The sequence below is a fragment of the Rhodopirellula maiorica SM1 genome, assembly GCF_000346295.1.
GTDB classification, from domain to species: Bacteria; Planctomycetota; Planctomycetia; order Pirellulales; family Pirellulaceae; genus Novipirellula; species Novipirellula maiorica.
The window spans coordinates 1-54,907 of record NZ_ANOG01000550.1 but is presented as its reverse complement, the minus strand read 5'-3'; the positions used below and the strand labels follow the sequence as shown (position 1 = coordinate 54,907).

36 protein-coding genes and 1 pseudogene are annotated in these 54,907 nt (G+C 55.1%); 22 read left to right on the top strand and 15 right to left on the bottom strand.

Going from position 1 to position 54,907, the window contains the following annotated elements; all coding sequences use genetic code 11:
• The 4 genes from RMSM_RS17820 to RMSM_RS17805 all read left to right on the top strand — a co-directional run.
• Window positions 1–962, top strand: a 962-nt coding sequence (locus RMSM_RS17820; RefSeq protein WP_144057746.1) for a DUF1553 domain-containing protein, incomplete at its 5' end; no start/stop codon positions are given.
• Window positions 963–1,037: 75 nt separating this feature from the next.
• Window positions 1,038–2,492, top strand: a complete 1,455-nt coding sequence (locus RMSM_RS17815; RefSeq protein WP_008699156.1) for a DUF1501 domain-containing protein — start codon at window positions 1,038–1,040, stop codon at window positions 2,490–2,492.
• Window positions 2,493–2,554: 62 nt separating this feature from the next.
• Window positions 2,555–4,051: a DUF1570 domain-containing protein gene (locus tag RMSM_RS17810; RefSeq protein WP_008699153.1), complete on the top strand. Its 1,497-nt coding sequence runs from the start codon at window positions 2,555–2,557 to the stop codon at window positions 4,049–4,051.
• A gap of 38 nt (window positions 4,052–4,089) precedes the next feature.
• Window positions 4,090–5,538, top strand: coding sequence for an SHD1 domain-containing protein (locus tag RMSM_RS17805; protein ID WP_160168313.1), 1,449 nt, complete (start codon window positions 4,090–4,092; stop codon window positions 5,536–5,538).
• A 497-nt stretch (window positions 5,539–6,035) separates the two neighbouring features.
• Here the strand turns inward: RMSM_RS17805 and clpX are convergent, their stop codons facing one another.
• On the bottom strand, window positions 6,036–7,316 hold the full coding sequence (gene clpX, locus RMSM_RS17800; protein ID WP_008699149.1) for an ATP-dependent Clp protease ATP-binding subunit ClpX: 1,281 nt from the start codon (window positions 7,314–7,316) through the stop codon (window positions 6,036–6,038).
• A gap of 542 nt (window positions 7,317–7,858) precedes the next feature.
• Complete coding sequence (locus tag RMSM_RS17795; RefSeq protein ID WP_008699148.1) at window positions 7,859–8,146, bottom strand: SHOCT domain-containing protein; 288 nt, start codon at window positions 8,144–8,146, stop codon at window positions 7,859–7,861.
• A 399-nt stretch (window positions 8,147–8,545) separates the two neighbouring features.
• On the opposite strand from RMSM_RS17795, the gene RMSM_RS17790 reads away from it, so the two are divergent.
• The 4 genes from RMSM_RS17790 to RMSM_RS17775 all read left to right on the top strand — a co-directional run bounded on the left by RMSM_RS17790 (window position 8,546) and on the right by RMSM_RS17775 (window position 13,614).
• Window positions 8,546–9,448, top strand: coding sequence for a thiamine-phosphate kinase (locus RMSM_RS17790; protein ID WP_008699146.1), 903 nt, complete (start codon window positions 8,546–8,548; stop codon window positions 9,446–9,448).
• A 137-nt stretch (window positions 9,449–9,585) separates the two neighbouring features.
• Window positions 9,586–10,995, top strand: a complete 1,410-nt coding sequence (locus tag RMSM_RS17785; RefSeq protein ID WP_052031686.1) for a sulfatase — start codon at window positions 9,586–9,588, stop codon at window positions 10,993–10,995.
• 112 nt (window positions 10,996–11,107) lie between these two features.
• Window positions 11,108–12,172: a formylglycine-generating enzyme family protein gene (locus RMSM_RS17780; RefSeq protein WP_008699142.1), complete on the top strand. Its 1,065-nt coding sequence runs from the start codon at window positions 11,108–11,110 to the stop codon at window positions 12,170–12,172.
• Between the two features lie 59 nt (window positions 12,173–12,231).
• Window positions 12,232–13,614 (top strand): Gfo/Idh/MocA family protein, encoded by a 1,383-nt coding sequence (locus tag RMSM_RS17775; protein ID WP_008699141.1) that lies wholly within the window; start codon window positions 12,232–12,234, stop codon window positions 13,612–13,614.
• Between the two features lie 210 nt (window positions 13,615–13,824).
• On the opposite strand, the gene dnaE is transcribed toward RMSM_RS17775, so the two are convergent.
• Window positions 13,825–17,403, bottom strand: a complete 3,579-nt coding sequence (gene dnaE / locus RMSM_RS17770) for a DNA polymerase III subunit alpha (RefSeq protein WP_008699140.1) — start codon at window positions 17,401–17,403, stop codon at window positions 13,825–13,827.
• Window positions 17,404–17,830: 427 nt separating this feature from the next.
• Here dnaE and RMSM_RS17765 point away from each other — a divergent pair, with 427 nt between their 5' ends.
• From RMSM_RS17765 to RMSM_RS17755, 4 genes are all read left to right on the top strand, one after another.
• Window positions 17,831–19,381 carry an FMN-binding glutamate synthase family protein gene (locus RMSM_RS17765; protein ID WP_008699139.1) on the top strand — a complete coding sequence of 517 codons (1,551 nt, stop codon included), beginning with the start codon at window positions 17,831–17,833 and terminating at the stop codon, window positions 19,379–19,381.
• 172 nt (window positions 19,382–19,553) lie between these two features.
• Window positions 19,554–19,985: a hypothetical protein gene (locus RMSM_RS42720; RefSeq protein WP_236622191.1), complete on the top strand. Its 432-nt coding sequence runs from the start codon at window positions 19,554–19,556 to the stop codon at window positions 19,983–19,985.
• Between the two features lie 67 nt (window positions 19,986–20,052).
• Window positions 20,053–20,559 (top strand): hypothetical protein, encoded by a 507-nt coding sequence (locus tag RMSM_RS42715; RefSeq protein ID WP_236622190.1) that lies wholly within the window; start codon window positions 20,053–20,055, stop codon window positions 20,557–20,559.
• A gap of 78 nt (window positions 20,560–20,637) precedes the next feature.
• Window positions 20,638–22,485, top strand: a complete 1,848-nt coding sequence (locus tag RMSM_RS17755) for a Gfo/Idh/MocA family protein (protein WP_008699135.1) — start codon at window positions 20,638–20,640, stop codon at window positions 22,483–22,485.
• A gap of 190 nt (window positions 22,486–22,675) precedes the next feature.
• Here RMSM_RS17755 and RMSM_RS17750 read toward each other — a convergent pair whose 3' ends face one another.
• A complete protein-coding gene (locus tag RMSM_RS17750) occupies window positions 22,676–23,182 on the bottom strand; it encodes a MaoC family dehydratase (RefSeq protein WP_052031685.1) in 507 nt (168 codons plus the stop codon).
• A 401-nt stretch (window positions 23,183–23,583) separates the two neighbouring features.
• On the opposite strand from RMSM_RS17750, the gene RMSM_RS17745 reads away from it, so the two are divergent.
• The 3 genes from RMSM_RS17745 (at window position 23,584) to RMSM_RS17735 (ending at window position 26,942) form a co-directional block, all read left to right on the top strand.
• Window positions 23,584–24,705, top strand: coding sequence for an FG-GAP-like repeat-containing protein (locus RMSM_RS17745; protein WP_008699133.1), 1,122 nt, complete (start codon window positions 23,584–23,586; stop codon window positions 24,703–24,705).
• Complete coding sequence (locus RMSM_RS17740; protein ID WP_008699132.1) at window positions 24,702–25,097, top strand: nucleotide pyrophosphohydrolase; 396 nt, start codon at window positions 24,702–24,704, stop codon at window positions 25,095–25,097. The genes RMSM_RS17745 and RMSM_RS17740 overlap by 4 nt, the downstream gene beginning before the upstream one ends.
• 150 nt (window positions 25,098–25,247) lie before the next feature.
• Window positions 25,248–26,942 carry a flagellar basal body P-ring protein FlgI gene (locus RMSM_RS17735; protein WP_040767806.1) on the top strand — a complete coding sequence of 565 codons (1,695 nt, stop codon included), beginning with the start codon at window positions 25,248–25,250 and terminating at the stop codon, window positions 26,940–26,942.
• A 158-nt stretch (window positions 26,943–27,100) separates the two neighbouring features.
• Here RMSM_RS17735 and RMSM_RS17730 read toward each other — a convergent pair whose 3' ends face one another.
• Both RMSM_RS17730 and RMSM_RS17725 read right to left on the bottom strand, forming a co-directional pair.
• The gene (locus tag RMSM_RS17730) at window positions 27,101–27,526 is read right to left on the bottom strand and encodes an Rrf2 family transcriptional regulator (protein WP_040767804.1); all 426 of its coding nucleotides are present in this window, start codon (window positions 27,524–27,526) and stop codon (window positions 27,101–27,103) included.
• A gap of 15 nt (window positions 27,527–27,541) precedes the next feature.
• Window positions 27,542–28,384: a phosphoadenylyl-sulfate reductase gene (locus tag RMSM_RS17725; RefSeq protein ID WP_236622189.1), complete on the bottom strand. Its 843-nt coding sequence runs from the start codon at window positions 28,382–28,384 to the stop codon at window positions 27,542–27,544.
• Between the two features lie 348 nt (window positions 28,385–28,732).
• Between RMSM_RS17725 and RMSM_RS17720 the strand changes: the two genes are divergently transcribed.
• Both RMSM_RS17720 and RMSM_RS17715 read left to right on the top strand, forming a co-directional pair.
• Window positions 28,733–29,983 (top strand): HEAT repeat domain-containing protein, encoded by a 1,251-nt coding sequence (locus tag RMSM_RS17720; protein ID WP_008699128.1) that lies wholly within the window; start codon window positions 28,733–28,735, stop codon window positions 29,981–29,983.
• Window positions 29,984–30,201: 218 nt separating this feature from the next.
• On the top strand, window positions 30,202–31,263 hold the full coding sequence (locus RMSM_RS17715) for a DUF1559 family PulG-like putative transporter (RefSeq protein ID WP_008699126.1): 1,062 nt from the start codon (window positions 30,202–30,204) through the stop codon (window positions 31,261–31,263).
• Here the strand turns inward: RMSM_RS17715 and RMSM_RS17710 are convergent, their stop codons facing one another.
• The 6 genes from RMSM_RS17710 to RMSM_RS17685 form a co-directional block, all read right to left on the bottom strand.
• Window positions 31,264–31,941 (bottom strand): 3-keto-disaccharide hydrolase, encoded by a 678-nt coding sequence (locus RMSM_RS17710; RefSeq protein WP_144057744.1) that lies wholly within the window; start codon window positions 31,939–31,941, stop codon window positions 31,264–31,266.
• 386 nt (window positions 31,942–32,327) lie between these two features.
• The gene (locus RMSM_RS17705; RefSeq protein ID WP_008699123.1) at window positions 32,328–32,666 is read right to left on the bottom strand and encodes a hypothetical protein; all 339 of its coding nucleotides are present in this window, start codon (window positions 32,664–32,666) and stop codon (window positions 32,328–32,330) included.
• 180 nt (window positions 32,667–32,846) lie between these two features.
• Window positions 32,847–35,789, bottom strand: coding sequence for a serine/threonine protein kinase (locus RMSM_RS17700; RefSeq protein WP_063870239.1), 2,943 nt, complete (start codon window positions 35,787–35,789; stop codon window positions 32,847–32,849).
• Window positions 35,790–35,975: 186 nt separating this feature from the next.
• Window positions 35,976–37,124: a ribosome small subunit-dependent GTPase A gene (rsgA, locus tag RMSM_RS17695; protein ID WP_008699120.1), complete on the bottom strand. Its 1,149-nt coding sequence runs from the start codon at window positions 37,122–37,124 to the stop codon at window positions 35,976–35,978.
• A gap of 14 nt (window positions 37,125–37,138) precedes the next feature.
• Window positions 37,139–39,193: an ATP-dependent zinc metalloprotease FtsH gene (gene ftsH, locus RMSM_RS17690; protein WP_008699118.1), complete on the bottom strand. Its 2,055-nt coding sequence runs from the start codon at window positions 39,191–39,193 to the stop codon at window positions 37,139–37,141.
• 446 nt (window positions 39,194–39,639) lie between these two features.
• A complete protein-coding gene (locus tag RMSM_RS17685) occupies window positions 39,640–42,759 on the bottom strand; it encodes a RecQ family ATP-dependent DNA helicase (protein WP_081614211.1) in 3,120 nt (1,039 codons plus the stop codon).
• Window positions 42,760–42,905: 146 nt separating this feature from the next.
• Here RMSM_RS17685 and RMSM_RS17680 point away from each other — a divergent pair, with 146 nt between their 5' ends.
• The 4 genes and pseudogenes from RMSM_RS17680 to RMSM_RS17665 all read left to right on the top strand — a co-directional run bounded on the left by RMSM_RS17680 (window position 42,906) and on the right by RMSM_RS17665 (window position 47,270).
• Window positions 42,906–43,097: a CPXCG motif-containing cysteine-rich protein gene (locus RMSM_RS17680; protein WP_008699114.1), complete on the top strand. Its 192-nt coding sequence runs from the start codon at window positions 42,906–42,908 to the stop codon at window positions 43,095–43,097.
• Window positions 43,098–43,110: 13 nt separating this feature from the next.
• Window positions 43,111–43,916, top strand: a pseudogene (locus RMSM_RS37850) (2-phosphosulfolactate phosphatase).
• Window positions 43,917–44,102: 186 nt separating this feature from the next.
• Complete coding sequence (locus RMSM_RS17670; RefSeq protein WP_052031684.1) at window positions 44,103–46,706, top strand: tetratricopeptide repeat protein; 2,604 nt, start codon at window positions 44,103–44,105, stop codon at window positions 46,704–46,706.
• Between the two features lie 111 nt (window positions 46,707–46,817).
• A complete protein-coding gene (locus tag RMSM_RS17665) occupies window positions 46,818–47,270 on the top strand; it encodes a hypothetical protein (RefSeq protein ID WP_008699107.1) in 453 nt (150 codons plus the stop codon).
• 117 nt (window positions 47,271–47,387) lie between these two features.
• On the opposite strand, the gene RMSM_RS17660 is transcribed toward RMSM_RS17665, so the two are convergent.
• Complete coding sequence (locus RMSM_RS17660) at window positions 47,388–48,506, bottom strand: hypothetical protein (RefSeq protein WP_040767800.1); 1,119 nt, start codon at window positions 48,504–48,506, stop codon at window positions 47,388–47,390.
• A gap of 56 nt (window positions 48,507–48,562) precedes the next feature.
• On the opposite strand from RMSM_RS17660, the gene RMSM_RS17655 reads away from it, so the two are divergent.
• The gene (locus tag RMSM_RS17655; protein WP_040767799.1) at window positions 48,563–48,751 is read left to right on the top strand and encodes a hypothetical protein; all 189 of its coding nucleotides are present in this window, start codon (window positions 48,563–48,565) and stop codon (window positions 48,749–48,751) included.
• Window positions 48,752–49,014: 263 nt separating this feature from the next.
• Here RMSM_RS17655 and RMSM_RS17650 read toward each other — a convergent pair whose 3' ends face one another.
• Together RMSM_RS17650 and RMSM_RS17645 are read right to left on the bottom strand one after the other, a co-directional pair.
• Window positions 49,015–52,326, bottom strand: a complete 3,312-nt coding sequence (locus RMSM_RS17650; RefSeq protein WP_008699102.1) for an efflux RND transporter permease subunit — start codon at window positions 52,324–52,326, stop codon at window positions 49,015–49,017.
• A complete protein-coding gene (locus tag RMSM_RS17645) occupies window positions 52,323–53,771 on the bottom strand; it encodes an efflux RND transporter periplasmic adaptor subunit (RefSeq protein ID WP_052031687.1) in 1,449 nt (482 codons plus the stop codon). The genes RMSM_RS17650 and RMSM_RS17645 overlap by 4 nt, the downstream gene beginning before the upstream one ends.
• Between the last annotated feature and the right edge of the window lie 1,136 nt (window positions 53,772–54,907).

The following is a 54,907-nucleotide window of genomic DNA, read 5'->3' as shown; positions in this document are numbered from 1 at the left end:
ACGCCCCCGTCTCGCGTCATGTTATCTCGCCGAGTGCAGATGATTCCAACGCCGTCGATTCGGTGATATCCAATGCCAAATGGATTTGGGGGGGCCGCAACGGACACGCCGCTCCCGCGAATCAAGAAATGTGGATTCGCAAAAAATTTGATTTGCCGAGCGAAGTTTTACAAAGCGGATCCGTACTGACCTGTGACAACGAATTCGCCCTGTACGTCAACGGCACCAAAGCAGGCTCGTCGAACGATTGGACCAGCCTACAATCGATTGAGTTGGCGAACTTGCTACGCAAAGGAAGCAACGAACTGTTGTTTCAAGCCAAAAACGCGGGGAACACCCCCAACGCCGCGGGTCTGTTTTTTGCAGCAAAACTATTGCTCGAAGATCAAACTCAGCTATCGATCGTCAGCGATCCGTCATGGGAATTCCATCCCGACATCGCCAAGCCCCTTCCTCACCCCAAGAACGCTCGTCCGAAGGCCCCCACCGAGGGCTGGAACAAAGTTTCGGTGGTGCAACCGGTCAACGCGTGGAGCGATTTGATTCATCGCGAAGCCGCCGCGACGCTCGCAAACGTCACCGGTTCGTCGCGTCACATGCCGATGGTTCGCGCGTCACTGATGAAAAACAACGCCTTGATGCAATCGCTCGGTCGACCGATCCGCGACCAAATCGTTTCCATGCGGCCAAGTAGTCTGACCACGCTCGAAGCGATTGATCTTGCGAATGAACCCTCGCTTGCCGAGGCGTTTGCCACCGGAGCCGATCGCTGGAATGACGATACGTGGAACTCGACCGACGAACTCGTATACCACTTGTTTCAATCCGCGCTCACTCGTGCCCCAACGAAATCGGAAGCGGCATTATTTCGCGATGTTCTAGGAGATTCGCCAACCACCGCACAACTGCAAGACGCATTGTGGGCGATCTGTATGCTGCCCGAATTCATGCTGATTCGTTGACGCCGAACCGCCTAATGGGCGTTTCCGATTCACACAGAAACACGTTCGAAACGAACTTAACCTTGAGTCACTGTTATGCATTTCCAAGACGATCCTCAGCGTCCTGAATCCCTGGTGCGTCGCGAGTTTTTGCGGCAACTTTCCGCAGCATCCCTTGCCGCCATGGCGTCCGGCGTCCCCCAGCAATTCGTCTCGGCGATGGACCAAGTGGAACATCCCCAACCGACCGCCGACGCCTGCATATTGATCTGGTTAGCAGGCGGGATGGCGGCGCCGGACACTTTGGACCCGAAACGGTACCATCCATTTAAAAAGGGATTGAAGGTATCCGATATGCTGAGCACGTTCCCGGCGATTGATACCGCCGTGGACCATATCAAAATCTGCAAAGGGCTGGAAAATATCGCGGGTGTAATGGACCGCGCGACATTGATTCGTTCTCACGTGCAACCGGACCTTGGCAGCATCCTGCATTCACGACACCAATACCACTGGCACACCGGCTACGTTCCGCCGCAAACGGTTGCTGCGCCCCATATCGGTTCGTGGATGGCCCGCGTGCTGGGGCCGCGCAACGAAGTGATGCCCGCGTTTGTCAACATCGGCCAACGACTCGAAGGGGTGGGTGAAAGCGAAGAACTAAAAGCATTCACCACCGCCGGGTTTTTCGGCAGTGAATATGGGCCAATGAATTTGCCCTACCCGGATCGTGCTGCGGTATCGGTTCGTCCTCCCAAGGGCATGGATGCTCAGCGGTTTGCCAACCGCAACAAGCTGTTTCGACGATTGGTCGACCAAAGCCCGCAGCGAGAATTCATGAGCGACTATCATCAGGAATCGATGCTGCGATCCTTTGACAACGCCTATCGGCTGCTCAGTTCCAAAGAGCGTGAGGCATTTGACATCTCGCTTGAACCTCGCGAGGTTGCCCAAAAGTACAACTCCACGCGTTTTGGCCAAGGATGCTTGTTAGCCCGTCGATTGGTCGAAGCCGGAACACGATTCGTCGAAGTCACCACAGAATATGTCCCCTTTTTGCATTTTGACACTCATAACGACGGGCACACGACGATGGCCCGCATGCACAGTGAAGTGGATCAGCCGATTGCACAATTGATCCTCGATTTGGATCAGCGCAAACTGCTCGACCGAACCCTTGTCATCGTGGCCTCGGAATTCAGCCGCGATGCGTTGATGGAGGGACAACCCGGATCCAACGCCAACGACCAAGCTCGCGAAAAAGTGGACACAGTCGCTGAAATGAAACACTATGGACTACACCGACATTTCACGGCGGGATCAAGCGTGTTGTTGTTTGGCGGCGGCATGAAGTCAGGTTTTCTATACGGAGCCACTGCACCGGAACGTCCTCTTGTGGCCATCGAAGATCCCGTTTCGATCGAAGATTTGCATGCCACGATCATGACGGCGATGGGGATCAGTCCGCGAACCGGCTTTGATATCGAAGCACGCCCATTCTACGTGACCAAAGACGGAAAAGGGCAAGCAGTTGAAGCACTGTTTGCTTGACTTTGCCTTGCGTGCCCCCCATACTCGGATGCGACCAAATGCTCACTCCGAGGCCATCACGCATGAGACCCTGCGTCCATTTCTTTTCGAACATCGCGGTTCACACGGCATTCATTTGTTGTGCCGTTCTCTTCCTTCCGCAAACTCATTGCCGGGCGGATTATACACTCTACACACTTCCCGGCAGCGACTTGTCGATCATGCTCGAAGGCAGCGTGACGTACAACCCTGGCGGTACCGCCACGCATCGGCATCCACGCGGGTCACTCTATTTTAACGCCAAAGACATCCAGGTCCTGAAACTGCCCACCACCGAGGCGGTGTTTGCCAAAAAGCTGCGTGAAGCGACGCAAAGCAAAGACGTCGACACGATGCTCGAAACCGCCAAATGGGCACTGCACAACGGTTTGCTTGACGAGTGCAAATCGCTGCTCAGTGCGGCCTGGAAATTGGACTCCAGTCACGCGAAAATCCGTAAACTCGCCGGATTGATGTACTACCTAAACCGACCGGTTGCTCAAAACCAAACGATCGAATCGGACGCACGCGAATTGGTCGGTGGCAAATCGATGCAGCTTTCCCGCAGCAAGCATTTCTTTTTGCTGCATGATGGCGACAACGAAAAGGACCCTCGCACTCGCAAGACACGTCCGGAAATGCGTTTGGAACTGCTGGAAAAGGTTTACGAATCGTATTTCCTGACCTTTGCCTTCGAAGGATTGTTCCTGCGTCCGCCCACCGACCCGTTGGCCGTCGTGCTGTTCAGCCAACATGCCGATTTCATGCAGATGGAAAAACGGCTGGGGATGGGGTTGCGACAAGTCGCGGGATTCTATCTGCCCAAAGAAAACATTTCGATCTTTTACGATTCCGGCACCACCCCAATGTTTCAACAGCTGCAAAAGTTGAATGAAATGTTTGACGGGATGAAACAAGACGTCCGCCGCAACCGCGTGCAGGGTGGCGGCGAACTGATCCGATTTGCCAACACGGTCGAATTGCTGATCGACATCGAACGCGAAAGCGAAGACATCAGCGTCGTCTCGCACGAAGCGGTCCACCAATTAGCTGGCAATACCGATCTGTTCCCCAGTGATGGTGTGTTCGTGCGTTGGGTCCACGAAGGGCTGGCCTCGTTTTTCGAGTCTTCCAAGATGGCACGTTGGAGCGGTGTGGGTGTCGTCGATCGCGACCGTATTGGGTACTACCGCGTGCTCGAAGGTGATCCCGTACGCGGCGGAATTGATTTCATCGTTTCGGATCTTGGCTTTGCGATCGAAGGCATGCTGGGTAACCAATTGCCCGCCTATGGCCAAGCTTGGGCGCTGACCCATTTTTTGTTCCACGAACGGTTTGATCAACTGATCAAATTCTATCGTGAAATCCAAGAAATCGATATCGAAATCACCGACCCCGAATCGCTTAAAGCCAGAGCCGAGAAGTTGGTCGCCACCTTTGACGAATGCTTTGGGGATCGAACCACATTGGAACTGGAATGGCGGCGGTACATGCGGTCGTTGCGAACCGATATGGAACGATTGGCCGAGGAAATTCGATGATCGCGACACCATCTGCGACAACCAAATGCATTCGGTCCATGGCGATTGTGATATGCATGATGTCGTGGGCAACCGGGTTAGGGGACTCGGTCGCTCGCAGTGCGTTTGCTCAAGACGCAGTGTACCGACCGGTGGTAGGCGAAAGCTATCTGTACGGGATCGAAGTTCGTGTAATGGACGTGTCCGGCAACCGCGGTCCCAAATCGATCTTGAATCAACGTTGTCGCCTGCATTTCGATGTGACTCATTCGGACGCGGCCGGCTGGACGGCGACCTACTACAGCGTCCCGTTCTACGGGTCGAAACCCTGGAGCAGATCTTCGCTGCAACACTGGATCGAATCAAAACGCTCGCGACTAGCTCGACCGCCGGAGGAAGACATCGCCGTGCCACCCGGCTTGCCCCCGCACGCCGCAGAAATGCAAAAGCGGATGCGTTTGCGTAGTCGACTTGCCGATCAAGACTTCATCACCAAAGTCGATCACTATCCGGGACTGTTTCAGTTCTGCGAGGGCCAAATCTCGGTATCGGCCCAGGGCGAAATCACCCAGATCGCGGGGCCTGGAAACATGCCGCTGCTGTTGGGACAAATCGCCAAGGTGCCGCTGATGCGACTTCCTCCGGCCGGTAACGCCGAAACTTCGTTCAGTTACAAAGACACGTTTGAGTTCAAAGCGGACTTTGGCAACGACGATGTTCGCACGACCGAGGCGTCGGTGTTGTCGGTCATCACTCCGCGAAAAGCTAGCGGCGAGGGACTTGTCGCGTTTGACCGCGAGTTCGAGCAAGCCGGAGGCACCACGGCGGGAATCAAAATCCTGCTTTCGGGAAGCGGGTTTGGTGAATTTTCGACCGAGCTGTCAATGCCCTATCGCGGCAACAGCGATTTCCAGTTCGAAGGAGCGCCGTACTTTGATGCTGCCGGTCCATTTTCGGTCCGCGTTGGTTATCACTACCTAGGCGAATGGCGGCAAGCGTTTTTCGACAATGGATTCTTGCCCACCGACGAAGCTTTGTCTGCCGAAGTGTTACCTCGACTCGAATCACAACACCAATTAGCGATGCAGCGACAATTGGTCGGCCGAAAGCCGGAACTCGATGCCGAGCTGAAACAGCGAGCCGACGTGTCCGCTCCGCCGCCATACAATTCATTGCTTCAGCAGACGCTCCGCAAAACCCTCGCTCGCTTTGCCGAGAAAGAAAAATCAGATGATGCCGAATTGGCCAAGCAGGCTCGCGAGGTCACCTCGGCCCTGAAGAGCCTCTCGACTCGCTGGGACACGCTGCGTCATCTGGCAACCCTGATGCCAAGAACCTGGAGCGATGCGAGTGGAAGTTTCAAGGTCGATGCCGTGCTGGTCAGTCACGCCGATGACCGAGTCACACTGCGACGCACCGACAACGGGCAAACGATCACGATCCCGCTGAATCGACTTAGCGAAACCGACATCGACTTCGCCACCACCTTCGGCAAACCCGACAAATGACCCAAACCACAAAACGGTGTCCGCCCCCCTTTTTCCACCATTCCAAATTGAGGTGGTTATCCCATTATTAACTGGTGCCGTTTCTCGAATGGTGTTAACTATCCAAGTCAGTATACTTGCGTCCGTGGTTATTGCATGTCATCGCGTTGCGATTGGCACTCCGTCAGTCGCCACGCGCAACATGTTGGCATTGATTGCTTTCGCCGCTACCGCGGCTTCGGCGGGGTTAAGACAACCAAACCCCCATGTTTACACATGGGGCTAAGTGCTGACGCCACTACCGTGGCTAGGAGACTGGGACTGGGTACTCAAACAACGACAGTCTTGACGACTTCCGCTTCGACCTAATGCGTCACTTGGAAAGTCGACGTCCCGAGAGCCGAGCGACACTAACGACGAAACGCCACGGCAACCTTTGGATGGCTGCCATGGCGTTTTCGCTTCGCTGTGAATCGTGATGCAGTGCTTCTAAAATCCGCTACCGAGCGTTGGCTCGACTAGGCACTTTTGGTCGTCGGCATCTGGAACAACTTGCGTGATCCGCTGACCACGGTCTCGTCAATCGTGTAGACGCTGCCTGCCTCTTGGCCTGGCAGATCGTACATGATGTCCAACATCACCTCTTCGAGAATGCCTCGTAGCCCGCGAGCCCCGACGCCTTTCTCCAATGCTCGTTGAGCCACCATGCGAAGTGCTCCGTCAGTGAACTTCAAGTCGCAATTTTCCATTTGGAAAAGGGCTTGATACTGTTTCACCAACGCGTTCTTAGGCTCTTTCATCACACGCACAAGACCGTCTTCGTCGAGCGGCTGCAAGTAGCTGACCACTGGCAATCGTCCGATCAACTCGGGAATCAGACCGAACTGCAAAATGTCTTCGGTTTGCACGTTGGCGAGCAATTCCGAATCGGTTTGCTCGTTACGGTGCCCGGCACCTCCACCGAACCCAAGGGTACGATGTCCCATGCGTTTGCGAATGATGTCTTCGATCCCAACAAACGTTCCACCCACGATGAACAAGATGTTGCTTGTATCGAGCTGGATGTATTGCTGTTCGGGATGCTTGCGTCCGCCTTGCGGTGGAACGTTTGCCACGGTGCCTTCGAGCATCTTCAAGAGGCTCTGCTGAACCCCTTCGCCGGAAACGTCACGCGTGATCGAGACATTCGCACTGGTCTTACCGATCTTGTCGACTTCGTCGATGTACAGAATCCCACGCTGTGCGGCTTCGACATCAAAATCGGCGGCGTGCAACAGTTTCAGCAGTAGGTTCTCAACATCTTCACCCACGTAACCGGCTTCGGTCAGCGTGGTGGCATCGCCGATGGCGAAAGGAACATTCAACATGCGGGCGAGCGAACGAGCGAGCAATGTCTTTCCGCTACCGGTCGGTCCGGCCAACAGAATGTTGCTCTTTTCGATCTCGACGTCCGAATTGCCTTCCCATTCGCTATTGAGGCGTTTGTAGTGATTGTGCACCGCAACCGCGAGCACGCGTTTGGCAGCGCCTTGACCAATCACATAATTGTCGAGGTGTTCGACAATGTCTTTGGGCGCGGGAATGTCGCTGAACAGCGACTTGCTTGGCCCACGTCGACGCTGTTCTTGATCCAGAATCGACTGACACAGCTCGATGCACTCGCCACAGATGTACACGTCACCTGGGCCTTCGACGAGCGGTCCCACATCACGGTAGCTCTTGCGACAGAAAGAACAGAATGCATTCTTTTTGTTGGTCGAACTTCCACGACGCGAAGTTGGGGTTTCTTTCGAGGTCATACACGGCTCCTGGTTGTGTTGTTGGTCTGATGTGGGCTGTAGTAACGACTAACGCGCGTTTCATGAGCCGAGGCTCTGCGCTCGCCGTAGATCACACCCACGTGAGATCAACAACGCGTCAAACGGTTAGGGCCACGGGCTCGAATGCTTTTGGTGACGTCTTTGCCGACCAGAATATTGCAGCCCGCAACGTAGCATGACGTAGCGAACCGCAATGTGGCCGAAAAAAACAGACACCCTCAGGCCATCCGTTTCCTCGAAAGACTCGAGCCGATTGTGGTTTGATTCTAATTAAACGAAATATATAGTTTTCCGATTGAACGCCCACATGGATATGGAAGGGTCATTCGTTCGAAAAGATTGTCCCAATTCAAGACTAGACTACCGAGCTAATTCGACAAGCTTCACCCGCAATTGGTTGATGCTTCGCGAATGCCCCAGTGGAGAACAGTCCGCTGCGAGATTGTTACAAGATCGACAACCACAAAGGGCTGCTTGACATCGTAACGGGAAAGGAGTCTCGGACGGATTGTTCAGATCACTCAGGCTTTCGTCCCTTCGTCGCCCGAAGACGTTGAAGGGTCGTTTTGCATTCGGTCTGCTAGTTGACGTTGGGTTGTCGCTTCTATAGTTCGGTATTCTTCTTCGCTGATCTCACCCCGGAGATGCATTTCTTTCAAATTTGCTAGCGTCTCGTAGACTGGTTCCCCGTCCTTGGCGTTGTAGTCCCGATAGCTTGACACAAGATAAAATCCGGCGGCAATCAGGATGCATAAGACCAGAACGGAAAGCCCAGCTTGTACGGTCGTGTTGAGAAAAAAATCAGGCATAACCGGTAGCTCCCTAGCCCTGTAGTCTCGTTGGCAAATCGTGACTGAGTGTTTTTGACGAGTTCAGTCAGAGGGATGCGGCCAGTGGCTTGGCTTGGGGACAACCGAATAATAGGAGTGTCCACCAAGGATGGTCCAGCAATTTTCGCAAGATGTCCCCTGTTTTTCTAGTTTCACACAAAATCGGCCGATGTTCCACGGGCGAGGTGGGGGAAACGGGGGAAGTGGGGTGCTGGGATTGTGTGTTGGGGATCGGCGGGGGACACTTCTGGGCGTCATCCTCACTTTTGGACCGAAATGACGTCTATTTCACCGCTTTCTCGCTCGCAATCGGCGATTTGCGAGTCGCGGGGCGGTTCTCGAATGCCACTTTCCCCCTCGAAAACACGCAATTTCAACATGGAACACTCTTTTCTTGCCTATCTTCGCGGTCGCTGCCGCTCGCTGCCCCAAGTCGCTGTGGGAATCGGGGACGACGCCGCCGTCATCGAGCCTCCACAAGCCAACCTGATCGCCTGTACCGACCAAATCATTGACGGCGTCGATTTTGATTCGAGCGAACATGACTACGCCGACGCTGGCTACAAGGCGATGGCGATTAATCTGAGCGATATCGCCGCGATGGGCGCGGTGCCCAAGTCGGCATTGGTCACTTTGGCACTCCCCAAGCCAAACGCGACGCGAATTGCCGGTGACGTCTATGAGGGGATTTTGCAAGCGGCGGCGGAATTCCAGGTCGCGATCGCCGGAGGTGACATCTCGACCTATAACGGCCCTTTGAGCGTCAGCATCACGCTGCTTGGCGACGTGCCGGCCGGAAATCCGTGGCTGCGAAGCGGAGCCCAAGAGAACGACGCCGTGCTGGTGACCGGTTTTGTCGGCGGCAGCATCTTGGGTCGACACTTGCGTCCCACCCCCCGGGTGGATCTCGCCAATCGACTGCGCGAATGCGTCGACGTGCACGCCGCGATCGACATCAGCGACGGGTTGTCGCTGGACCTCGATCGTCTGTGTGCCGCCAGCGGGGTTGGGGTCGAGCTGAACATTCCCGCGATCCCAATTCACGACGACGCGATCATGTTGGCCGAAAAAAGTGGCCGCACGCCGTTTGAACACGCCTGGAGCGATGGCGAAGATTTTGAGCTGATCCTGACCATGAGCCAAGCGGATGCGGATAAGGTGCTGGCGATGGACCATGAGTGCGAGATCACTCAAATTGGCAAAATCCTGGGCCGCACCGGACTTTGGAAGCGAGTCGCCGCAAAACTGGTACGGCTCTCACCGCAAGGTTATATTCATTAGTCCCCCAAGGTCCTGCAAAACGCCACCTCCCACCTCCCACCTCCCACCTCCCACCTCCCACCTCCCACCTCCGGTGCTTTTTCATGAATGTTTCGCTCGGTCGCCTCGTTGGACTTTTCGTTGTAATTGCTTGTCTCGTGTTCGCATCACCGGCAAGTGATGCGAACGAAGCGACAGCAAAACCGCCGCGCAAATTCAACGTCCTGTTCATCATCTCGGACGACCTCACCTCCACCGCGTTGTCTTGCTACGGCAACACGGTTTGCCAGACGCCGAACATTGATGCGTTGGCCGCGCGAGGGACACGGTTCACCCGAGCCTATTGCCAAGGCACCTATTGTGGGCCTTCGCGGGCGTCGTTTATGTCGGGCTACTACCCGCACGCGACCGGTGTGCTGGGTTACAAGAATCCGCGGCCTCAGATCGGCGACCGTGCGATGTGGTCAGAGTATTTTAAGGACCGTGGTTATTACGCGGCGCGGGTAAGCAAGATCTTTCATATGGGCGTACCGGGAGGGATCGAGAAAGGGGGCAACGAAGCCGATGACGAACGCAGTTGGAACGAACGATTCAATAGCCCAGGCCCCGAATGGAAGGCGGCGGGCGACGGTGAAACATTGGAACGCAATCCTAATGGCAAAAAACCGGTGGTCGGTGGCAACACGTTTGTGGTCGTCGAAGCGGATGGAGACGACGATGTTCACAGCGATGGCAAAACCGCCGCCAAAGCGGTCGAATTGATTGGGCAACACAGCGACAATCCGTTTTGGCTGGGCGTGGGTTTTGTTCGCCCTCACGTTCCCTTCGTCGCGCCGCGTCCGTATTACGAACCGTTCAAACCGTTCGCGTCGATGTCGCTACCTGAAAAAGTGGATGGCGATTGGGACGACATTCCCAAAGCGGGCATCAATTACAAGACCAGCCTGAACATGCAAATGGATGTTCGCCGCCAGAAAAAAGCAGTGGGTGGCTATTATGCGTCGGTTGCGTTTATGGACGCCCAAGTCGGCAAGGTGCTCGCAGCGCTCGACGCCTCGGGACAACGAGACAACACGATCGTGATCTTCACCAGCGATCATGGCTACCATCTCGGCGAACACGACTTTTGGGCCAAGGTCAGCCTGCGGGACGAATCCGCGTCGGTCCCGCTGATCATCAGCGTCCCCGGCAAACAGCCAGCGGTGTGCGACAGCCTTGTTGAGCTGATTGATTTGTACCCCACCACCGCGGCGCTCTGTGGCATGCCGATCCCCGAGCGTCTGCAAGGCAAAGACATCTCGCCGATGCTGGATGATCCGAGCGTCACCGTTCGTGAAGCCGCCTTTAGCGTCGCCCCGATGCGAAAAGGTTTCCTGCTGCGTGAAAACGATTGGGCCTACATTCAGTACAACGAAGACGCGTCGGGGGGGATCGAATTATTTGACGTCCGCCGTGATCCCAAACAGTACACCAACTTGGCGTCGGACAAAGCCTACGCGTCCATGGTCAAAGACTTTCAACGCAAACTCGCCGCCCGGCTAGCCGAAGTCCGCAACAACGATCTGTAGTCGCACCGGCTGCCTCGGGAAGTCACCGACATTTAACACACACCTCACAGTGTTGTGGCTATAATGGCTTCACACTCTCGCCTCTCATTCCCACCTTAACCCACCTCGGACGATGCTTTCGACCCCTCAAACCGGTTCACGACTCGCGACAGTCGCCGCTTTTGTGCTCGTGTTCGCGTCACTTTCTAATGCGGCGGACGACGCAGTGCTGGATGTTCCCAACGCCGTTGCCGCAACCGAAGCGGAGATGAAACCGTATGCGGAACCGATCGAACATACCGAATTAGCGATCGAAATGGTTCCGATCCAAGGCGGCACGTTCACGATGGGCACCCCCGAGAGCGAAGCGGACCGCAACGAGGACGAAGGCCCACAGCATGAAGTCACGGTCGATCCCTTTTGGATGGGCAAGTACGAAATCACTTGGGACCAATACGATGTCTGGAGCGAGCAGATGGATCAACGGCGTCGGACGATGTTGTCGATCCCCGCCACGCCGCGAGACGAATTGGTCGATGGCATATCCAAGCCGACCGAACCTTACACGGACATGAGCTTTGGGATGGGCAAGGAACGCTATCCCGCGATCAGCATGACGCAACACGCCGCGCGTACGTTTTGTAAATGGTTGTCGGCAAAAACAGGCCGCTACTACCGTTTGCCCACCGAGGCTGAATGGGAATACGCCGCTCGCGCGGGAACCGAAACAGCCTATTCGTTCGGCGATGATCCCGAACAACTTGATGACTACGCCTGGTATTTTGATAACAGCGACGATGCTTATCACGAAGTGGGCCAAAAGAAGCCCAACCCATGGGGATTGTATGACATGCACGGCAACGTGGCCGAATGGGTGCTAGACCAATACGTTGATAACTTCTATTCGCAGCATCCCAAAATCAAAAACCCGTTGGCGATCCCCAGCACGCTGTATCCGCGGATCGTACGCGGCGGCGGTTGGGACGATGATCCTGATATGCTTCGCAGCGGCGTTCGCGAAGGATCCAGCGAAGAGTGGAAAGAGCAGGATCCGCAGCTACCGCAGAGCATCTGGTATCTGACCGATGCACAGGGCGTGGGCTTCCGTGTGGTCCGGCCGCTTATCGAGCCGACGGCAGACGAAAAAGCCAACAAATGGGACAAAACCGCTCCGGTGCAACTAGATCCTGTGGAATAATCCAACGTTCAATCTCGCTTTATCTCCCTCTCCTCCCCTCCTACCTGCGGAACGCTGATATGAAATTAGAAAACAAGTCCACCGGTTCATCACGCCGGGATTTCATCAAGAGTACTGGCCAAGTGGCTGCGGCGACGACCTTGGTTGCGGCATCGGCCCAGCATGTACATGCAGCCGAAGACAACACTATCCGGGTCGCGTTGGTCGGTTGCGGAGGCCGCGGTACGGGTGCAGCACTCAACGCATTGTCCGTCGAAAACGGACCGATTCAACTGGTTGCATTGGCTGATGTCTTTGAAAAGAACATCAGGAGCACACACACATCGCTATCAAAGCACAAACGCGTTGGCAGCAAGGTCGACGTTCCCGAAGAACGTCAATTCATTGGTTTTGACGGCTACAAAAAGGCGATCGATTGCCTGCGTCCCGGCGACGTTGTGATCTTCGCGACTCCTCCGGGATTCCGCTGGGTGCATTACACCTACGCGATCGAAAAGGGGATGAACGTGTTTATGGAGAAACCGGTCACGATCGACGCGCCCACATCGGCGCGGATGTTAGAGATCAACAAAAAAGCGTTGGACAAAAACTTGAAGGTTGGCGTGGGGTTGATGTGCCGTCACTGTAAAGTGCGACAAGAGCTGTTTGATCGAATTCAAAATGGTGAAATCGGCGACGTGTCGCTTTTGCGGGCCTACCGGATGGCCGGTCCAACCGCCTCGGCTGCGGTGCCGCCCAACAACACCGATCTGAGTGAACTGCAATATCAGATCAAGAATTTCCACGGATTCTTGTGGCTCAGTGGTGGTGCGGTCAGCGATTTCTTGATTCACAACATCGACGAAGCTTGCTGGATGAAAAACGATTGGCCGGTTCGCGTTCACGCCGTGGGTGGCCGTCATTACCGCGGCGACATGATCGACCAAAACTTTGATTCCTATGGGATGGAATACACGTTTGCCGATGGTGCGAAGTTGTTGGTGGACGGACGCACAATCGCGGGATGCAAACAGGAATTCGCTAGCTACGCGCACGGCAGCAAGGGATTGGCGGTGATCTCGTCGGCGTCTCATACGCCCGCGAAAAGCCGAATTTACGAAGGGCACAACATGGACAAGAGCAAGCTGTTATGGGATTGGCCCGAACGCGAAGAAAACCCGTACCAATTGGAATGGAACGATTTGATCGCCGCGATTCGTGACGACACCCCGTACAACGAAGTCCAGCGGGGTGTGATGGCCAGCGCGGTCACGTCAATGGGCCGCATGGCGGCTCATACGGGACAAGAGATCACGCTCGAGAAGTTCATGAGCCACGATCACGAATTCGCGCCCAACATTGCCGACTTGACGCTAGGGTCGGATTCGCCGCTGAAAGCGAACCCCGACGGCCGCTACAGCATTCCGATGCCTGGCTTGGTCAAGAAGCAAGAGTACCTGTAAGCCAAACCGAATCGGTTGAAGTTTGTGAGTCGTGGTTTTAGTGAGTCGCTCGCGCGTCAGCGGCCGGGGTCCACGCATTACCCGGCGCCTTACGGCCCTCGGCTCACCAATGCGATTTGCATTTCGATTGAATCAACAGCCCGCTAGCCTCGGTTTCGTTACCATCCAACCGGGGCTAGCGAGTTTCGCTACGTGAATGGCGACTTTTGTTTACCGCGACGGCTTGGTCATCATCAATTTGTAGTGCCCGGCACCCAGCAAATCGTCCACACGAGCGCGAAGTTCTTCGGTGATCTCGACGCGGTACTTTTCACTCTTCAGATGCACGACCTCGCCTTCGTTTAGCGCCAAGCTGAACATCATTTCTTGAGATCCTGGGTAGCCTCGCAAGATCTCGCGGAGCCGTGTCATCGTCTCGGGCGTATGAGTTGCTTCGTCAAGTCGCAATCGCATACCGTGGGTATACCGCTGACCGAGGCCTTCGAGCGGGATCAATTCGTCGACGATCAAGTTGGCCTCGTCGCCTCCGCCGCGACGGTCGACTTTTCCTTTCGCCAAAACCACCGCATCGGGGACCACGTGGTGTCCGATATCGGCGAAGCCTTTGGGCCACACGATACAGCGGATCGCACCTTGCATGTCTTCGAGGTCAAAGTTGGCGTACTTCGACGGAGCACCTGGCTTGGGATTTTTAGTATGAGCAATCTTGATCGAGCTGATCATTCCGCCCAGCGTCACTTCGCCACGGTCTTTGATATCGCCCAGTTTATCGGTTGTGTGCGTTCGGAAGGTAGCTAGCTTGGGTTCGAACTCAGCCAACGGATGGCTATCGAGATAGTAGCCGAGGACTTCCTTTTCGTAGATCAATTTTTCTCGCTCAGGCCACTCGTCCATTTCCGGAAGTGGCGCCGACGCCTTCTCGTCCTCTTCCTCCTCTTCGTCTTCAAACGCGCCAAACAAACTGGCTTGCCCGCTCTTTTTATCTGCTTGGATGGCGGCTCCCGACTGCAACGCTCGTTCGATCACGGCAACCAATTGGCTTCGCTTGGCGCCAAAGCAATCCATCGCGCCGGCCTTGACCAACGTTTCGATCGCTGACTTGTTACAAGCCGATTGATCAACGCGTTCACAGAAGTCATAGATATCTTTGTACGGCCCGTTCTTTTTGCGTTCTTCGGCAACCGAGATTGCGGTGGCTCCTCCACAGCCCTTGATGGCCGAAAGTGCAAAGAAGATTTTACCATCAGCAACGGAGAAGTCTGAATCGCTGCGGTTCACATCGGGGTTGACGACCTCGATGTTCATCCGCTCGCAATCCTCGATGTGCTCGATCAACGCATCTTTACGCTTAAAGTTACGTCCCGAGATATCGCTCGACAGCAGTGCCGCCATGAACTCGACGGGGTAATGGGCCTTGAGGTAGGCCGTTTGAAACGCGATCAACGCGTACGCGGTACTGTGCGATTTATTGAAACCGTAGCCCGCAAACTTGACGATCAGATTCCAAATATCTTCCGCGTCTTTTTCGGACAGACCATTTTCGACACTTCCGGCAATGAAAATATCATGGTTCTGGTTGATCAATGCCTCTTTCTTCTTACTGATCGCCTTAATACACGTGTAGGCTTTGGAGAGAGGCACATTCCCCAGCCGGTTTAGAATCCGCATCACTTGTTCTTGATAGACCATGATCGAGTTGGTCTCTTCAAGAATTTCTTTGAGCACGGGGTGCTTGTATTCGGGCTCTTGACGACCGTGTTTGATATTCACGTAATCGTCAACCATCCCGCCTTCGAGCGGTCCCGGTCGATACAGAGCGGCGGTCGCGATGATGTCGCTGAACTGGTCAGGCTTCATCCGCGTCAACAAATCGCGAATCCCGCCGGACTCGAGCTGGAATACCCCTTTGGTCTCTCCTCGCTGCAGCAATGCGTAAGAGGCTTTGTCATCGAGTGGGAACTTGAGCGGATCGACGACCTTGCCGGTGGTCTGTTCGATCAGCTTGACCGTGCGACTCATGATCGTCAGGTTGCGAAGCCCGAGGAAGTCCATCTTCAGCAGCCCCGACGCCTCGACGTCGTTCATCGACCACTGCGTGATCACGTCCTGTTTGCCTGGCACTCGCGTCAGCGGCACGTATTCGGGCAGCGGTTTGTCGGCGATAACCACCGCGGCGGCGTGCGTTCCAATGTTCCGTGCCAGTCCTTCGATCTTCATCGCCAGGTCTAACATTTCACGAACTTCGGGATCGCCGTCGTAGGTCATCTTCAAGTCGGCACTCTTTTCGAGTGACTTTTTGATCGTGATCTTCAGCTCGTCAGGCACCATTTCGGTGATCTGGTTGACTCGCCCCAGCGGCATCCCTAGAGCGCGGCCGGTATCTTTGATCGCCGCGCGAGCCGCCAACGTTCCGAACGTCCCGATTTGGCAAACCATTTCGCTGCCATACCGCCGTTTCACATAATCGATGACCTCGGTACGACGTTCTTTTTCAAAGTCAATATCGATATCTGGCGGCTCGGTACGGCTTTCGTCCAAGAACCGTTCAAACAGCAAGTCGTATCGCAGCGGACAGACGTGCGACATGTAAAGCGCGTAACAAACGATCGCCCCAACACCGCTACCACGAGCGGTTGCGGCAATTCCTTGATCGCGAGCGTAGTTGACGAAGTCCCAGACGATCAAAAAGTAGGTCGGGAATCCGAGTTTCTCGATCACGCCCAATTCACGATCCAAACGCGCCATCACTTCGTCGGACAGCTTGCCATCGATGATTCGTTCGGAGTCGCCTTCATAACGATTCAGCAACCCTTGGATACACAGCTCACGCAGATAGTCGATCGGTGCCATGTCATCAGGACACTCGAAGTTAGGAAAGAAGTGTTTCCCAAACTCAATTTCGATATCGACCGTATTGGCAATCTCTTGGCTTCGCGCAACCGCGTCCTCAAGCCCTGGGAACTTCTCGTACATCTGATCGGGGCTGCGCAAGAAGAACTGGTCGTTCTCCATTTTGAACCGCGACGTGTCAGTACGGAAACGCCCCGTGTTGATACACAACATGATGTCTTGGGCTTCGGAATCCTCTTGATCGACGTAGTGACAATCGCTTGTCGCGACCAACGGCAATCCCATGCGTTTGGCGATATCGACGGCACCTTCCAATTGCATCCTTTGGATTTGCACATCGTTGTTCATGATTTCGATGAAGTAGCGATCATCGAAAACTTTGTGGAACCAACCCGCGATTTCCCGCGCTTCCTTTTCATGCTCGGCTGTATCGACGCCCTTCATCACGGCGCGGCTAAATTCACTGCTGACACAGCCCGACAAACAGATCAGCCCCTCGCTGTACTTTTCTAGAATTTCTTTGTCGATTCGCGGTTTGAAATAGAACCCTTCGAGCGAAGCGGCGGAGGCCAGTTTGACGAGGTTTCCGAAACCGACGCGATTTTTTGCCAGCAGGGTCAGGTGATAGCTGGCGTCCTTACTACTGCTAGCGCCTCCCTTATCGAATCGACTGCCCGGCGCGATATAAGCTTCGTAACCGATAATCGGATTGATACCGGCCCCTTTTGCCTTGCGATAGAATTCTAGCGCACCGTGCAAGTTTCCGTGATCCGTTAACGCCATCGCGTTCATGCCATGGCTGACACAACGATCGACGAGCCGACCGATATCGCCGGCTCCGTCCAGCAAACTGTAATGGCTATGGCAATGCAGATGGACAAACGGCTTCGGTGTTGGCGAAGCGGCTTGGCTTAAATCGGTGATGATCGATGCGTTCATAGGGGGGGGCTCCATTTCCTTCGTGCCATGGCCAGACGTCGGCTGTAGGCTAGCCTAGCAATCCTGTGTCCTTCGGTCATCGACTTGACAGACGATTTTTCGCACTCAAAACGTGGCCGAGCAGCATTTTTGCCGTTTTTTACGAATTATTGTTCTCACCTTTCGGGCCGCCGCAACGAGTCGGGTCGCCGCAAAAAGTGGGGCCGAGAAACACCAAATTGGCGTGCCCCCCGCCGGGATGCGGCGTCGCAGGTGGGCTGCCGGGATGCGGCGATCCAAGTGGGTTGCCGGGATGCGGCGTCTAGGTGGGCTCCAGGTGAGCTGGCGGGACGTGGCGTCCCAGGTGGGCATTCCTCGCTCACACCGCGGGGGGCTCATGCTACGATGACACTGCACGCCCTTTCTTCTCACTTGCAGGGTCTCGACCATGTTTGACGCAATGAGCGACCACTGGATCATGCTTTCCTTCGCTGGCCTTGCTGGATTCCTGGTGTTGGTCTTCGTGTTTGATGTCTTCATTCAGAAGAAGCACACCATCATGCACAACTTTCCGATCGTCGGTCACATCCGCTATTGGCTCGAGACAGTGGGCCCCGAGATGCGGCAATACTGGGTCGCCAACGACAAAGAGGAGATGCCGTTTAATCGAGACGAGCGAAGTTGGATCTACGCCTCGGCGAAAGGGGAAAACAGCAACTTCGGCTTCGGCACTACCGAACAAATCTACGGCATCGGTTATCCGATCATCAAACATGCGGTGTTTCCCTTTCCTGAGAGTAAGGCGGAACACGTTGGCGATGACCCCACTTACATTCCGTGCTTAAAGGTGATGGGCGAATCGCATGGCCGAGCTCGCCCCTATCAACCTCAATCGGTGATCAACATCTCGGCAATGTCCTTTGGTTCGCTGGGTGCCAAGGCGGTCGCGGCGATGAACATCGGTGCAAAAAAGGCGAATTGTTTTCACAACACAGGCGAAGGAGGTGTCAGTGCATACCATTGCCACGGAGCTGACATCATGTGGCAATTGGGCACCGGATATTTCGGAGCTCGCGACCGTGACGGTCACTTCTCGATCGACGTGGTCGCGGCCAAAGTCGAGCAAAACGCGTCCATCCGCTGCATCGAAATCAAACTTTCCCAGGGTGCCAAGCCGGGCAAAGGGGGCATTTTGCCGGGCAAAAAAGTGACTGCCGAAATTGCCTTCGCGCGTGACGTCCCGGTGGGGGTCGATTGCATCTCCCCCAATGCACACTCGGAATTCAATACCGTGGACGAATTAATCGATTGGATCGAAATGATCGCGGACCGGACGGGAATTCCCGTGGGAATCAAAAGCGCGATCGGCAACGGCGGCTTCTGGAAAGAATTGGCGAAACGGATGCGAGAGCGATGCGAAGGCCCTGACTTTATCACCATCGACGGTGGCGAAGGGGGCACCGGAGCCGCACCACTTTCGTTTGCCGACCATGTCTCGCTGCCTTTCAAAATTGGCTTCTCACGGGTCTATCCGATTTTTCAAGAAGCGGGGATTTCCAACGACATCGTCTGGCTCGGCAGCGGCAAGTTAGGGTTTCCCGATCGCGCGGTGATTGCGTTCGCGATGGGATGTGACGCCATTCAAATCGCGCGTGAATCGATGATGGCGATTGGATGCATCCAATCGCTCAAGTGTCACACCGACCATTGTCCCGCCGGGGTCGCCACTCAGAATCGGTGGCTGCAGGCGGGATTGAACATCGACGAAAAGGCAGAACGGATGGCAAGATTTATCAAAAGCTTCCGCAAGGAACTGCTGTCGCTGTCCTACGCATGCGGCTATCAGCACCCTTGTCAGTTCAGCGGCAAAGAGATTGAGTTCAGTACCGGGGTGAACAAATTTTCTCAATTGCATGAAGTGCTCGGATACACTCGCGATGCGACCGGGCTGAAAGAAACTCGCACGGTCAACACCACGCAGCCCGAACTGGTGAAGTAGTTGCCGCGGACATCGGTGTTGGCTTCGCAGCGAATGAGATCGTCAGCAAAATCGGTGGTGGCAATTTTGCGTCCTTTATCCTTGGCGATTTAGAGTCCATTTGCCATAATAGCCCCCAGCGAGGCTGGTTTTTTGATAGAATCCCCGCCCTACCACCCCACCTTTCCCCGTTGTGGATATTTTCCCGACGCGTTCTTGCTTGCCCTTAGTTTGGAGTCTGCCTTCCGTGAGAAAGCTTGTTTTGTTGCCGCTGCGTTTGGCCGTTGGCTGGGGGCTTTCTCCAAGACTGCTGGGATTAATCGGTATGACCATGCTGGTGCTCTTAAGACTGAGCGTTGGTTGGCATTTTTACACCGAGGGGATGGAGAAGTACACGTCGGGAAATTGGACCGCCAAGCCCTTTTTTGCCAACGCAAAAGGGCCATTTGCCGAACATTTTCGTGGACTTGTCTGGGACAATGAAGGTAAAATTCGGTTAGATCGCGAACGCGTCGACCAGGAATGGAAATGGCAGTGGGCGTTAATCAGCGACCACTACAAATTCGACGGGAAGCAAAAATCGCCAAGCCCAAGACGTCTACAAAAGTGCGTTACAGCAATATGACTGGGCGATCGAAGAGCACGCTAACGATTTAGAAGAATACGAGCTTGGAAAAGAACGCCAAGCTAGAATGGACCGGGACCCTGTGCGTAGCGGAGTTTCGAGTTTAGGCGGACAGCGCGAAACCATTCGCAAGGAATGGACAAGCAAAGGTGCTGGCGCGATGGAAGAGATCGAAAAAATCTGGAAGAACTACACGTCCTCGTTGCTGTCGATTGCGACACCCGAGCAACTCCAGGCCCATCGTGCTTTCAAACCGACAATGCCTCGTTCGGCCCGAGTCGACACCAGCGTGATTGATGCGATGGTGCCATACTTTGACATCGCCGTGGGGCTGTGTCTGTTGTTTGGACTGTTCACTCCAGTCGCGGCACTGGCGGCCGCAGGTTTCCTCGCGTCGGTCTTCCTCAGCCAATATCCTCCTACTGCGGGCCCTGGATCGACTTATTACCAATTGATCGAAGCGATGGCGTGCTTGGTTCTTGCGGGGACGGGCGCAGGACGCTTCGCTGGCTTGGATTATTTCCTGCATTTGGTTGTACGCAAATTTTGCAGTCCGGAAACCGCCGAAGCCTAATCCGGATCCTCGGCAAACAGGATCCGCATTTCTACTCTTTCCAAACAACGAATCAACATAGCGACAAGGTACAGAACGATGGTCGACAAGCTTTCTGCTGAAGAACGAAAAGTTGGCGAAGACAACTATTACGAAGCCGTGGGAAGTTACTACGACGTCAATCGTCGTGACTTTCTGCGTGGGATTGTGGCGGCGGGTGCTGTCAGCGGTGCCGGACTTGGCGCAGCCTACTTTGGCTACGGCAAAGTCAACGATCCTGTCCGCGTCGCGGTGATCGGAACCGGTGACGAAGGCAACGTATTGATCGGTGGCTGTAATCCCGATTACGTCCAGGTCAAAGCCATCTGTGACATCCGCCCCTACAGCGAACACCGGGCATTTCACGGCGATTGGTCTAGCTCGTCGGCGTTGGTGCGGCGTCCTGGATTGATCAGCGTCGCTGGGTACAAGGATGAAGCCGAAGCACGCCGTAACGTCAAAGTTTACAACGCCGAAAACGGCGGGATCATGGAGTGTTTGAAGGATCCCGATATCGAAGCGGTGATCATCGCATTGCCGCTTTGGCTCCACGCCCCCGTAGCCGCTTTGGCGATGGAAAAAGGGCTGCATGTGCTGACCGAAAAACTGATGGCGCACAACGTCGCACAGTGCAAAGTCATGTCGCGAATGGCAGGCGAACTCAAAGACAAGAACGACAACCCATTGCACTTGGCCACCGGGCATCAACGGCATTACAACGTCAAATATGACAACGCAATCAACCTGATTCGCTGGGGCTTGCTTGGCCAACTGCACCACATCCGTGCCCAATGGCACCGCGGCAATCTGCCCGGTGGCGATAGTTGGTCGATGCCGCTTCCCGGTGGTGAAAAGATTGTCGGTAGCGACAAGAAGTTTGACCGCATCGCCCGCGACTTGGCCCACCGCGTCAACCAATTGAAAACCGAGAAGGATCCGGACGAAATCGTGCGATTGCAGAATGAAATCGCACTGTGGACCGCCTGGGATCAAGACAAAAATGTTGACCCCAAGAATTTCGGTTACCAAGATTTCACGCTGCAAGGCAAGATTTTCACCGCGATGGAAGAACTGCATCGCTGGCGTCTGTTTGATCGCACCGGAGCTGGCTTGATGGCCGAACTTGGCAGCCATCAACTCGACGCCGTCAGCATCTTCCTAAGCTCGCTGCGTGATGATGGAAAGAAAGTCCATCCGCTTAGCGTGCACGCTGTCGGCGGCCGCCACATCATGCCGCTCGATCGCGAAGTCGGCGACCATGTCTATTGCATGTTCGAATTCCCTGGGCCTGAGTACTCCGAAACCTTTGACGTCGGCTATTACGACCGCGTCGAAAAGTATCCGAACGAAAAGAACCCTGGAAATGGTCCAGTCCCTGGCTACGACACCGATCCAAACAAGAAGGTCGTGGTGACCTATTCGTCAATCAATGGAAACGGATTCGGCGGTTGGGGCGAAGTGGTGCTGGGCAGCAAAGGCACGCTGATCTTGGACAAAGAAACCGACGTGATGCTGTATCGCAACAGCGACACCAGCAGCAAAGTTGGAATCGCCAAGAAGGGTGGCGGTTACGCGTTGGACACCAGTGCCAGTGGCGACTTCGCTGCCCCGGTCGCCAAAGCAGCCGACTCAGGCCCGGTCAGCCGTGGTTACCGCGAAGAAATCGAACACTGGGCATACTGCATCCGCAACCCAGACAAAGAAAACCGTCCACGCTGCTACCCCGCGGTTGCCATGGGCGATGCGGTTATCGCACTGGGCACCAATGTCGCGCTGAAGAACGCCAACGCGGGCAAGGGCGGTTATCTGGAATTCAAGGAAGAGTGGTTCGATATCGACAACGATGCAACTCCCGATGGCAGCAAGATCGCAACCGAACGCGAATTCATGAAAAAGCCAGTGGCTTAATTTCCAAGGCCAACAACGTCGCGAAACTCGCCGAGAGTTTCGTGCGGGCAGGGCTTATCGAAAACGAAGTTTGAACGGCGTGATTTCCCTCACGCCGTTTTTTGTTTGCGCCGAACGTGTGCCGAACTGGGCGGTAGGCGAGGGGATCGAAAGTCTTGGCGACTTTCGCTACGGGAGGAAGCCCCGGAGCTTAGCGAGGCGGCAGCGTGCCACGTTGCGTGTGCTCTTGGTTCGTTAAATGACGAGCCCGTGAACGGGTCGCTACGAGCGTGACGAAGTTACCCCGCTGGACGATCCGGCCGTGCTGGTTGACCAATTGTCGCAGCCAGGTCACGCGGCCGGCTCGACGACCATGCTGTTGGATTTGCGCGACTTCGGTGACGACCTGTACCCGATCGCCAAAGAAGATCGGTGCTTCGAATTGCCAATCCGAAATTCCCACTAGAGCCAACGTGGCCGCGTTAGGATGATCGCTGCCGAGTCCCGCCAACACACTTAATCCCAGCAATCCGTGAGCGACCGGTTCACCAAATGGCGAAGCCGAACTGTTGCTGCAATGCAACGAATCGTGGTCCCCGGTCAAGCGAGCAAAGTCCGCAACATCGTCTGCCGTGATTTCACGCCAAGGGCTGGACCAACGGTCGCCGATGTTCATGTCCTCAAGAAAAAGCGGCTTAGTGTCGGTGATGTGATTCAACGATCGCTCGAATGTGGCTTGAGGGTTCCTGCATGGGCGGTAGTCCCACACACAAGGGGTGAATGAACGTATAATCATGCCGTGAAATGACAGAAATCAAAAGGCGTCTTTGCAGCAATTACAATAAAACTCGCTTTTGCGACTGCAAGCGAACGGATTACATCATGTGAGAAAACTATTCGCTTTCCTGACTGGAATCCAATTCCCTCGCCTTTCAATCCAACTTCGGTATCGCGTCTATTGATTACGATCCCGCCTAGCGTACCCCCATACCTTGCCCAACCCAACCCACCTGCGGAGAAGAAGTGTTTACATTGCTCCCCTCAAACAAACACGTTCCAGTTATTTGCAGCACGATCCTCGCCCTTGGAACGGTGTTATTCGCGTTTATTAGCCCAGCAGTGGCAGAGTCCCCAGACGCTACTTTCCACGCCCGACGACTCGCACTGGATGCCAATGAAGGGATCGCTGCGGGTGACATCGATGGCGACGGCAAAACGGACTTGGTCGCAGGCCGCTACTGGTTCTCTGCTAACGACTGGGCTGCACGCCCCCTTCGTCAAATTGATGACTGGAACGGCTACGTACAAAGCAATGGCGATTTTCTCTTCGACGTCAACGACGATGGACGGCTTGATGTGATTGCCGGATCGTTTGTGCCTAGCGAAGTGTATTGGTACGAGAATCCAGGTCCAGAAGCGCTTCGGCTCGGAAAGATGTGGCCCAAACATTTGCTAGCTGACACACAAAACTCAAGGAACGAAGCGCAATTGATGCACGACCTCGATGGCGACGGTGTGCCCGAATGGATTGTCAACAGTTGGGCCAAAGATGCGCCCACGTTGGTTTGGCGACTGGTCAAGAAAACCACGCCGACCAGTAAAGAAGATCCAGCGGCCTATGACTTTGTCTCGCATCAATTGGCCGCACGCGGCAATTCGCACGGCATGGGCGTCGGCGATATCAACAACGACGGACGTCTCGATGTGTTGACGGGAAAAGGATGGTACGAACAACCCGAATCCGCGATCTGGGATACCGAGTGGACGTTTCACGATGATTGGGAACTGCACGCCAGCATCCCGATGATTGTCGTCGACTTGGATGACGATGGCGACAACGATTTGATCTATGGCAATGGACACAACTACGGGTTGCTGTGGAAAGAAAACACCGGGGTCAATAACGATGGCAGCATCGAATTCACGGAACACGAGATCGACCGCAGTTTCAGCCAGCCACATACGCTCGCTTGGACCGATCTGGATGGCGATGGCACCGCAGAGCTGATCACCGGCAAACGCTACTACGGACACAACGGGAACGACCCCGGTGGGAATGAAATGCCTTGCCTGTACTACTACCGCTGGAACCCTGAAGACAAATCGTTCACGCGGCACACGATCGAAGAAGGGCATGTTGGCTGCGGTTTGCAAATCGTGACCGCACAACTGAACGACGACGACAAAACCGACATCGCGGTCGCCGGTAAAAGTGGAACCTATTTGTTGCTAGCAAAATGAGCACTGTCCCTCCTTCAACTTTCTCTCCATCTTCGGATTCCGATTCCGCCGAGAATCCGTCGATCTCCATTCGCCAAGCTCAACAGCAGGTGGATCAATGGATCCAAACGATTGGGGTTCGCTATTTTGACGAGATGACGAATCTAGCCCAGCTTGTCGAAGAGGTGGGCGAGGTAGCTCGCATTCTGTCGCGAACCTGCGGCGAGCAATCTTGCAAGCCGGGCACGGATCTTGGCGATCTTGGCGATGAATTGGCGGACGTGCTGTTTGTCACGATTTGCTTGGCGAATCAGTCGGGGATTGATTTGAGCAAGGCACTGCAGAGCAATCTGGACAAAAAGACGCGGCGGGACGTGACGCGGCACCGCGAGAACCCGAAACTTCGGCCCTAAGCACATTTCTATTGCTCCCAAGTGGCATCGTAAGCTATCACCCACCACATCTAGTTCATTTCTCGATTGCCACCGAGTCAGCTGATGCAAGGCAGGAAGCCAAAAATCATTACCGATTCAGCCCCAAGGCGTGTTCGCATCAACGTCTTGATGGCCATCTGCATTACCTTGATCGCGGCCGGCGGCTGCACGTCATTTTGGCGTAGCGGTGCCGATGAGAACGACAAGGACGCGCGACTGAAGGAATTAATGAAGGTTCCCAAGCCGCCGGATTTGATCCGTGACGCATCGATCGTACAGGGGATGAACACGATTCAAGTCGATGGCGTCGCGGCGATCAATGGGCTCGCGGGCACCGGTGCGCCGGCAATCCCCTCGTTGTTTCGCGACCAATTGCTCGAAGAAATGCGTCGCCATGAAGTTCAAGACCCGAACCATTTTCTCGAACTCGAAGAGACTGCACTGGTTCGCGTGCGTGCTTATGTTCCCCCGGGTGCCCGCCGTGGCGATCCGGTCGACCTCAAGATCACCTCGCCTCCGCGAACCGAAGTGACCGACCTGCACGGCGGTTGGATGCTCGAATCGCGTCTCCGTCATCAACAAGTCCTGCAGAGCAGCGTGCGACAAAGTGAAGTGATGATTGTCGGTACCGGCCCGGTGTTGACACGCGCCGACCACGATCCGGCCACCGACGCTGCCTATCGTCTCGAAGGCAGAGTCTTGGGCGGCGGTCGCATCCAAATCAGCCGCAAACTCGGCTTGATCCTTCGCCCCGAATTCCAGCACGTGAAAATGGCTTCGGCGATCACCGACGCCATCAACCGACGTTTCTACTTCTTCGATGGCACCACGCGCCGAGGCATCGCTAAAGCAATCGAAGACGACTACATCGAAATCGAAGTCCACCCGCGATACCGAGACAACATCGGCCGCTTGATGGCGGTCGTTCGCGCGTTGGGAGTCGCCCCCGAATCCTCTGCAACACAAACCCGCTTGGTCAACCTTGGCAAACGGTTGTCCGAACCAGCCACCTCATCCGATGCCGCACTTCAATTAGAAGGCTTAGGCGACAGCGCTATCCCGACGTTGCTACAAGGCATTGAATCGGCCAATCCTGAACTGCGTTTTTATGCCGCCGAAGCATTGGCCTATCTCGATCGTCCCGAAGCGATTGATCCATTGATCGATGCCGTGGTGCAAACCAGTGCGTTTCGCCATCCGGCGTTACTGGCACTGCAGGGGATGGAACAACAATTGGCAATCGATGGATTGGCTCGTTTGATGAACGAAAGCAGTCTAGAAACACGCTACGGTGCATTCTGTAGCATTCGTCGCCGCCCCGATGGTCGACAACATTTGAACGGCCGAGTCGTTGGCACCACATTCCGGATGTACGAAGTCGCTCCGGATGGCCCCGCCGCTGTGATCGTTTCGCTACGCGAAAAACCGGAGATCGTCTTGATGGGACGCCCGCAAGCTCTGAAGATTGAATCGTTTCTGATGGGTCCCTCCGGGTTGATCCTGAAAAACGAAAAGGAGCGACCAGGACACATTCGCATCAGCCGCTTTCAGGCCGGCCAGGATGATCGTCGATTGATCGTCCCCAGTTCGTTGGCGATGGTGATCGAAGGAATCGCAGAAGTCGGCGGCGGTTATGGCGATGTCGTCGCAGTGCTGCGAGAGGCCAAACAGAAAGGCTTCCTGGTGGACCAATTGGCGATCGACCCGTTGCCTCGTTCGATGCGAACCTATTTCCGCGACGACCATCATGACGAGGCGAACAACGACGAGTCGAACGCAGACGAAGCGGGCACCGAGTCCGATACGACGCAGCCAACCGAGTAGCCCAGCGACGATCAAGTCGCCCTCGGGCGGCTTTTCTAGCGGAGCGGCGCAAGCCCAATGCCATCTACTTTGGCACTAAACGGGTGGCGTTTGTAGTGGTGCGGCGCGGGGCCCGCCCGGTCTAAACCGAACGTTTTCTCACGCTACAACTGAGCGGCTTAGATATAGAACATCGTGGCTTCGCCATGACGACACTGCTCAACCAGATCACTCAAGCGAACGCTGCTGAGCATTTTTCGGGATGCTTCACTTGCCTTGTCCCAAACTCGCTGCAGCGCTTCATCGGTCGCAGTGGCATGTTCGGCACCACAGGAGTGGCCCTCTTGGCAGCCCATGGCTTCGGCAACATCCAGCAGCGTGATCTGCTTGGGATCGACCGACAATCGGTACCCGCCTTGGCTGCCACGGATGCTTTGCACCCAGCCAGCCGTTCGCAGAGTCCGCAAAATCTGGACAAGAAAGGGACCGGGAATGTTGTGTTGGTCCGTGATCTCGCGGACCGCCACCGGCGACGTATCATCGGATCGCATCGCGAGCTCGAGCATGGCGAGACAGGCGTAATGGACGCGTGCTGAAATAACCATAACCCCGGTCTCCGATTATGACGAATGCAAACCACATTCGGTTTTCTGAAATCCCGACCAACGTCCCGCACGCTCGTCTTCGCCAGCCAAGACCGCTCGGGTGCAAGGCTGACATCCAACGCTCGGAAAGCCTTGATCGTGCAGCGGGTTGTAAGGAATGTTTTCGGATGTGATCAACGACCACACCTCTTTCTTGGTCCAATTCGCCAGCGGGCTGATCTTCACCAATTGGAACTTGCGATCCCAACCGACAATGGGTGCCTTGGCACGATCGGGACTCTGGTCACGACGAATCGCACTCGCCCATGCATGCCAACCTTTGGCGGCTTCATGCAACACACTCAATTTTCGATCAAAGCAGCAGCGATTCGGATCCGTCTTGTAGACCGGACCACCGTTGGCCGCTTCGTATTCCTGGACCGTCGTCTTGGGATACTTGTACTGGACTTCGATGCCATATCGTTTCTTGACCGTCTCGCGAAGCTCGAGCGTTTCCGCAAACTGGTATCCCGTTTCCAGATTAAAGATCGGCGTTTCCGGAGCGATCTCGGCCAACATGTGAATGATCGTCATTCCCTCGGGACCAAACGCCGTCGCCATCGTGAAATGTGGCGCAAAACGATCGACCGCCCACTTCAAGATCTCTTGAGGCGTCGCTTTTTCCAACGCATCACTGTCTCGCTGCAGCTCCGCCAAAAACGCATCTGTCGGCTCCAGCGGCGGATCGGCGGCCAATGCGCCACGTGGCTCCCCCGAATCGAGCGAATAGAGCTGTAGCGGGGGCGAATTGGTGGCTTGGGGTTGGGGCATTTGCGAACTCGACTTGGTGTCCAGCGAATGGGCACGGGCTGCAGACATCGTTATTCCAGTCAGCTTTTTGAGGACTTGGTTTTCCAAATACTACAATCATGATCTATTTAGTCAAGTATGATTGTCGGCGTTTGCGGGTTCAGAATTGAACGATTCTGCGGATTCATGCTGGCCCCCCGGGTCCAAATGGGAGTTCGACGCTTCGCTAACCGGAGGAACCTTTACAAATTGCCCCGCCTCAACCCGCTTTCACGCGTGTAGAATGGGACATTAGCGATTGTCGCCGGATGTCTCTGACATCCGTGTGGTTTTTCATGCCGACGTCGGAAACGCCGGGCGACTTAGATTTTGACGTCGGAGACGTCGGGCGACATTAACTCGGATATCCGAATTCTCATGCATGCACTCCACCGGCGAACCAAGCGAAATACAAGACCACTGTGGCGTCTGGGCCCCGCGCTAGCGACGCTCGCAGCACTGGGCATCGTCAGCGTTCCGCCGCCGCTGTGCGGCGATACGGTCGAGCTCTCGGGCGGGGGGCACGTCAGCGGAAAAGTACGGCGGTTGGACGACCGAAAGATGGACATCGTCGCGATCGATGACGAGATCAGCATCGCGCTGCCTCAGAGCCGTGTCCGTCGTGTCGTGTCATCGAACGAATTGCACGAGTACACGCGCAAAGCCTCCGCAGCAGGCGAGGATCCCGAAAAACAATACGAAACGGCGATTTGGTGTGCGACAAACATCAAAGATAATACCGACGCCTACAAACGTTTCCACTTGCAATTGGCGATTCGCTTTGATCCCGAGCACAGCAAAGCACGAGCGGCGCTGGATTACGTGAAAGAGGATGGCAAGTGGATACGCTACAGCGATCTGCAACGATCACGAGGCATGATCTCGGTGGCGGGAAAATGGATGCTGCCCGAGGCGGCCGCGATCGAAGAAATCCAAGACGCAAGCAATGTTGATTCGAAAAAGTGGATCAGAGAAGTCGACCGGCTGTTGCGTGTCGCGGTCCGAGGCGGCAGCAAAGGAGAAGAAGCAATCGCGTCGCTCAAAGCGATTGACGATCCCTTGGCGGCTTCGGCAATTGCTAAACAGTTGCTGCAGGGCAACCACAATCAACGCTTCAAACGGATGTGGGTCGAAATCCTCGGTCGCTTCCACAATTCAGTGTCGGTCGAAGCGTTGGTTCGAGTGGGAGTGCAAGAATCGGACAACGTGATCCGCGAGGCCGCGATGGACGAACTGCAGCAATACGGTAGCGGTTCCGCTGTGGCGACGTACGTCAATATGCTTGGAAGCTCTGATAACGGCGACGTGTTGCGGGCGGCGCGAGCGCTCAGCTACTTTCCCAAACCAGAATTGGCGCAAACTTATATTGATGCGTTGGTGACCAAACATACCAAGACCAGCGCCGCGGGGCCTGGCATGCAGGTCGGATCGAGCAGCGGTGGCGGCGGCGGGTTATCGATGGGAGGCAAACCCAAAGTAATCACCCGCTATCTTGAGAATCCTCCGGTTTTAACGCTGCTGAAAATGATCGAACCCAACGTCGATTTTGGTTACGACAAGTTGGCGTGGCGGAAGTATTTTGCGGCAAAACTGGGGCGTAGCAGCGGGGATCTTCGCCGCGACCCTTAGCCAACCCTTTTTATCCAACGCCGTCACCGGACCTCTCAGCAGGCAAAAAAAGNTGGGGACTTCTTCCGCCAATCACGCGTTCTAAATCGCAAGCCAACGCTCCGAAAAGCGTGAAAACGATCTTGCCCAGATCCACGATCGATCGTTCGAGTTAAACTACGATTGGGACCACCTCCCCCCGCTACTAGAAATTCCGAAGAATTTTGCTGTCCTTTGCAATGTTAGCCACACGCAATTCACCGCCGCCGCAACACCGGTCGCCGAAACGCTGCTCGCCGAAACGCAGCGAGCTGCGATCTCGATCGATCGCAGCGCGAGGTTTCACGCTGATCGAATTGCTGGTGGTGATTGCGATCATCGGAATCTTGGTGGCATTATTATTGCCCGCGGTCCAGGCGGCTCGCGAAGCGGCAAGGCGGATGCAATGTCAAAACAATTTAAAACAAATTGGCTTGGCCTGCCATAACTATGAATCCGCCTACAAATCGTTGCCGTGGGGTGCCAAAGGAGGTCACGGTTACAGTTGGACCACCGACATTCTGCCCTTCGCCGAGCAAAATGCATTGTGGCAAATTGTGCCTCCGATGCGGAATGGTGCCGTGACGTTTGAAGATCGCAAAAATATGATCACACTCGCCACGACGTTGGTTCCGATGTATCGATGCCCGAGTGAACCGGGACCGACTTTCTTGTTTGACGACAACGGATTGGCGATCGACGGCAGCGACGTGGGCCGAGCGATGAACAGCTACCTAGGAAATTCCGGAAGCGATGTGCTGCGGGACAACTATTCGAACTCGACGTCATTGGGGATGGAACGAGGCAACGGAGTGCTGCAGGTTGGCCAATTTGAACGCCACCCGCTCGATCCTCCCAACGTTCCGGCTAAACTTCCTTGGCCGGGCCCGATCACGTTTGCAGCGATCTTGGATGGGTTAAGCAACACGGTGCTGTGCGCTGAAACGCGATTCATTGACGAACCCAAGTGCGATATTTGTAGCCACTTTGCAGTCTACCATCCCCAGTTCGACCGCCGTAAAGGGAAAGCAAACGGATCCGATTTCTCAGAGGCATTGATGTCGCTCTACCATCCCATGAATCTCGACATCGCTCCCAAACAAGATCTCGAGATTTCCGCGGGCAGCTTTCACGTCGGCGGCGTGGTCACTCTGTTCTGTGACGGATCGGTGAAATTTTTGACCGACAGTTTGGACGACAAGGTCCGCCACGCGATCGGTTCGCGGGCGGACAAAGAAGTCTTCGACAGCAGCGTCTTGTAGCTAGTCGTCGAGTTTCTTGACGCGTAAATTGCGGAAATAGACCACGCTTTCGGGATCATGAGCTTGCAGGGCAAAAGTACCTGCCTCGTTTAAACGACGCTCGAAATTGCCCGAGAATGCTTCTTTGCCCTCGGGCTCGGTGTAATCCACCATCGTCCGCCCATTGACCTTCAACTCGATGTGCCGCCCTTTGACGATGATCTCTTGGGTGTACCACTGATTGTCCTTGACGCCGGGATCGGCGACGTCGTCGACCGAATACAAACTACTTGTCTTTTTGGGGTCGTGGTGAGACACGTTGACCTGACACTCGTACCCGTACTTGGGCCATCCCGTGGGCTGGTATTTTGTATGAAAGTAAATCCCTGCGTTGCTGCCGGGAGTGGTCATGACTTCGGCTTTAAAATGAAAGTTTTTAAAGGGAGCTTGATCCCCGACGTAAAACAGGTGGCAACGCTTTCCCTTGCATACGAGCTTGCCGTCTTCGATCCCCCAGGCTTCGGGATCCTCTTCGGCTTTTTTCCATCCGTCCAGCGAATGGCCATCAAACAGAGCGACAAACCCAGCTTCGCTCTGCGGAGCCGATTCATCCGCTGCTGCATCGTCGTTTGCGGTGGCGAGGCCAGTCATCATCAGACCAAGCGAAAGGGTTGTGAGCGATTTAATCATCCAATTCATGGTGCGTTTCATTTGTGATGGTTGGGAAGCAAAAAAAAAACGCTTGCCAACTCAAACGGTCGGCAAGCGTAAGAACTCAATCAATTTTCGAGTTGTCGATTTCAGCAGAAATGAGTCCCTGCGAGACTCACAAGCGACTAAGCCGCTAGCCATGGTTCGGACATTCAGCCGGGGCTAGCGGGCTGTTGATTTAATGAAGTTTCCTGTGGCGAGGGGTGGCTGATGGACTGCCTCGCCCGACATGGGTGTATTCGACGGACTAGGAAGTCCATCGTAGGATTAAATCAACGAGCCGCGAGCGTCCAAACGGCTAACGGGATATCACCGAATGATTCCGCCTACCTGCTTAGGCTCAACGAGCCAAGCAGGACAGGGCAGAGCAGCGATTACAGACCTGCGTCGGTTGCGGGAAGCTCATTGGCTTTGATCTTCTCGCCAAACTTCTTGCCATCTTTGCTCTTGTGTTCAGCAGCCTTCTTGAATCCTTCGAGGATTTTTTTCTTGGCTTCTTCGGGATGATCTTTGATGTATTCCTTGGGGAAATCTTCGGCCTTCAAGTATTCGTGGACCGCTTTGCCGTATTCATTGCGGGCTTCTTCTTTCTTTTCACCCTTCACGTGGCAAACGTAGCAGTTGGCTTTTTTACCAAGCTTGACGAAGTCCTTGTCGGCTTTTTCGCCCAGGTACTCGCTTTTCCATTGCTTTCCAAATTCGCTGATTGCCATGGCTGGCGTCATAAGTAAGCACAAAAAACCGAGACAGATTGCCAAACGTTTCATTCATTTTCTCCGCGAATTTGATATTTGAGGTAGGCTCTAGCATGGAGCGAGGCAGGAAGTGTGACCGCTGATACAGTCACACAATGCACTATTAAGTCCTAGATCGGACCAAAAGTCAAATCAAACTCAATTTTCTTCGTCTAATTCGACCAATTCTGCAGGGGTCATAATCGTCAAAGACCGCTCATCGAAGCCACTAATAACCGAGCCATATTGGCGAAAATCGCTCGGCATCAAGCTGCTCGTGGACTGCGTATTCAAGCTTCCCGAAGCCCAATCCACAGCCCATCTTGGGGAACGCTCTTCCGCCCATTCTGGCGACTGGGTTTTCAAATCGACCATTCGCACGACCTCTTGGTTTCCTTGCGAATCGATCAATCGCAACATCGGATCCGAGAGATCGGGCTGTGTGTCGTAGGCATTCGCTTCTCCACGCAAAACCAACAGCGACGGGTCGTTTTCAAGAGAATCGAGCCCCGAGACTTCGACGGCGGCAATATCGGGGCTGACGATGAACACACAATTATGGGCGTCACGATCGATCTGTAATGGATAGGGGCCGGTCGCCGTCAACCGCATCCGCACCAACCCACGCGGAGCCATCGCGATGACTTGGTCTAACAACAATTGAATCGGGCGTGCGGATGGAGGCGGTTGGCGAACCGCTCCGGCCGTATCGATCATCCGCCCGGTAACCGCCAACAGACCGTTTTCCCATCGCATCTGTAATTCGGCTGCTACATCCATGTGCAACATGGTCATCTCGCCACGAATACAAACGTTGTACATCTCGATCGACACCAACGGCAACGGCCCCGACGTCACCGTGGCTGCGACCGCACTTGATAGCGCGTCCCCATTGGCGAACGGGACAACGGAGGATTCCGGTGGGCCGGCCAGCAGGGCATTTCGGCCCATCGATTGATACCCTACCGTGTCGGAATGGGTGTTCACGTCGATGGCGTAAACGTCGGGATGACGCACGGGATTTTTGATTGTCAAACTGCAATCGGTCAAACGAACCAGCCGATTGTCTTGCAGTGACAACAAACAACCACCGCCCATCGACGAAACCGGAACCGACCACACCAAATGCAAATCTTCCAAGTCGATGCGATTGGATCCGATATCGAATAACTCAACCGACTGGATCGACGGCAAGTCGGATGAATCAAACATCACGATACTGCCGCCGACGCTCGAACTAATCACCAAACCATCACGATCAATTTTGATCGGGGCACTGCGGATCATCGGTTCTGCGATCTCGATACGATCGACGCCAAGTTCCTTTGACAACTCGATCGCTTTGGTCAACGAAGAAACGTAGGCATAGTCTTCGCCGTCGTACTCGTCCGAAATCAAACCCGAGATCGACAAACTGACGCGAATCGCTCGCGGATTGGCCGAGGTCGGCACCGAGATTTCCGCTGATTCCGTGTCCTCGGCCCCGCTGGATGTAGGTGTCGTCAGCGAGCGTTCGGTCGCCGATCGATCACTTGCCGGACGATCCACCGCTGCCACCGCCGATGATGGGGCAAGCGTTTCATTCATGTTTTTCCCGGAGGTCACCGGCCCGCCGAGTTCTTCGGGGACGGGTAAATCTCGCATGCGAGGCGGATCCGCCGGCGAACGTTCCGATGCAGCCGCCGTGGCACTCGAATCGCGGGCTGTTCCCGCGGACGTCGTTGTCGCAGTACCGTTGGGCGAGAGTGACGCGTTCTCGGCACCGTCGTCGGCGTTCGTCCCTTGGCGTGCGGCCGGAGTCGCCGGTCGAAACGTGCCATTTTCCTGTGACGCATCAAGCGGACGCTGCACCGACAAACTGACCACGCTGTTTCGCTGTGGCACCACGATCGCGAAATCGTCTCGCGCCAAATCCGATGCAACGTACAACCAAGCTGCGGTGATCAACAACAACGCAAACGCAACCAACCAAGGCGCATGTTGCTCGATCAATTGAATCAACGGACCGCTGTTATTGACCGTGACCGGTCCCAATGTTTGCACTCGCTCGTAACCTTCGCGACGAGCGACCTCTTGCAAATCGGCAATCAAATCAATCGCGGTCTGATAGCGATCATCGGGCCGCTTGGCCAACATTTTTTGCAACACCGCCGCCAAATCACCACTGACCTCGCTCCGCAGTTGACGCACATCCGGCGGAGGCGTTTTGCCATGGTTGAGCAACTTTTGCAGCATCGTGCCGCCCGGGTAAGGCGGTTGACCGGTCAGCATGAAATACAATGTGCAGCCAAGCGAATAAATATCGCTCCGCAAATCAGCATCGCGCGGATCGTTGGCTTGTTCGGGCGAGATGTAATCGAATGTCCCCAGCGTCACTCCGCTGGCAGTCATGTCTTCGCTCAACTCGAAGTTGTCCGACCGAGCCAGCCCCATGTCCACAAGCTTGATGGTTTGCCCGTCTCCGATCAACACATTCGATGGCTTGATATCGCGATGCACGATCCCGCGATCCGAGGCATGTTGAATCGCATCGGCAAGCTGACAGGTATAAAAGACCGCTTGGTCAGCCGACATCACACCTTCGTGATGAACAAGGTCGCGAATATTGGTGCCTTGGATGTATTCAAAGACGATGTAGTGCCAATCATCGTACGTGCCGACATCGAAAACCTTGGCGATTCGCGGATGATCCAGCTTTGCCGCACTTTGCGCCTCATTGCGAAAGCGACGTTTCAGATCGGGGTCGTCCCCGACGAACGGAATCACCTTGATCGCGACCGTCCGGTCCAATTGTTCGTCATGGGCGCGAAACACCGCCCCCATCCCGCCACCGCCGATAAAGTCTTCTAACAGAAAGTGGTTGAGCCGCTTGCCGAGTAGGACGTTGGCCACCGATGCAGGAGTGCGGTCAAGTTTGTTCCACGCCGATTCGTCGGCGTGAGCCCGCGAGGAACCGCGAATGACCGTTCTCGCTTCAGCGATCTCTTGAATTTCCGCTGACTTGATCAAACTCGATTCGGGCGACGCATCTCCGGCACTCGATTCGTCGTCCTTGCCACGACGAATGGTCGATGCATCCGTTCGAATTGATTCGTCAGCCATAAAAAGATCACCAACGCGGATGCGTTCCAAGCCATCAAACGACGATTGATGCAACGCAGAATGAGAGAGAAAAGGTGCCTTCGAGCAAGCCGACTCCTTCAGCCCGTCTCGATGAATCTTGCGTGTTTTGCCTGCTTTTGTCTGCTTACGCGACGTTTGCTAGTCTAGTCAGGGTTGCCAAGTTGGTCAACGAAACGTTGCTTCTTCGCCAAGCAATTCCTCGATCAGGTGGCAGTAAGAATCGTATCGTCGAGCATCGATGCGAGAATCGGCCACCGCGTCTTTGACGGCACACCCATCCTCGCTTAGATGCAAGCAATTCGGATAGCGACAGCCGCTCACGTAGGGCCTCAGATCGGGCATTAACGCCGAAACCTCGCTCGAACCAATGTCCCACAACTGAAACTGACGAATTCCCGGGGTATCGAACACCGCCCCACCCCCTTCGAGTGGGATCAACGTGGTGGCCGTCGTCGTATGGCGACCTTTTTCATTATCCTGGCTGACGGCCGAAACTGCCAAACCGAGTCCGGGTTCAATCGCGTTCAGCAGACTGCTTTTTCCTACCCCACTCTGGCCTGCCAGCGCCGTTTGTTTCCCCGCCAACAATGCCCGCAAATAGGGGACATTGGTGCCGTCTTCGGCCGAGGTGACGAGCACACGATAGCCCATCGAGGCAAACACTCCGATCATCGGCTGCAAAGGAACAGGATCAATCAAATCCAATTTGTTGATCACAATCACAGGCTCGACGCCACAATGTTCGGCGGTCAACAAAAACCGATCAATCAGTGCCGGCTTCAATCCGGGCTGGGCCGCGCTGGTGATGATCAGCAGGTAGTCGACGTTGGCGGCGATGATATGTTGACGTCCGCGGCTGGTCCGGCTGATCACGCCGCTGCGGGGATCGATGCTTTCGATCATGCCGTCGGCAGGAGATTCGGCGCGAAAAAAGACGCGGTCGCCCGCAACGATCACCCCGCGCTGTTCGATACTAAGCGATTTGAGCACTTGGCGGATCGCGCATTCATAGAACACGCCGTCTTCGCCAAGCACTTTGCTCCGCAATCCATGAACGCTGATCACGCGTCCCTTGATCAGCGATTGATCAGGCGACGAAGTAACGCCGTCCGCGTCTTGCTGGATCGTCGGATTATTCACGGTCCGCTTACGCGTCAGCTCGCCTTTGCCGCTGACGCGTTCCCCATGCACGACATCGGCGAGCTTTTCCACATCACCCTGCTGGAACGTTCGCGTCACGTCCCCTTGGCGAACACGTCCTTGGTACTTTTTACGAAAGTCCGTGCGTTGTTTCCCGCGTTTCTTTTTGGCCATTAAGTCGCCATCCGCTAACTCTCTTGCGGCGACGAATTAGAATGACCTCCAACGGCCGAGCCAGGGCTATGGTCGGCGCCACTTTCCGGAGCAAGCGTTTGCTCGACCGGTGGCGGGTCCCCTTTCTTGCGATTGCGAACCTGAATCGAGACTCCGATCAGATCCGTCAATTCGGCTTCGCCCAGCTCTTCGTGTTCTAGCAGTGCACGGGTGATCGTCTCGAGTTCACTGCGACGTTCACGCAGCAACTGCTCGGCCTTCTGGTCGGCTTCCAACAGGATTCGAGCCACCTCTTCGTCGATCAATTCTTGCGTGTGCTCGCTGAATTGGCGGGATTGGTGAATTTCACGGCCCAAAAATGGATCTTCGTCGCTGGTCTTGTAACTGACCGGCCCCACCTTGGGACTCATCCCCCAGTGCGTGACCATTCGCCGCGCGATACTGGTGGCCCGTTCGAGGTCGTTTTCGGCCCCGACACAGGTTTCGTTGTAGATAATTTTCTCGGCCGCACGGCCTCCTAACAACACGATCAATTGATGCTCGAGCTCTCGCTTGCTGATACTCAATCGATCTTCGCTAGGCACGTACTGCGTCACTCCTAGAGCGCGACCGCGGGGAATGATCGTGACCTTGTGAACCACATGGGCGCCGTCGAGATGCCATGCCGTCAACGTATGTCCGGCCTCGTGGTAAGCGGTCTTTTCCTTCTCGCTCTCTTGCAAGACCTCCTCACGCTTCGCCCCCATCAGAATCTTGTCGCGGGCGAAGTCAAGGTCGCTCATTTCGACAATTTTCTTGTCTTGCCGGGCTGCCCACAACGCCGCTTCGTTGACCATGTTGCGAATATCGGCGCCGGTCAAACCGACCGTTCCTGCAGCGAGCCGCTTGAGGTCGACATCGTCACCAAGCGGTACGTCGCGAACGTGAACCTTGAAGATCTCTTCGCGCCCCTTCATCGTCGGACGACCGACGGTGACGTGACGGTCAAAACGCCCCGGCCGCAACAGGGCCGGATCCAAAACGTCGGGACGGTTGGTCGCGGCAATCACAATCACCGTTTGGCTCTGCGTAAAGCCATCCATTTCACCAAGAATCTGGTTCAGCGTCTGTTCACGTTCATCATGCCCGCCACCGACGCCAGCACCACGTTGGCGACCGACTGCGTCGATTTCGTCGATAAAGATGATTGAAGGACTGTTTTCTTTGGCGGTGCGGAACAGATCACGAACGCGACTTGCTCCGACGCCCACAAACATCTGAATGAATTCGCTGCCGTTGACCGAAAAGAACGGTACCCCGGCTTCGCCCGCAACAGCGCGTGCCAGCAAGGTTTTTCCGGTGCCCGGAGGTCCGTTTAACAGCACGCCCTTGGGAACAAACCCGCCGAGCCGCTGAAACTTTTCAGGCGTTTTAAGGTATTCAACGATCTCCTGCAGATCCGCCTTGACCCCTTCGAGCCCCGCGACCTCGTTAAAGGTGATCATTTTGTCAGACGCTTCAAACAGCTTGGCCGGACTCTTGCTGAATCCTGACAAAAAGCCGCCTCCCATCATGTCGCTTCGCGTGCGGCGGAGCATCATGAATAGAAAGAAAACGATCCCCAGTGGCAGAATGATAAATGCGATGATGCTGATGATCTGCTGCGAATTGTCAGGAGCCAGAACGCGATAATCGACGTCCGCGGCCTCCAATCGCTCCTGCAATCGAACCGTCGCCCCCGCATCATTCGATTGGCGAAAAACGAACTCTTTGGCCAACTTGACCGGCTTGCCCTCGTCATCGACCTGCGGCTTTAGCTTGCCGTCATCCATCAACGGCGGTGCTTCGGGGCGAACTTTGAACGTCCCGTAGACCCGTTGATCCCCGATTTGAACCGCTTCGATATTGTTTTTTTCGAGCTGATCCAAAAAGAAACTGGTCGACACTTCCGCAACATTTGCACCACGATTCATGAACAGCATGGCGATCAGTCCTGCGACCACCAACGCGATCAGAAACGTGTTGTTGCCACGCTTGTTCGCGCCGCCGCCACTCTTTTCCGAATCTTTCTCGTCGGACCTTTTATCCATCGGTTTCCTTTGTCAGCCTTCACCCGGAGGTTTATTCTCTTGGACTCGTCAACCAGCACCGCTGTGGCGTTTATGCCAAACCAGGCTTAACGAGCGTTTTTTGTTGTGAAAATTGTCAGTTTTGCAGTCCTAAATGCCTAGGATGCACGTTGCATGCCGATTGCTCGCACCCGGCACACCCTTTTACTGTAAATGCTTACTCAAGAAGCCAATTGGGCAATCGTTTCTTACCCTAAGGTTCGTTGCATCACGGGTAGCCCGGCACGATTGTATCGACTGTAACGCTGGATGACTAACCGACCAAAAATGCAAAGCTTGCGACTCGATACCGATTCCCGCCGGCAGCAAGACTGCCAATAAAGTGAGCGGCACGGCGAGAGACTGCTCAAATCGTTGTCGCGGGGGGGACCTGCATCGGCTGCGGGTGACGACTCACACGCTCCCTTCTATGACTTCACCGCACGCGCCGCTTGAAGCCAACCGGGATCGACCGGGTGCCCCACCGCGGCAGCAATCTGCAATTGGCGAGCCAATGTCGCAGCGGGACAGCGACGAATTAATGCCACTTGTGACACTGTGTACCCGTCACGAAACAACCGCCATGTCCAATAAGCATCCGCAGCTTCGTCCGCCGACGGCTCCATCAACGCGGGATCAGGACTCAATGGACCAGCCGAATCGAGCTCCAAAATTTTAGGGGAGCGGTGATCCTGGGCGTCCTCCTGCCGCACTTCTGCATCTTCGGTTTTAAAAAGCTCGGTTTGAGAACACGAAGCGTCGAAATCGGAGGTCGGCTCGTCGCGACCGCCAATCGGACGGTCGCCACGCTCATGGATATCCTTTTCACTGCTACCAGAATCACTGCTGCTCGAATTTCTGCTGCTCGAACCACTGCTAGCAATTTGGCTGCTAGCAACCTCGCTGCGATGCTCGGCGTTTCCCAGTTCCTCGATTTGCGGATCGACTGGATCGTCCTCGGCGTCGAGCGTCCCATCCTGATCGATCGCTTCGGATGCGGGTGTGACAACCGCGTTGGTGTCGGTGCTCTGCTGGGTGGCAACGTCATGTTCGGCGATCACCGTATCGATCAATTGGATGATGTCGTAGCCAAATTGTTCGATCGTTGCGGGTCCCACTCCCGAAATTTTCTCCAGCTCACTCGTCGACCGAGGAATCGTATCGAGGATGCGGTCAATCGTCGCGTTGCTGAGAATGCGGTATGCCGGAATCGCGAGCGCGGCGGAGGATTTTTGACGCCAACGCTTCAGCCGATCCTTCAATTCGGATTTCAGATCATCCGAAGCTGACGGCGGTGCCGCATCCGCGTCCGCATCGGGTTCATTGAATGTTGCGCTTGATTTTTCATGAACATCGGCGGCTTCGAGGTTTTTGGCAGCTGCGGACAACCGTTTGACCAACGGAAATTTCATCCCCAACGTGTCATTGATCGGTTCCTTGGCGTGCATCACCAAGCTGCCATAGTCGCTGAGATCGACGGTGGGTCGGCGGTCATCGACTTCGCGTTGAATCAGTAGCCCGCGTTCGATCAACGCATCCATCACGGCCACCACTTCGGACTGTTTTAACAGCGACAGTAAACCGTACGTGCTGAGCCGGTGAAGTTTCCACTGTTGCAACTTCTTGTTTTTTGAACCACACAGCATTTGGGCCACTAGATTTTTGCCAAATCGTGCATGCATGCGGAACACGCCGCTGAGCACGACACGCACGCCTCGCACAAAGCCGTCACGATCGACGCCGGCAAATGCCTCCGCAATCTGTGCCGGATCAACTGCCGCGTTGGCTCGACGTCCCTCGGGATTGCAGCGGTCGCAATTGCCACAATTCTTGCTGGCGGGATCGCCGAAATAATCCAGGATCACACGTTGGCGACAACCATTGCTACGGGCGAATCCGATCACCGCATCCAGCTTCGCATGTTCGGCTTGACGACGTCGTTCGAGCTCTTCGAAATCGATCTCTAACGCATCAAAGGGGATGTCACGTTCGACCAGATGGACGGCGCGTCCGCGGAACGGCGGCACGTAATCGACCCCTTTCAAACGCCGCAGCTCGCGAAGCGTACGAGCAAGTTGATCGCGGTCGACGTTGGCCAGCTCGGTCAATCGCTTGACCGTCACATAGACATCCTCACCGCGTCGTTTTCCCACGACTTTTTCGACCGCCATCATCACCCGTCGGCGAACTTTAGCTTCTCGCGGCAGAAAATCCAACATCGTCGCAGCGTTGCTGTCGATGCGAACAATTGCGTTATTTGCCGAACTATCGAGCCGTTTCAGCACCCCTGCCTTGGCCAGCAAGGTTTGCGACGTGCCGATCGCTTCGCTGCCATCCTTGACGTCGATTGCCGCACGAACCTGCTCGAGCGTTAATTCGATCGGGTCTTCTTCGCGGGACAGCAAAAACTCGTAAACCTTCGACACGGTTTCACGCGAAGGGTAGCGGTTTTCAATAAAAAACTCTTGGATATAGCGATCGTTGTAGGAAAACAACATCAAACAATCGCTGTCTTTTGCATCCCGCCCGGCGCGTCCGGCCTCTTGGTAATACGCTTCCAACGTACCGGGCATGTTGTAGTGGATCACATAGCGAATGTCCGATTTATCGATCCCCATACCAAACGCATTGGTCGCCACGATCGCGGATAGTTTTCCCGACATAAAGTCGTCTTGAATCCGTTGCCGCTGCATCGGATCCAACCCCGCATGATAGGCTCCGATGGGACGCCGTGTCTTCTCTGGCAACCAACTGGCAATTTCCTCACAGCGTTTACGCGTCGCGGCGTAGATGATCCCCGTGCCTTCACATTGGTTGACGTATTTGACAAGCTGTTCGTCTTTTTCCCGGTCCCCCTTGGAATGCTGCACGCTGAATCGCAAGTTGGTGCGGGCAAAACCCGTCACAAACGTTTTCGGTTCACGCAGACGCAACAAATCGATGATGTCTTGCCGGACTGCGGGGGTCGCCGTCGCTGTCAATGCAATCGTTTGTACATTCGCCAAGTAGCGATCGCGAAATCGTCCTAATCGTGAATAGTCAGGACGAAAATCGTGCCCCCACTCACTCACACAGTGCGCTTCATCGACCGCCAACAACGTCACCTCGGCTGTCGAGACGGCTTCGAGAAACCGGGTGTTGCGAAGTCGCTCTGGTGCCACGTAGACCAAATCCAACTCGCCCCGCGACATCTGCTGCATCACGTCGACCTGCTCGGACATATTGAGCGTGCTGTTGAGCAATTTTGCCTTGATGTTCAACGACTGTAGCGTATCGACTTGGTCCTTCATCAACGCGATCAACGGCGACACGACAATCGTCGTCCCAGGCCGACCAAGACTCGGCAACTGATAACACAAACTCTTACCACCCCCGGTTGGCATCACGCACATCACGTCGTGCCCATCGGCGACCGCATCGACGACATCACGTTGACCAGGACGAAATTGGGTTAACCCAAACCGAGCCAGCAAGACGGTCGGATCGACGTTATTGCCCGATACGTTGTTACCGGACGAAACGGATCGTGAGATTGCGGGTCCGGGCATGGCACTAAAGAAAAGAACGGGGGGATACTCATCGTCGGCTTGATTATAGGGTAGCATCGGCAGTTCATCGAGAACGCCCAAAGCCGTTTGCACACGTTCCGCCTTTTTACCGCCAGGCACCCTTTTTACTTGCCAGGATTGTCAAAATGGATAGCGAATCCTCTTACGTCTGCGATTCTTGTGGCGAAGAAATTGTCATTCCGCTGGACCCTTCCTCCGGAACGCGACAAGAATACGTCGAAGATTGCCCAGTCTGTTGCAACCCGAACGTGATTCACGTCGATTGGCTCGAGGACGAAGCCCGGGTGTGGGCCGAACCCGAACAAGATCATTTTTAGGTAGTTTTTTCCCATGCGATTGTCGACCTCGTTTCTTCCCAATACCAATCCGATCGACGAAACGACCGACGTCGCTGTCGTGATTGATATCTTGCGGGCGACGACCGTGATGACCGTGGCCATTGCCAATGGGGCAAACGAAATCACGACGACATGTGATGTCCAAACCGCACGTGAAATAGCAAACTCGCTCACCCCTCCACCACTGCTGTGCGGAGAACGAGCCTGTGTGCCGATCGCAGGCTTCGACTGCGGAAATTCTCCGGCCGAATACTCGCCCCCCGAGTCGCGGGTCGCAATCTAGTCGTCACCACCACCAACGGAACCAAAGCAGTTCAAGCCGCTTCGCTAGCAAAACAAGTTTTGCTAGGCAGTTTTCTAAATCAACGGGCGGTGGCCGAGTCCTTGGATCCGAATGCGAACGTCGCTCTGGTTTGTGCCGGGACCGATGGTTTTGTGACGGCAGAGGACGTTCTTTTTGCCGGAGCCTTGGTCAGCCATTTTCAATCGCGATTCGACCAACGCCAAATCCTTTCGCTGGATTTGAATGACGAATCGCTAATCGCCCGCGAGATGTGGCGGTCGTGGTTTGGCCCCACCGATGGGGAAACCGAAGCGGGGGACGTCAAAGCAGAGGAATCTTCCGCGACGACGCATCCCGCCGCTTTGGCCGCTCGGCTATCGCAGTCACGCGGGGGCCAAAATCTGATCCGAGCGGGTTACGAAGCCGATTTGCAGCGATGTGCCGAGATCGATTCGGTTTCGATTGTGCCTCGGCGGATCGCGGTTCGCGCGGGGGCGAGCATCTTCGGTCGCTAATCGCGTACGATCGCGGTGCATTTTTGGGGGCTGTGGGCAGAACAACTTGACCGCGAAGGCAGTTTTCTGCTAATTCCCAACGAGTCAAATGGTCCGTCTGAAGTGGTCCATTTCAAATGTTTCTAAGCAAAATCGCATCGCGTTCCCCCGACGCATCCAAACCAAGCAAACGGTTCTGAGTCAAAGGTGGCTGAAAAAAAGGCAGATCCAACCGACAAAAGCCAACCGACGGTAAGTCGTGACAAGATCACCACTTCGCTCATGGTGCTTGCTGCCGCGATCGCCATCTTGGGGTTTGGGACTGTTTTTTCGATCTGGTTCGGCAGTGGTCCTCCCGACGCCATCGAAACCCTGAAAATTGCCTCACGTGAATACATTGCAGGCAATGCGATTGTGGCCGGCCGGCTCGCTCAGTCGGTCGATCTGGGCGAAGAATTGCCCGATGACGACGCAAACGGCAATGCGTCCGACGGAGATGACGAAAACGAAGATCCGCTTGCGGAATGGCGAAAATTACGTCAATTCCTAATCAGTGCGGGCGAGGTGGTGCGGGCTCGCGAAACCGATGACAATCGCGAACGCCGCGAAATCTTGATCGCCGCCATCCCTGACTTCAAAGCGGCGGTAGAAAAAGGATTGCCAGTGGGCCGCGAGGTCGACGGCAAACGTTTACTCGCCGAATCCTATTTCCAACTGGGGGAATTCGACCGTGCCGCAGCTCTGTTTGAGGAGCTGATCGTATTGGATCCGACATTGCGGCGAGAACTCTTACCGTTGCTGGCAGAAACTCTGCTTCGTACCCGCGACCCCAACCCCGAGCTCGCACTTGAAACGATCGCAGCGATCCTGGCGGACAAAACACTCCGGCTGGAGCAGCGATTCGAAGCCAATTTGATTCAAATTGATGCATTGACGCGATTGGGACGCTACGTCGAAGCCGAACAGGCGATCGAGCGAGGAAAGCAAGCGATCGCCGAGGCGGATTTGACCAAACAAGCTTCGTATATCGGATTCCAACATCGCTTCAAACTGGCACACGGCGTGGTGCAAATTCGTAAAGCGATCGGGCGGTATGGCAAACAACCAGTCAATCCGTCGGATAGCCGTGAAGAAGTCATCACGGCACTGGCCCCCACGATGATGGCACTGTTCGATCTACAACGTGAAGCGGCACCACAGATCGCATCGGAGGCGAGAATTTGGGCAGGACGCGCCTATCAATGCCAAGGCATGCCGAATCAAGCACTATCGCAGTGGAGTGCCACGCGGCAACAACGCCCCTTTGGCGGCGCTGCGATCATCAGTGGTCTCGAAGAGATCGAACAGCTCGCGGCACTTGGACTTGGTCTCGAGTTAGTCCAAACGATTCGTTACATGATGCGAGAGATGGGTGATCTGCGAGGCTTTGACCCCACGATGGTTTCGCTGGTCGAATTTCGTCGCCGCCTGATCGCCGCGCTGGAAAAACTGCGTGACCAATCGGCTTACCAAGAAACGATCGATGTGGCTCGCAGCTTGCCGCCGATCTTCACGCGTTCGGCGGCATTGATGCAAGAAGGCATTGCGTTTCGCGAGTGGGCAGCCAGCACGCTACGCGCAGGTACCCAACTGAACGGCGAGATCTCTCCCGCTGCCGCATCGCTCGCTCGCAGACGCTTTCGCCAAGCCGGCGATGCCTTTACCCAAGCCGCCGAGCTCGACTTTGATACCCCTCGCTACATCAAAACCCAATGGGCGGCTATCGATTCATACCAGCAGGGTCGCCATTTCGAACGCAGTATTCGCTTGCTTCGATCCTACCTCCGCTACGAGGAACGGCAACGTCAACCGCGTGGGCTAATCGCGATGGGTCGGGCGTTATTAGCGGAAAGCCAACCTGAGGGCGCGATCAAAGCGTTGGAAACAGTCATCGTCGAATACCCACGTGACCCGCTGCGCTACGATGCACGACTGCTGATGGCGTTGGCGTATTCGGAGACCGGCGACATTGAAAAAGCACGTGGCTATTTGATCGACAATTTGCAAGACGGTGAATTGACGCCGCAAAGCCCGGCGTGGCGTGATTCGCTGTTCACGTTGGCCGAAATTCTTTATCAAAAAAGCTACAAGAATCACCTGCTCGCAGAACACGCCGATCCACCCGAACGAGCAAAACTGTTACAAGAAAACCAACCGATTCTCGACGCAGCAATTCGCCGACTCGACGAAGCCGTGTTGCGTTATCAACCCGCACCCCGTGCTGACGCGGCCGCCTATCTGGCAGCCCGCTCGCACATTCTTTCGGCGCAGTGGCCTCGGCTCGAAGCACAATCGACCGACATTCTCGATGCGGCGCGTCGCGCCATGCGAACCAAAGTCGAATCCGAATTGAATGCCGCGTTGGACGGATTCCGTGAACTAAAAGAACGGATTATGCGGCGAGAAGAAGAACAAAAACTGACCAACGATGCCCAAGCACTGCTGCGAAATTGCATGATGGCCGAAGCTGATACGCTCAAGGAAATGGGGCAGTTCGAAGAAGCCGCTACCGCCTATCGAACCGTATCGCTGCGTTACATGAACCAGCCGCCCGCATTGGAAGCGATCCTCGGCCAAGCTCGCTGCGTCCGCGAACTGGGACGACGTCGTGAAGCCGACCTATTGATCCGGCAAGCAGGCGTGGTGCTGAAACAGATTCCTCCGAAATTGGACGACGAGTTTAAACGCACCACACGTTATGACCGCGCGGGATGGGAAAAAATGATCGCTTGGATGACCGCAGGCATGCGTGATCCCGGCGGTGGCGTGTAACTCGTCACTCGCGGCGTCTCGCCGAACACACAGGTCCGAAACAATCCTCCACTCGATCCGTTGCCTTCCACCCATTGACTCCCAAAATCAGTCACCTCGAGCGTCGATACGATGAACAGTGATGAACTTTCCAGCCTCGTCCAACAACGGCACGCAGCAGCGCTGCAATTGGTCGAACTTGGGCACGCCCAATTAGCGGCGGTGCAATCCGGACGAATGAACGAGCTGATGCAGCTGCTATCGCAGAAACAACAACCGCTGAGCGTGCTCAGCGAACTTTCCAAACGATTGCACACGGCGATCGGAGACGATCCGGAATCGCGGCAATGGGCATCCCGCGAGATGCGGAGCGAGTGCCGAGCTCAGCACGAAGAAACCGAATCGATGCTGATGGAACTGATGAAAATCGAAAGCGATTGCGAGCAACAGTTGACCAAGAATCGCGGAGAAATCGAGGAACAAATCCGCCGTAGCGATGGTGCCAAACAAGCCAATCGAAGCTATGTTCAATCGAGCCAATCCGCTCCAACATGCGGCGGCTCGCTCGATCTATCCAGCCAGTAGTGGAGGAAAGCGGTAGTGGACGAATCCCCGCAATTGTCTGACGGGACTCGTAGGCTCGTCCACTACGGCGTAAACACTTGACGCCGAACGATCCGATTCGCCACACGACACCGCGGTCTACGCGACACAACCGGCCGCTGGTTTTCGACGTGTTTTCTTAGTCGTCAGCGTTTTCTTGGTCGAACGGCGTTTCGCTGACGCGGCAGTCTTCGCAGTCACGCCCGCTTTCTCAGTCTCGCTGTTTTTCTCAGTCGCGAGAGCTTTCTCGCTAGCGTGCGACTTACCTGCCGAGCGAAAACGATCTGGATTCCATTTGTATTTCGGATACCGTTCTTCGGCGGCGCGAAGTGGCGAGTAACCGTAATACTTGGCGAACAACCAACTGCCGCCGGACCTTAAAAAGTGATGCTCCCTTAATTGGTACCAATCTTTTGGGGTGCGATACCCCAGCTCTTTGCCCAACCACTGAAGATATTCTTTTCGATTTTTATCATCTTCCCAATACCCGCTTGGGGTGTAATGGAACAGCCACGGTTTCCACGGAAATTTTGGCAAATATTCACTAACCATGCGATAGATCGATCCACCGCACATCGTCAGAAGCGTGGTTCCATAGTGTTCTCGGATGTCATGTACCGAAACGCCGTACCATAGTTCAGGCGTGCGAATTTTGAGTTTAAATCCCAACCAATCCATGTAGCGACGACGGTTTTCGAGGTCGTTCCAAAACCCCTGGGGTACGGTTTCGAATCTCCATTCATCCAATTGCATCAGAGGTTTGAACTCATGCAGCGCCGCAGCGACGCTGCAACCGTAATAATTGTTCAACAGCCCAAGGCCGCCATGACGGGTAAAGTCGTTTTTGGTCACGCGATACCAGTCTTCTTTGCCTTGAATGCCCAGTTGTTTTTCGAGCCACAACATGAACTCACGACGATTCTCGGGTTTCTGCCAATACCCGTTCGTGGCGCGAGAAAACAACCACGAGTGCCATTTTCGTCTTGGCATGAACTCGCGTACCGCATTTTGAGGCGAATCACTGTAGTGAGACGCTAACAACCCGCCGCCATAGTTTTGCTTGAAATGTTTTTGCTGAATTCCATACCAATCATCAGGCTTCGCGTAACCGAGCTGCTCACCGAGCCAACTCATGTAGGCGAGTCGGTTTTCGGCTAGATCCCAAAAACCGTGCGGTACACGCCCCAGCATCCAAGGTTGGCTCTTGGTTTTTCGCATGAAGTTGACTCCTATTTGCAATCGGTCATTCGGTCGCGGTCCGATCACGGCAGGACATGATGAATGTCTTGATAAAGACGCCAGAAGCAGAAACCGGCAAACGTGAAAACGATTTTTCGCCTTTGGTTTCGGAAATCACTGTCGAAGTGATGCCTCCCTGCCTTATCTACACTGCTGCCCAATTTGATAAGTTTAGAATCCACATTGAAAAGCCCCACTATGGGGGTCTGGAAGCGTCGGATTAGCCGACCCCGCCGGGGGGATTGTAATTTATTTCACCGTAGATTGCAAATAAGAAAGCCTTCGTCCCCGTTGCAAGTACAAAACCTCGCAAAAAGCGGTGTTCTGGTGGCCACTCGCCGCGTCCGGGGGAGCCCAAAGCCGAGAAAATCGTTCGCCGAAGCCAGAAAACACGACAAACGATGCGTGTGCCTTTTATGCGTGCGGGACTCAAGGCACAGCTGAGGAAAGCCGCACGCGATAATGCCATCTTGGGACGTGGGTGACTCTACGATTGGCTGGTCGAAGCCGAGCTTTCGCTTCGATCCGCATCCTCGCTCGCCGAATCGGTGGGTTGCGATTCACTCGATTCCGACATAATTGTCGCAGCCGCAGTCGAATCAGCATCGACGGCTTCATCCGCCTCCAACGCGAGCAGTGGTGATGTTTCACCTGCTGACAATGTAAGTGCCTTTTTACGTGTGAAACCACGAAGCACGACGTAGAACACCGGGGTCAAAAACAAGCCAAAGATCGTCACGCCCAACATGCCACTAAACACCGCCGTCCCTAGGACGCGTCGCATCTCAAACCCAGCCCCGGTGGCGATCAGCAAGGGGATGACACCTAAGATGAACGAAAACGCCGTCATCAAAATCGGACGCAGGCGTAATCGGCATGCGTCGATCGCAGCTTGAAATCGATCTTTCCCGGCATCCTCTTCGGCTTTGGCAAACTCCACAATCAGAATCGCGTTTTTACACGCCAATCCAACAAGCACGATAAAACCAATCTGAGTCAAAATGTTGTTTTCCATGCCTCGGAACCAAACACCGAGAATGGCAAACAACAAACACAATGGCACGATCAAGATGATCGCCAGCGGCAATAGCCAACTTTCGTATTGTGCCGCCAGCGCGAGGAAGACAAACAACACCGCCAACGGGAACAGAAACATGATTGTGTTTCCGGCCTGACGTTCCTGGAACGCAAGTTCAGTCCATTCAAAACCAAAGCCCGGCGGAAGATTGATAGCCGCAAGATCTTCCATCGTCGTCAATGACTGACCGGTGCTAAATCCAGGGACCGTGGTGCCATTGATGTCGGCGGCCGGATACAAATTGTAGCGTACCAAACGATCAGGACCGGCGATTTGCTTCAGCTCAACGATCGAACCGAGCGAAACCGAAGCGCCACGAGCACTGCGAGTTCGCAAACGCAAAATATCACTTGGCTCATCTCGAAACTCGGGTTCCGCTTGCGCAGTGACTCGATAGGTACGCCCAAGAAAGTTGAAATCGTTGACATAGAGCGAGCCGAGATAAATCTGTAGCGCCTCGAACACGTCGTTCACCGGCACGTCGAGCATTTCGGACTTATCGCGATCCACGTCGGTATAGATCTGAGGCACACTGACTCGCAGATTCGAAAATGCCTGCGTGATTCCCGGTTGCTGGTTGGCCTGTGCAACCATCGTTTCGGTCACCTGATTCAACACCTCGGTGCCAGCACCTCGGCGGTCTTGCACATACATTTTGAACCCGCCACCGCGTCCGATACCACGCACCGGGGGCGGAGGGATGACGAAGATCTGAGCCTCGTTAATATCAGAAACCTTGTGTCGCAAATCGGCAACAATCGCATCGATTCCGCGACCGCGTGCCGCTCGTTCCTTGGCGTCTTCTAGCGGCAGAAACGTCACGGCCGCATTGGGGCTGATCGTAAATGTCGCTCCTGAAAGCCCCGCGATTCCAACCGCATGGGCGACCCCGTCGATGCTACCGCCAAGCTCGGCGACCCGGCGGGTCACTTCATCGGTGCGGGCCAACGAGGCACCATCGGGCAAACGAATGCTGACGATCACATAGCCTTGGTCCTGCTGAGGAATGAAGCCTTGGGGGACCATTCCGAAGCTATACCATGTACAAACCAACAGACCTGCGTACAACAGCAGCGACACCGCCGTCATCCGTACAATTCGTGCGACGATCCCAGCGTATATATTGCTGGTCACATCAAAGAATCGGTTGAACAGTCGGAAGAACCAACCAAACAAAAAGTCCCCCACTCGCGAGACGCCATGCTTCTCCGCTCCTTTGGGTTTCAACAAGATCGCACATAGCGCGGGGCTGAGCGTCAGCGAAACGAAGGTTGAAAATGCAGTCGAGATCGCGATCGTCAACGCGAATTGTTGATAGAACTGGCCACTGATACTGGGGACAAAGATGGTCGGCACAAAGACCGCGATCAACACCAACGTCGTCGCGATCAACGCCGATCCGACTTCGTCCATCGCTTTATGGGTCGCGGCGCGTGGCGACATGCCCTGCGCAATGAGCCGCTCGACGTTCTCGACGACAACAATCGCATCGTCCACGACAATTCCGATCGCCAGCACCAATCCAAACAATGACAATGTATTCAGCGTGACGCCGAGACTCTGCATCGCGGCAAAGGTACCGATCAACGAAATGGGAATCGCGATCACTGGGATAATCGTCGGTCGCCAACCGTGCAAAAACAGAAAGACCGTCAACACCACAAACGCGGTGGTAATGAACAGCGTATTGAAAACCTCCGAGATCGACTCTTCCACAAAGTCGGTCGGGTTGTAGGCGATCTCGTAGCCGATCCCCTGAGGAAAATCGGCGGCGATTTCTCGCATCGTCCGCTTCACTTCCTCGGCGGTATCAACTGCATTGGTGCCAGGTCGCTGATACACGAGCACCGCGATCGCCGGTTTGCCATCGAGATAGCTGAGCCGCGAATAGTCCTGGGCGCCTAACTCGATTCGCGCCACGTCACTCAATCGTGTGACCCGCCCATCATCACCACGTTTGACGATGATGTCGCCGAATTCGTCCGATTCTCGCAAACGCCCCTGAGTCGTCACGTTCAACTGGAACGCGCCAGTTTGGTCGATCGGCGGTTGACCGATCACTCCCGCTGCGACCTGAATATTTTGTTGACGGACCGCCTCGATGACATCCCCAGCGGTCAGATCGACGTGAGTCATCTTTTCGATGTCCAACCAAATCCGCATCGCGTATTCGTTGCCACCGGCAATCCGAATATCGCCAACGCCATCGAGTCGCATCAATGCATCGCGAACATTCAAGAACGCATAGTTACTGATATACAGCTGATCGCGACTATCATCAGGTGAATTTAGATGCACCACCATCAACATGTCAGGAATCAGCTTCTTGGTGGTCACCCCAATCTGACGCACTTGTTCGGGCAAACGAGATTCGGCCACCGCGACACGGTTCTGGACCAAGACCTGAGCATCATCAAGATCCGTGCCCAGTTTGAACGTCACGGTCAACTGCATTGTGCCATCGGCACTCGATGACGACTCCATATAGAGCATGTCATCGACGCCGTTCATCTCTTGTTCGATCGGGGTCGCGACAGTATCGGCGATGACGTCGGGAGTCGCCCCAGGAAAACTGGCACGGACAACGATCTGCGGCGGAGCCACCGGAGGATACTGTGAAACCGGAAGCGAGAAGTAGGTAATCCCGCCGACCAGCACAATCACGAACGAAAGCACCGTAGCGAAGATCGGCCGCTCAATAAAGAAATGTGGAAACTTCATCGTGCTTCCCCCGTAGGTTGCGGCGGCGAGTCCAACCCGATCGTCGCGTTGGCTTGGATCGTACTGGAAACCGGCTGCGGATCGGGAACTCGCGACATCCATTTCTCCGGCGGCAACGGCTGATAGTCGTCGGGCAATCCATCCTCAACCACTTCGATCGTCCCTTGTTTGACTTGCACCGTCATGTCGGGTCGCGATTGCAGTAACCCCTGGATGACAAGAGTCTCGGTACCGCTGAGTCCCTCACGCACGACGCGAAGTCCATCGACCATCGGACCAAGCTTGACGCTACGCCGCTCAATCACATCGTCGACCACGATATAGACGTATTGAGACGATTGGTCAGTGCCGATCGCCGAATCGGGCACCAATACTCCTCGGTGTGCGGCACTGCCGGGGATCCGAATCCGAGCGAACATTCCCGGCAGCAGCACTCGATCATGATTGGGAATCACGCCGCGTGCACGCATGCTGGCGGTATCGACGTCGAAATGGTTATCGACAAAGTCCATGTGCCCTTCGTGAGGAAATCCGGATTCGTCGACCAAACCGAGGAAAACGGGATTTTTGACCTCGCGAGAACTTTTGCGTTCGCCGATTTGGGCCAAGCGAATGTACTTCAAAACGTCCTGCTCGTTGACGTCAAACGTACAGTAGATCGGGTCGACCGAGGTGATCGTTGTCAATAGAGTCGACGTCGCGGTGCCACCGCTGACGAGGTTGCCTTCGGTCACATATTGGCGGCTGATCCGTCCGCTAACGGGGGCACGAATCTGGGTATAGTCCAAGTTCAACTTGGCCGTTTCAACGCCGGCGCGGGCCGATTCGATCGCAGCCTCGGCGGTCGCAATCTCCGCTTCTGCCGAACTGATCCCCGCCGCACTGGATTCCAAGTCCGCTTCGGCCTGCAGAAACTCGGCGGAACGCTGATCGAGCTCTTCGATCGAAACCGCGTTCTGGGCTTCGAGAGCCCGCGCTCGCTCGATTCGCGTCTTCGCTAACTGCATTCCTGCTTCGGATTGATGATGCTGTGCTCGCGCGCTCTCCAGTCCCGCGTTGGCCCGTTTCAACTGAGACTCGGCTTGGTTCAGTGCCGCAACCGCACCATTGAGCTCCGCTTCGAAGGGGCGCGGGTCGATCACGAACAACAGATCGCCGGTATCGACAATTTGGCCTTCGTCAAAATGAATTGATTTTAGGTAGCCGCTGACACGCGCACGGACTTCGACAAAATCCACCGCCTCTAATCGACCGGTAAACGCGTCCCATTCGACGATCTTCTTAGTCACCGGCTTGGCAACCGTGACGGTCGGTGGAGGCATTTCGGGAGGGCCAGGATTCGTGTCACTGCAACCTAGCAAAACACTACAGAACAGCAGCGAGATGCCAAGACAGACGTGGGTGGGCAGCAGTCCAAGGCAGGGCAGGGGATGTCGGACTGTCATAGCGGGTGGGATGTTCAAGTTCACTTGTCTCATTGTTTTACGCCAACTTTCAACCGCATTGGGAAAAACCATTTCAAATTCCCGCAGCGGATCAGCGTTTATTCATTTACGAACGGCTCTGTGCGAACCTTTTGTTCCAAAACCTTAATTGCGTCAACGCTCGATGCAACGGGATGGACGCTCCCCCCCGCCGTGTTCATGCCGATTCGGCAACGCAATACAGCACCAGCAATCCTTGCAGGGGGAAGGCACCGCTCTAATGCAGGGGAACTGCGGTCGATGCCATCAGCGACGAAGAGAAAGTCGCCCACTTGTTGTTGTAATCCTCCCCCGATGTTCGCCAGGGGATTGCCTGAGGAAATTGCCGACCGTCGCTCGAATCCGCCACACGCTCCGTCGAATCACGGTTCGATGGGCTCACGACCGGCGCAACCGCCCAATATCGCGGCGACCAGACGCCGTAAGCACCTGCAACGGGCACGATCCCACCTTAAAGTTTTCCGCTGAAATTAATAGCTTTAGGTACGTGCTCGTGCTCAGTCCGCAAGACGGTACTCGTACTTGCCGTCCAGCGAAGTGGACATCGTCGAACCCGCTGTAATCGAGTAGGGGTACGAGTACCGCTTCGCTGAGTACGAGTACGAGTACGATCTGCTGGAGGCCCCGCCAATTGCTAAAGAGCCAAGATTATCCCGAAGGGGCTAAACGTAAAAAACATGTTTAAGTGAGCCGTTTCGCGGCGGGATTTTGTCTGCCAGGGTTGTTCTAAGGAAACCATCGGGACATCGATCGTTTTAGTAACGAATCTAATTTGACACACTGAATCGCAACGCGATGGCTTGTGATAGCCACGGACGCAAGTCCATGGAAGCATGGACCAAGCGAAGTAGTCGCAACGCGACGACAGGTCTTCTCACGCTCCGATTCGTCTGTTCGATGGCGACAGACCATGACAATGGCAATGGCGATGCTGAGCGTGGCGTCACAGGTTTGGTAGGAAAATGGACGTAGGAAGATGAAAACGGCCGAGAGGCTCGCGCAGACTCTTTTCGCTTCCGCTACGGGCTTGCCCCGGCGGAGCGGGCAATTGGAAGCTCCCCATCAAACCTCCCTCGCCCAATCGATCTCCGCTCGGG

Bases quoted from the DNA above. Each gene is read 5' to 3' on its own strand.
- RMSM_RS17815 (WP_008699156.1), top strand. From the start codon at position 1,038: ATGCATTTCCAAGACGATCCTCAGCGTCCTGAATCCCTGGTGCGTCGC.
- RMSM_RS17810 (WP_008699153.1), top strand. From the start codon at position 2,555: ATGAGACCCTGCGTCCATTTCTTTTCGAACATCGCGGTTCACACGGCA.
- RMSM_RS17805 (WP_160168313.1), top strand. From the start codon at position 4,090: ATGGCGATTGTGATATGCATGATGTCGTGGGCAACCGGGTTAGGGGAC.
- clpX (WP_008699149.1), bottom strand. From the start codon at position 7,316: ATGACCTCGAAAGAAACCCCAACTTCGCGTCGTGGAAGTTCGACCAAC.
- RMSM_RS17795 (WP_008699148.1), bottom strand. From the start codon at position 8,146: ATGCCTGATTTTTTTCTCAACACGACCGTACAAGCTGGGCTTTCCGTT.
- RMSM_RS17790 (WP_008699146.1), top strand. From the start codon at position 8,546: ATGGAACACTCTTTTCTTGCCTATCTTCGCGGTCGCTGCCGCTCGCTG.
- RMSM_RS17780 (WP_008699142.1), top strand. From the start codon at position 11,108: ATGCTTTCGACCCCTCAAACCGGTTCACGACTCGCGACAGTCGCCGCT.
- RMSM_RS17775 (WP_008699141.1), top strand. From the start codon at position 12,232: ATGAAATTAGAAAACAAGTCCACCGGTTCATCACGCCGGGATTTCATC.
- dnaE (WP_008699140.1), bottom strand. From the start codon at position 17,403: ATGAACGCATCGATCATCACCGATTTAAGCCAAGCCGCTTCGCCAACA.
- RMSM_RS17765 (WP_008699139.1), top strand. From the start codon at position 17,831: ATGTTTGACGCAATGAGCGACCACTGGATCATGCTTTCCTTCGCTGGC.
- RMSM_RS42715 (WP_236622190.1), top strand. From the start codon at position 20,053: ATGGACCGGGACCCTGTGCGTAGCGGAGTTTCGAGTTTAGGCGGACAG.
- RMSM_RS17755 (WP_008699135.1), top strand. From the start codon at position 20,638: ATGGTCGACAAGCTTTCTGCTGAAGAACGAAAAGTTGGCGAAGACAAC.
- RMSM_RS17740 (WP_008699132.1), top strand. From the start codon at position 24,702: ATGAGCACTGTCCCTCCTTCAACTTTCTCTCCATCTTCGGATTCCGAT.
- RMSM_RS17735 (WP_040767806.1), top strand. From the start codon at position 25,248: ATGGCCATCTGCATTACCTTGATCGCGGCCGGCGGCTGCACGTCATTT.
- RMSM_RS17730 (WP_040767804.1), bottom strand. From the start codon at position 27,526: ATGGTTATTTCAGCACGCGTCCATTACGCCTGTCTCGCCATGCTCGAG.
- RMSM_RS17725 (WP_236622189.1), bottom strand. From the start codon at position 28,384: ATGTCTGCAGCCCGTGCCCATTCGCTGGACACCAAGTCGAGTTCGCAA.
- RMSM_RS17720 (WP_008699128.1), top strand. From the start codon at position 28,733: ATGCATGCACTCCACCGGCGAACCAAGCGAAATACAAGACCACTGTGG.
- RMSM_RS17715 (WP_008699126.1), top strand. From the start codon at position 30,202: ATGTTAGCCACACGCAATTCACCGCCGCCGCAACACCGGTCGCCGAAA.
- RMSM_RS17710 (WP_144057744.1), bottom strand. From the start codon at position 31,941: ATGAATTGGATGATTAAATCGCTCACAACCCTTTCGCTTGGTCTGATG.
- RMSM_RS17705 (WP_008699123.1), bottom strand. From the start codon at position 32,666: ATGGCAATCAGCGAATTTGGAAAGCAATGGAAAAGCGAGTACCTGGGC.
- RMSM_RS17700 (WP_063870239.1), bottom strand. From the start codon at position 35,789: ATGGCTGACGAATCAATTCGAACGGATGCATCGACCATTCGTCGTGGC.
- rsgA (WP_008699120.1), bottom strand. From the start codon at position 37,124: ATGGCCAAAAAGAAACGCGGGAAACAACGCACGGACTTTCGTAAAAAG.
- ftsH (WP_008699118.1), bottom strand. From the start codon at position 39,193: ATGGATAAAAGGTCCGACGAGAAAGATTCGGAAAAGAGTGGCGGCGGC.
- RMSM_RS17685 (WP_081614211.1), bottom strand. From the start codon at position 42,759: ATGCCCGGACCCGCAATCTCACGATCCGTTTCGTCCGGTAACAACGTA.
- RMSM_RS17680 (WP_008699114.1), top strand. From the start codon at position 42,906: ATGGATAGCGAATCCTCTTACGTCTGCGATTCTTGTGGCGAAGAAATT.
- RMSM_RS17665 (WP_008699107.1), top strand. From the start codon at position 46,818: ATGAACAGTGATGAACTTTCCAGCCTCGTCCAACAACGGCACGCAGCA.
- RMSM_RS17660 (WP_040767800.1), bottom strand. From the start codon at position 48,506: ATGCGAAAAACCAAGAGCCAACCTTGGATGCTGGGGCGTGTACCGCAC.
- RMSM_RS17655 (WP_040767799.1), top strand. From the start codon at position 48,563: ATGATGAATGTCTTGATAAAGACGCCAGAAGCAGAAACCGGCAAACGT.
- RMSM_RS17650 (WP_008699102.1), bottom strand. From the start codon at position 52,326: ATGAAGTTTCCACATTTCTTTATTGAGCGGCCGATCTTCGCTACGGTG.
- RMSM_RS17645 (WP_052031687.1), bottom strand. From the start codon at position 53,771: ATGACAGTCCGACATCCCCTGCCCTGCCTTGGACTGCTGCCCACCCAC.